The organism is Paraburkholderia aspalathi (assembly GCF_900116445.1).
Classification (GTDB): Bacteria; Pseudomonadota; Gammaproteobacteria; order Burkholderiales; family Burkholderiaceae; genus Paraburkholderia; species Paraburkholderia aspalathi.
Genome location: NZ_FPBH01000023.1, coordinates 113,938 through 169,266 on the forward strand (window position 1 = coordinate 113,938; position 55,329 = coordinate 169,266).

Below are 55,329 nucleotides of genomic sequence, written 5' to 3' on the forward strand. Positions count from 1 at the left end.
TAGTCCTGGACCTTCGTGAAATAGTCGGCGTCTCCAGGCAGCCTGTTATGGCGGTAAGCACTTCGGAGTTTGTCGACCGTCGCTTTGGTCACGTAGGCATAGATGCCCTTGTCCAGCAAAGGATAGGTCTCTTTGGATTCCAGCTTGATATACCAGGCGTAGAACGCTTTCGTGCTTGCGTCAGGAGTCGTGCTATCCGCGAACGCCCCTTGCTGGAAAAGCAACCCGCCAACCAGCAGCAGTACCGACACGGCGAGGGTCAATAGCTTCTTCATCTTTCGTCTCAGTTGTAGCGATAAATTTTGTATGCCGGCTGCGATTGTCTATAGGACGGTCCCGGATAGAAGCCTTGTGAGCCATGTGGCGTCTGCTTGAAATCGGACACCCATACGGAGCCGTCGAAGATCGCCATGTGCCCCGAAGGATTTCCTGGGGCTGGCTGTATCACGATCACATCGCCTTTCTGCGGATCGCCGGTAGCTTGGCGAAAGCCGACGGCCTCAAGAAGTGGGCCGTAGTCTTTGGCGTAGTGTGCGTGGTGCAGTGAGATTCCGCCCGATTCGATGGCCTTGCGCACGTATTTTGCGCAGTTACCTGTGCTGTGCGATTGCGCATGGTCGTCTGCGTAGCTCGCTGCTGAGGATTTATCGAACGGCATTTTTTATCTCCCTTGAAGATTGAGTTGGCGCTCGCGGTGGAAAGCTAACACATGGGATTCGTTGTCGCTGTGAAATTCGGTTTGGAGTGGCGATGTTATGCCAGTTACATTGTGCTGCCGGCCATTATGTTAATGGCCCGCTTCGCGGAGCGTGCTCGTTACCTCTTTCACATATCACGGCGTTTCGGTGATCTCTGATATGAGGCCGAGGACTTTGCGGGCAGATTCCTCAAGAGTTGTTTCGGGTTGCCGTTATACAGAGATACGCGCGATCGCCAACGCAGAGCCTGACTTGCATCAGGCGGAACGCGATTGTGTGCGAACGCCATTCCTGACTTTAAGACGTTGCGCCAATCTGCTATCCCTTGAGATCGCTAAGGACCTACCCGACCTCACGGTCCACGACATTACTCATCTCGATGCGCTGTGGGCGTCGCCTTGCAAATAGTTGGGCCGAACAATCCATGACCGCACATACGATTGCGTGCGTGTCGCACGCCTTATCTGAGTGATGTACGCGTAGCGAAAGAAGCATGCTTCATAGACCATGTTGAAAAGCGATAACAAGGAAAAACAAAGATGACGGAAGTAACGTTGACTATTCGATTCGAGGGTGGGGAAGCTGATAACGGTCGCTTGCCGATCCACGATGCAGCGACGGCAGAAATGGGACTTGCACGCGCGGTAAACATTGTTACGCATTCGTTCGCAAACGATGAACAGATGCGAAGACGCGGTGACTCGGCAACAGGAGCAACCGTATTTGCGAGCGCTCCCAAAAAGGGGTGCTACGAAGTGGAAGTTGACGTAGTGTTCGATCTCGCGACATGCGAAAAAATGGGTGCGAGCGTTATTGCACCCCGTTATTGGGATTATTTGACGTGGTGCTGGTCATTCGCAGTTGGTAAGGACTATGACCCTGTGACTCCATATGTACAGCGACTCGTAGAGTCGCAAGATGCGAAAATAGATGAGATTGCCGACACTTTGGAAAGTGCGATGGCAAGTCTGCACAAACCAATTGCCGAAGACCCGGAAAATATTATTTTAGTTTTGTCACGTAAGCGCGTGGGCGATATTCTCACTTTCGATTCCGAGACGAACGAATATGTTAATGTTCGGGGGGAATCTGATGACGATGAGTACGTTATTGGAAATGTCACAAAATTTAATATACTTACAAATTATGGGAGAGTGTACGATGACAATCTCCGGCGCGTTGTGTCATTTAAGTTAATTGAAGATCCGAGTCATCGACTAAGGACCCTTATTACGAAATCAATGCATGATCGCGTTAAGGGTGAAGGAGGCAAACTACACTTTCTGGTGCGGAGGGTCGAAAATGCTATGGGTACCGTTAAGCGTTACGTCGTTGCAGATGTGGTTGAGGTTCGATAGATGGGAGCCAACCCGGTACAATATTGCACATACGTAGTGGAGATTTGTGCGACTTTGAGCGATTGGAAAGACTGGGTATCAATTGCGGGCACGATTTCAGCGCTCGGAATCGGGATAGTGGGGCTCGTAAAGGTATTCTACGAAATCCCTCGACTGCGCGCTCAGAAACAAAAGGAAATCGATGAGCGCGACCGTGCTTCTCTGCTGAAAAGGACCGAATTTTTTCTGGGCCAACACAGGCGACTGTTTGATACTCCTGATTTGTTCGAAGTGCTCTGCTTAATCGATAGCGTCGAAATGGATAAGTTGGCGCTACCGGGCATGTGGGACAAGAAAAGAAAACTTCTTACATTTTTTGAAGAAATGGCGCTTCTTGTCAATAATCAAATGATCGATGCAGACGTTGCCGATTATATGTTCAGCTACTACGTAACAACCGCATGGAGTAATGACTATTTCAGAGAGGGAATAGATCCCTCAGAGGAACACTGGGGCCTGTTGTTCGATTATATGAAGCAAGCCGAGCGTCGGCGTGGAGCAGCTTCCTGCCCGGCGCCCGAAAAAATGAAATTATAGGTCGGCTTTTCGATTCGGCAGGAAGTTGATGAGTGAAATCCTATGGCGGCACCCAATTGACATTGCTGGGAACTAGGGGCTGTAGCAGGTCCGATTTCGGCCGATCGTATGTTCCATCAAAGTCGAAACCCAGGGCATTTTTCAAGAGCCTGAGCGTACGACTGCGCGGAAGACCAGAAGTCTTACCCCTCGGCTCGCCAGTGCCGGACCAATCTTTGGGGCGGACAACTTCATGAGAATCCAGACAGATCCTTCAGGAAGCAACACCCGAAAGGGAAAGACCCGCGAAGAGTACAGGGCTTTCTTATGGGGTGCGGCAGTATCACTGCTGCGGAGCGCTTGCCGGCAGCCGGCGGCGCTTCCACTCCTTCAGCGATGCGGCGAGGATCACGCGACGGCGCGGACTAATCACTATCTCGTGGGGGTGTTCTCCGCGCAAGCGCGTCCGATAGTATGTGTGTCGGCTAATACCGTACCACTCACAGAATTGCAGGACGGCGATCTTCATGTTGAATCGTCACCGAGCAAGTCCGCCGGCAGCGCACATCGAACGCGCGACTTCAGTTCTGAGCGACCTGAGCCCAGCGCCGGAGTCTTGAGCCGCCATGTCGATGAGCGCTGTGGGTGCGGGCGAAACGGGCCACGTGCAGCACATGATTGCGCAACACTTCAACCTCTCCATCACGGAAGTGACTCATGACTGTCACCATCACGAAACTACCGAAAAAGGGAATGGGCGAGGCGCGCGATCTCGCGACCTTTCTAAATCTAGTCGACCGCTGGACCCAGGGGATTCCGGACCTCGGTTACCGTATCTCGCTGTTTCGTGGTCAAGAAGACGAGTCTTGGTTGCTGAAGCCAGGGATCGCGCGACCGCAGTACGCCAAGCGTGTAAAGCCCGGCACCGAACAGCGCATGCTGAGCGAATTCAAGCAGCGCGGCATTCCGCATCTAGAATCGACTGTCGAACTCGCGGACGCCGACTGGCTCGCGATCGCGCAACACCATGCGATGCCGACGCGGCTGCTCGACTGGACGGGCAGCGCACTGGCCGCCCTGTGGTTTGCGATCAAGCGACCGGCCATCAAAGGGGCGGACGGCAAGTTGAAGGCGGCGGCGGTGTGGCTTTTGGCGGCCACCGACGCGGACATGATCCAATCGGGCGAGCGCGAGAAGCCGCTCGAGATCACCCGCACGAAGCTCCTGAAGCCGCGTCACGTGTCACGGCGTATTGCTGCGCAAGACGGCTGGTTCAGCGTGCATCGCGGGTTCGAGGACGGCTTGGGAATGACCTACGTGTCGCTCGACACAAACACGGACTTCAAAAAGCGCCTGAGCTTCATCCGGATCCCGCCCGACGCGTTCGGTCCGATGCGGGGCCAACTGCAGACGGCCGGCATAAACCGCGGCGTGCTGTTCCCCGACCTCGACGGGGTGGCCGGTCGCATCGCCGACGCCATCCTCTATCCAGACGATCAGCTGGCACCGGGCGCCGGCAATATCTGAGGAGCCCGATCCCGTGACCCACGGTCCCCAGCAGTCCAAACTGCCGCCGTCGCGCACTTACACCCGCATCGAGTTCACGGCGCTGCGCACGCGTAAAAGGCCTGCCGATCGCGACGAACGCGCGACTCTAAACCTATAGGCGTCGGCTGAACCGTATGTGCGGGGAATGATTGATTGGCATCGGAGCCCCGACATGCAACACACAATTTCGACCCCCCCTTAGCGACACGCATACGGGGTGCATAGCGTCAGTTGCAGATACGATGCGGCAAAGACGAGATACACGCCAAACTGGAAGGAGACCACCATGTCGAAGGATCTGGCGAGAGGTCCGGAGTCGTACCGGAACGAGGAACTGATTCTTGAATTGCTGCCGGGCCTGCTCGAGCAGAACGGGTTTTCCGGTGTTGCCACGTCGAAGCATGGCGCGATGAAGTTCGTTGACGCAACAACAGCGGATGAAACAGTGGTGCGGTTCTGGATGAAACAAGGCTGGACGGGTCCACAGAAATTCGCAGCCATCCAGTTCGGAATGCTCGACTCAGGAGATCAACCGGACGAGGACTTTGTCGAGTACGTCGCGGCGCGCGTGCGTAGCGCAAAGACGCATGGTGCCACGCACGCGTTGTTTGTTCACATGGGCGAGACACACATCACAAATTATGTGGCGTTGGAGATCGATGATGTGGACAGGGCATATCGCAAGCAGATTAAGTGGTGGCCGGAGCGAGCGCGGGCCACGAAGGCACCATCCCTTTGGTTCGAGGATTCCCGGATGCACCACTCTGCCAACTGCATCAGAGCGGTACTCGATCTCGAGCTTCCCCTGTCTTCAATTTGCGGCGTGAGTGCCGAACCGAAAGGAACGGGCACTGACTCGAAGAAGGTGACGGTCGAGATGGAGAGGCGCATGCGGCAAAGCATTTTCCGCTTGCGCGTCGGTGATCGCTGTCGCTGGCGATGCGTTGTGACGGGAGCCGAAGTGAGAGCGGTGCTTGATGCGGCGCACCTACCCGGTCGGAACTGGCGTTTTCACAACGAGGCGCATGATGGCGTTATGGTACGGACGGATCTCCATCGATTGCTGGACAAAGGGCTAGCGGAATTCCGGGATGGCGTGTTCTGGGTGGCTGATAAAGCTCGCAAGGGCGAATATGCGCAATTCCACGGGCGCGCGGTCAATGTATAGGAGTAGGCGGTATCTGGGCTCCGATGCATGCGGAAAAATAGCCGTTACGCCTGCTGGTGGGCGCTTTCGTCGCCTTATCGCTCTCGATCCATCCCATGAGCTTAAGCTCGTAGGGACTGCCGGTCTGGAAAATTCGCAGCCGCGCGCTTGAACGTCCGTTTCGGTGGACGTGAGAGATGGGTCGGGGTCGAAAGTACGCATTCGCACGGTTGAAATTTACGGCCCTGCGTAATGTCGCCCCGAGCGACAGAAAAGGGATCTGAGGCCGCCGCATAACTGGTGCCGGCTGAGCGGCAGCTAAGGCCGACAACCTGTCAGATCAAGTCCCGACTAATACAGATGAAGCGGTCGCGTTGGACCAGCGCCCCGCGCCTAATCCTCACTTCACCGCCCCCAACGCCAACCCCTTAACCAAAAACCTCTGCAACCAGGCAAACACAATAGAAACCGGCAACGTCGCACAAAGAGTAGCAGCCATCACCAAATGCCACTCCACAACATACTTCCCAGCCACCATATCCGTAACCTGCACGGTGAGAGTCTTATTCTCCGGCGACCGAATCAACGTGTAGACGACAGCAAACTCATTCCAGGCATTGATAAAAGTAAAGATCGCCGTAACAACGATCGCCGGCACAGCCAACGGCAAGAAAACCTTAAAAACAGCCCTCGTCCTCCCACACCCCTCCAACCAGGCCGACTCCTCCAGATCCCTCGGCACCGTCTGAAAGTAAGAGGACAACATCCAAACCGCAAACGCGATATTGAACGCAGCATAAGAAACGATGACGCCAATCTTGGAGTCAACCAGATTCCCATCCCCATAAGGAATCATCGCGGCGAGCCGGAACAACCCAACAACCAGCAAGATCGGCGACAACATCTGCGTCACCAGCAGAAACTGCGAATACATCCCTTTCCCACGAAACGGAAACCTGGCCAACGCATAAGCCGCCGGCAAGCTCACCGCCAACGCCAACGCAGTCGACAAGAAGCTAATCACACAACTATTCCTCAGCGCCACGCCGAAGTTAGCCGCAACCCACATGTCCGAAAAATTGCTCCACTGCCAATGCACCGGCAACCACCGCGCCGGATAAACAAAGATCTCCGTAGCCGGCTTCAACGCAGTAAACAACATCACAGCAAACGGAAACAGCACGGCCACAATCAGCGGCGAAAGTGCCAACCAGCACCACAGCGAGCGCTTCATCTTGACGCTGAGACTCATGACGTCTCTCCTTCTTTCGCGGGCTGCAGGCGCAGATAGGCGATCGAGAAAACGAACAGCATGACGAGCATGATCAGCGACACCGCCGCGGCTTCGCCGGGACGTCCCAGCCGGAACCCAAGCTCATAGAGATACGTAACGAGAATATGCGTGCCGTTGTCCGGGCCGCCTTGCGTCATCACCCAGATGATCGGGAAAGAATTGAACACATAGATCACGTTCAACAGAATCGTCATGTTGATGAACGGCCGCAAGAGCGGCATCGTCAGCTTGCGAAACTGCTGCCACGCACTGGCGCCATCCATCCGCGCCGCTTCATAAATGTCACCCGGCACCGACGACAACCCGCCCAGCAGAATCGTCACCGTAAATGGAATCGACACCAGAATACCGACGGCGATCTCCACCGGAAACGCGAGCTCCGGCGTCGCGAGCCAATGAATCGGACCGTTGATCAAGCCAAGCCGCTGTAACGTGACGTTGACCATGCCGTAGTCATCGTTGAAGGCCCAGCGCCACACCACGGCGGTCATCGTCAGCGAGACGGACCACGGCAGCATCACAATCGTGCGCGCCACGCCGCGTCCATAGAAATCCTGATTCAGGATCAGCGCGACCGGCACCGAAATCAGCACCGTGCCGCCCACCACGCACACGGTCCAAACAATCGTCCGCTTGGCCGCGGCGAGAAACGAGGGGTCCGTGAAAATCGTATAGAAGTTCTGCAGACCGGTGAAATCGCGGATCGCGCCGAAGCGCGAGACCTCGTGCAGCGATTGCCACACGATGTTGAAAATCGGATAGCTGATGATGAAAAGCGCCAACACCAGACTCGGCGCAATCAGCAACCAGGGCGCCTGGAGGCGCGAAGAAGCGGAACGGCTCATGCGTGCTCGATCGTAAGACGCATCCACATTAAAAGCGGACGCGACGGGATGGGCCGGATAATGCACTACGGATATGACAACCGAAACGCGCGCCGCCTTCGCAACGGCGGCGCGCGTTCCGTATTCAGCAAATCACTACGAGACTACGCGATCACTTACCGAGCGACTTGTTCGCTTGCGTCGCAGCGGCATTCAACGCGTCCGCCGGCTTCGCCTTGCCCAGGTAGATCGATTGCATTGCATCGGTCACAGCCTTCGCGGTGTCTTCCCAACCGGTCACGGTCGGCGCGAAGTGAGCCGTCGGCAGCAGCGCGACGAAAGCTTTGGTATCCGGATCGTTGAACGCCGGATCGGTTGCCTCGGCCTTGGTGGTCGGCAGGAAGCCTTCGGTCGTCGTGAACTCGACGCGTGGTTCCTTCGTGAACAGATAGTCCAGGAACTTCCAGGCCGACTTCTTCACCTTGGAGTTTTTGAACATCACGATCGAGTCGGTCACCGCATACGTGGCGTGCGTCGTACCCATCGGGATCGGATCGATGCCGTACTTCAGGTTCGGTGCTTCCTTCTTGATCTGCTTGGCGAGGAACGGTGCGGAGATCATCATCGCAACACGGCCCTGCTTGAACAGGTTCTGCACGTCTTCGCGGCTGTAGCCGGTCACGCCAGGCTGCGTCAGGCCGTCGTCGATCATCGTCTTGTACAGCGTGGCCGCCTTGATGCCGGCCGGCGAATTGAACGCCGCCTTGCCGTCCTTGCCTACGACGTCGCCCCCGTTGGTCCACAGGGCGTAGTAATAGTAGACGTCGGTTTCAATTTCCTTGCCTTGCAGACCGAAGCCGGCAATGCCCTGCGCCTTCAGTTTCTTCGACGCTTCGATCACGTCATTCCACGTTTTCGGGCCGTCGGGATAACCGACCTTCGCGAGCAGATCCTTGTTGTAGTAGAGCGCGCGTGCGGACGCGGCGATCGGCAGGCCGTACACCTTGCCGTTGATTTCGCCCGGTGCGAGGAACGGGCCGATGAAGCGGCCCTTGAAGCTGGCGTCCATGTAGCCGTCGAGCGGCTCGGCGACGTCGTCCTTCACGAAGTCGAGCAGCCAGCGCGTACCGACAATCGCCAGGTCGGCGTTGGCGCCGCCGGAGATGTCCGTTTGCAGTTTCTGTTGCAGCGTGTCCCAGTTCACGTCTTCGATCTTGATCGTGGTGCCGGGATTGGCCTTCTCGAAGTTATGGGCCATCTTTTCGAAGTACGGCGCGGTCGCATCGCTGTAATGCGCGACCGTCACGCGAACCGTGTCGGCGTGAGCCGCCACGGCGATACCTGCAAACGCGAGCGCCACGGCAACTTTGCCTAGCGCGAGGGAAGCACGGGCATGCAACGACATTTCTCTCTCCTGTGTCGATCGGAGTTAGCGTTTTAACGCTTGCTCCGGTCCCATCCGATGATGGTGGGGGTGGTCTGCTGCCGTCGCCGGCCGCTTTGGGTTAAATTGTTTGAAAAAATCCTACATGACGCAAAATAGCTTGTCACGTAGGGTCTGCCATATTTTTTCTCAGCCAGTTTTGTGCATAAGATGCTGTAAAGCAGGGGTATTCTGCATAACGCGAAGTCACGGATACCCAATCTTCGGGATGACTAGACAATTGTTCGATGCCGGTTTTGTAGGAAATTTACACGCTAAACCGGCGCTGCAACGAGGTTGAGGGCGAGGGCAGACATGAATCGTGTGGTGTTGGTGACGGGCGCTTGTGGCGGGATCGGCAGCGTGTTGTGCAAGCGTTTCGTGGAGCAGGGCGACACGGTGTTGGCGCTCGATGTCGACGCGGTCGCGCTGCACGGATTGGTTGCGCAACTCGGCGCCGCGCATGTCACGCCGATCGCGGTCGACCTGGGTGACGCTGCCGCAGTGCAGCAAGCGGTTGCCGATGCGGTGAAAACGCGCGGTCCGGTGGACGTGCTGGTCGCCAACGCGGGTGCCGCCAAAGGTTTGACGCTCGCCACGACGGATGCCGCCAGCTGGCAGCGCGACATCCATCTGAATCTGAACGGCACGTATCACTCGGTGGAAGCGGTGCGCGCGTCGATGATCGAACGGCAGAAGGGCGTGCTGGTGCTGATCGGCTCGGTGAACGGCATGGCCGCGCTCGGGCATCCGGCGTATAGCGCGGCGAAGGCCGGGCTCATCAGCTACACGAAAGCGCTGGCGATCGAACTGGGCCGCTATGGCATCCGCGCGAACATCGTCTGTCCGGGCACGGTGAAGACGCAGGCGTGGCAGGCGCGCGTCGACAAGAATCCGCAGGTCTTCGAGGATCTGAAAAAGTGGTACCCGTTGCGCGACTTTGCGACACCGGACGACATCGCCGATGCGGTGCTGTTCCTCTCATCGCCGATGGCGCGCGTGATTACCGGCGTCGCGTTGCCGGTCGACGGTGGACTGATGGCCGGCAACCGTTTGATGGCGGAAGAACTGACGCTCGAATCGCTTTGAATGGATTGGATTCGCTTTGAACTGCTTTGACCCGATAGCGCGGCGTGTGCTTTGCTCGATGAAGCAAGGCAACACGTTCGCATGACAGCACGACGATGAGGACAGCATGGCAGCAGTGCAACTAAGCGGCATCTTCAAACGCTATGGCGACACGCAAGTGGTGCACGGCATCGATCTCAACATCGACGACGGCGAGTTCGTCGTGCTGGTCGGCCCGTCGGGTTGCGGCAAGAGCACGCTGATGCGCATGGTGGCGGGACTCGAAGAAATCAGCGGCGGCGATCTGATGATTGGCGGCACGCGCGCGAATACGCTCGCCCCGCAGCAGCGCAATATTTCGATGGTGTTCCAGAGCTACGCGCTTTATCCGCATCTGTCGGTCTACGAAAACATCGCGTTTGGGCCGCGGATTCGCAAGGAATCGTCGGCGAGTTTCAAGCCGCGGATCGAAGCTGCCGCGAAGATGCTGAACCTCGGCAGTTATCTGGATCGCTTGCCGCGTGCGCTGTCGGGTGGTCAACGTCAGCGGGTGGCGATGGGCCGCGCGGTGGTGCGCGAGCCTTCGCTGTTTCTGTTCGACGAACCGCTGTCCAATCTCGACGCCAAACTGCGCGTGCAGATGCGCACGGAAATCAAGGCGCTGCATCAGCGTCTGAAGAATACGGTGATCTACGTCACGCACGATCAGATCGAAGCGATGACCATGGCTGACCGCATCGTCGTGATGAACGCGGGGCGGATTGAGCAGGTCGGCCGTCCGCTCGATTTGTACGACCATCCGGCGAATTTGTTCGTCGCGAGCTTCCTCGGCTCGCCGTCGATGAATTTCGCCGAAGGCGTGTTGGTCAATCGCACGGATGGACAGGGTTTCGCGTTAAAACTCACCGACGGTGGCGAGGTCGTGCTGGAAGGCACGCCGGACTCGGCGGTGGTCGGCGCAAAAATCACGCTTGGTGTGCGTCCCGAACACATTGAAACGATGGCTGACAAGCCGGACACCACGATGGAAGTCGAAGTGGTCGAGCCGACTGGCGCCGAGACCCATTTGTACGGGAAAATAGGCGGCAACACGTGGTGCGTGACAACTCGCCAGCGCTCGAAAGTCGAGCCCGGTCAGCGCGTCACGCTGCGTCTGCCGGCTGAGCATATTCATCTGTTCGATACGGAGAGTGGACGCAGGCTGGTCTGAACCGCGTGTTGCCGCTTGAGGCTGATTCAAGCTGACTGAAGCTGCGATGCGACGCGGATTCAATTAACCCTTAAGGAACACCGGGTGTCCGCACCGAACTTGATTCCCCACATCCGCGGCGCGCTGGCCAATCTGCGGCCCGCCGAGCGCAAGGTTGCCGAGATGGTGCTGAGCGACGTCGACTTTGCGATGCGCGCGAGCATCACCGAGCTCGCCCAGCGTGCGGACGTGTCCGAGCCTTCCGTCACGCGCTTTTGCCGCGCGATCGGCGCACATGGTCTGCGCGACTTCAAGATGCAATTGGCGCAGAGCGTGGCGGGCGGGGTGCCGTATGCGTCGACGGCGGTTGCGCGTGACGATGACGTGCAGACGTTGATGGACAAGGTGGGCGAGGCTGCTGTCGATGGGATCACGCATGCGTGTAGCGCGCTGGATCCGGCAGTGGTTGAGAGTGCGATTGCGGCGCTGTCGAGTGCAGGGCGGGTTTTCTTCTTTGGTGTTGGGTCGGGTTCGGGGCTGGTTGCGCAAGATGCTGCTTTGAGATTTTTGCGGCTTGATATTGCGGCTACTGCGTTTACTGATGGTCATTTGCAGCGGCTTTACGCGGGGCTCATGGAACCGGGTGATGTGGCGTTTGCGATTTCGCATTCGGGCCGCAGCGTCGAAGTGAATGAAAGCATTCAGATCGCCAAGGAGCGTGGTGCTACTACGATTGCGCTGACGAATGTTGGCTCGCGGCTGGCGTGGTTGGTCGATATTCCGCTGCTGCTGCGCGTGCCAAGTCCGATCGATCCGAATACGCCAGGCGTGTCCCGGCTCGTGCATCTGTGCATCATGGATGCGCTGGCGATCGGCGTCGCGTTGAAGGCGCGGCCCAAGACACTCGAAAAGATGCGGCACGCGAAGGCGCGGTTGTCGTCGCATGAGCCGGAAGCGGCGGGGGATTGATTGGGACGGATGGCCCGCTTCTTCAGCCCTGCGGCGAACACGTGAACAGTTACGCTGCTTGAGGACGCCAGGCGATCATGCCCGCAGTCCGTGCACGAACCTCCGGCGAGGCTAAACAGGTCGCAACGGCTTCGTATCCCGGTGTGCCTGGATAGGGGGCGACTAGCGTGGGCGTGCTGTGATTGGCTGGGCACAGAATAATTGATTCGTCAGGGCCGATTGCTGCCAGATCCAGGATCGCCGACGAACGCGTCATCAGAAACAGCGGACGTCCACCCACTTTGGCGCGTCGGCGAAGATGAATGATCAATGCTTCCTGCGTCGCCTGATCTAAGCCTTGCTCCACCATGTCCACCACGAAGGCGGCTGGCCCCTCAGATTCCAGTTCGACGAGCAGAGCGATTAACGCTTCCGATTCTGCTGCGCCTTCTCCGATGAGCCACGCCAGAGTCTGATCCACTCGCGATTTGAGCGCGGCATCCGCTTCAAGGTGGGCTACGGTCGCGGCATTTCCATCCTGCAACCGTTCAAGACCTAGGAATGCGGCATTCGGTATGTTCTCGGCCAGGCATTTCGCCAGCCGTGTCTTGCCGCTTCCCAAAGGTCCAATGATGTAGTTCAGCGGCCGGATGTCGCGAAGTTCGAATCGTTCGCCACCCCATGGCCACGGGAGATCAAAAGCCGTGGCGAATTCTGACGAAGGATTGAGCAGGCGTGCCAGCTCTCCATCGGCAGGCGCCTGACCTCGAGCAAGATCGGACCGAAGCCCTCGGACCTTGGCTATCGTTTCCACGAGCTCCCGAATTCCAGCTTCAAGCGTCGCCTCGTGGGCCGCCAACGCGGGTTCCAGACTCTGCGGGTCGCCTTTCAACACCTGTGCCACTTGGGCGAGGCTGAGGCCGAGCGCGCGCAGGGCCACGATCTCCGCAGCGCGACTCATCTCGTCGGGACCATAGGTGCGATATCCGGCGACCGTGCGTGCCGGCGTCACCAGGCCCCGCTGTTCATAGAGTCGCAGGGCCTTGGTCGAGACGCCGAGCTGTCTCGCCGCTTCGGAAGCACTTAAAAATGGAGTGGGACAACGCATGAGTCACCTCTTCGTTTGCTGACCACTCACATCATGGAGTTGGCCCTTGGGGCCGAGTCAATCGAATAGTTACAGCGCGGCATTTTTTCAGTGTTTCGATTACTTCGCTCGCAAAACGATTGCAAACGGCCTGTTTTCTCGCAAAACGATTACGAGATGGCGCCTTGTCTTGCTGAAATGACTTCGGCGTGCTCAAGCTTTGAATTGCCGACGCTTTACGACACTACCGCCATCCACCCAAACCGCCGTGACAATCTCAGCGTCGCCGCGCGCAAAGTCTGCGCGGGGCCGCCCGTGATCTCGCTATCGAAGCTGCCGCTCGGCCCCATCACCGCGAGCACCAGACAGATGCTGCCGGTATGGTCCAGCACCGGCGCGGCCAAGGTATTGATACCTGGCACAGGCCGGCTCAATGCGGTATCGATGCCATCCGCACGGATTTGCGCGAGCCGCTGCGCATAGGCCTTCGTCTCCTCCGCCTCAGCCCCCGCCAACCGCAAATGATCCTGCGCCAACAACCCAGTACGCACATCATCCGCGACATAAGCAGCAAACACCCGCCCAATCGCCGTATTCACCAGCGACATCACCGTGCCGACCCGCAAGCTCACATGCAGCGGCCGCGCGGACTCCTCCAGACGCACGACGGTCGGCCCGAGCGGCCCAAGCACCGCCATCGCTACGCTCATCCCAGTCGATACCGCCAGTTCGACCACTTCCGGCTCAGCTTCCCGCGTCGGCGACAAACGCTGCAAACCGATCAACCCAAGCTCAAGCGCTAAAGGCCCGGCTTCGAAACAACCTGCAGCATCGCGGTTCAGCAAACCGATCTTGAGCAGACTCACCAGATGCGGAAACGCTTTAGCCGGCGGCATGCCTGCAGCGGCTGCGAGATCGCGCAAGCTCAACGGCCGTGCAGCCGCAACCAGCGCGCCGAGCAACTCGCCGGTGCTATCGAGCGATTGGATACCGCGCTGCGGCTTCGCATCGGCAGAAGCGGCGGAAATACCTGAGGCAGCGTAAGAGGTGTCGAAAGAATCGGTCACGATGCTGAAGAAGCTAACAAGGAAGGCGCTGCCGCAAGCTCAGCGCTAATGTCATGAGCCGCGGCAAGCAGCGCGCGAGCCGTCGGACCATCGGCGGCAACGTCGATCACGCCCGTCGAGCCGATCACCGTCAGCGCGAGGCACAAGCGGCCGTCCGCATCGAGCACCGGCGCACTCAAACTGCTGATGCCCGGGCTCGGCGCATCGACGCTGCATTCCAACGTGCGTGCACGGATAGCATCTAAAGCTGCTTCGAACGCGGCACGTTCATCAGGCGGCGTCATCGCGCTACTCGCAGTACCCGACTGATTCGCCCACATCCCCGCCAACGCCTCGCGTGGCAGATAAGCGCAAAACACGCGACCCGTCGACGTCGCCGGCAGCGACATCACCGTGCCCACGTGCAGATTCACATGCAACGGAAAGCCCGCATGCTCATAGCGGACGATGGTCGGCCCTTGCGGCCCCGCGATACAGATCGCGACGCTGAACCCGATCGCCTCGGCCAAAGCGGCGACGCGTGGCACGGCGGCGCGAAACGCCGGCTGATTCTCCAGATGCATTAACCCAAGCCGCAACGACAGCGGACCGGGTTCATAACGGCCCGACAGTTCGTCACGTTTGATCAGACCTAAGCGGCTCAAGCTCACCAGATAGGCATGCGCTTGCCCCGGCGCGATCTGCGCAGCGGTGGCGAGATCGGACAAAGCCAGCGGGCTGCGTGCCTGGGCGAGCGCCAGCAACACGCGGCCGCCCACTTCGACGCTCTGAATCCCGCGCTGCGTCTTGCCGCCATCCGTTATCTCGCTGCCGCCCGCGCCTCTGCCGGTGGCCGATTTCGCTGCTTTGCTCACACCTGCGCTCGTCCGTAAAAAGGGTCCATGTTAGCCGAAGCCCTGCGCGAAAACCGCGCCTTCCTGTCCTTATCTTAGGCGTTCCTTGATTTGCGTATAGCGATACATTTCGCTATTGACAAATAAACTGGCCCGGCCATAAGATGCATTCACCCCGACATACCGGTGCAGTCACAGAGTCAAAACGGGGCGAGACAATCCCCAATACCGTCAGCCCGCGCCTCTGAAATCGGAACGCGCAGCCGGCCGTCTCGCCTCACGTCCAACTTTTGAGGGAGACAAGCATGGCAAAGGCATTCGCATCCCAGGCCGACCTGGAAGTCAAGAAAGTCACGTGGACCAAGCTATCCGAGAACGCCTACGCGTACACCGCTGAAGGCGATCCGAACTCGGGCGTGATCATCGGTGACGACGGCGTGCTGATCGTCGACACCACCGCCACGCCGGCCATGGCGCAAGACCTCATCGCGAAGATTCGCAGCGTCACCGATAAACCGATCAAATACGTCGTGCTGTCGCACTACCACGCGGTGCGCGTGCTCGGCGCGTCGGCGTATTTCGAAGAAGGCGCACAACAGGTGATCGCGAGCCGCGGCACGTACGAGATGATCGTCGAGCGCGGCGAGCAGGACATGAAGTCGGAAATCGAGCGCTTCCCGCGTCTCTTCGCCGGTGTCGAAACGGTGCCGGGCCTGACGTGGCCCACGCTCGTGTTCGAAAAGCAAATGACGTTGTTCCTCGGCAAGCTCGAAGTGCGCATCGCGCATCTGGGTGCGGGTCACACGAAGGGCGATACGGTGGTGTGGCTGCCGTCGCAGAAGGTGCTGTTCTCCGGCGACCTGGTCGAATACGACGCAGCCTGCTACTGCGGCGATGCACAACTGGAACAATGGCCGGCCACGCTCGAAGCGCTGCGCGCATTGAAAGCTGAGAAGCTGGTGCCGGGCCGCGGTCCTGCATTGACCACGCCGGAAGACGTCAACAAAGGCCTCGATTACACGAAAGACTTCGTCACCACGCTATTGCAGCAAGGCCGCGAAGCTGTCGAACAGAAGCTCGATCTGAAGGCCGCAATGGCGCATACGCGCAAAGCAATGGATCCGAAGTTCGGCCATGTGTTCATCTACGAACACTGCCTGCCGTTCGACGTCTCGCGTGCCTTCGACGAAGCGAGCGGCATCACGCATCCGCGCATCTGGACCGCGCAACGCGACAAGGAAATGTGGGACGCGCTGCAAGCCTGATAACAGCATAGAAACGCCGGAAAGCGTCAAGCAGAGCAGAGATGGACGGAGACACAAGATGAGCATCAACTACCAGACGCTGTCGTTCGACTATAAGCCGTGCCGGGAGCAGGCGGAGCAGGGCGACGCGGAACAGGTGGCCTATCCCGTGATCGTGGTCGGCGCGGGGCCAGTGGGCCTCGCTACCGCGATCGATATCGCGCAACAGGGCGTGCCGGTCGTATTGGTCGACGACGACTGTTCGCTGTCCACCGGTTCGCGGGCGATCTGCTTCTCAAAGCGCTCGCTCGATATCTTCGACCGGCTCGGCTGCGGGCAGCGCATGGTAGACAAGGGCATCAGCTGGAATGTCGGCAAGGTGTTCCTGAAAGATGAACTGGTGTACACGTTCAATCTGCAACCGGAAGCGGGCCACAATCGGCCCGCGTTCATCAACCTGCAGCAGTACTACGTCGAAGGCTTTCTGCTCGAACGCGCGCAGGAGATGCCGAATCTCCAGATCCGCTGGAAGAGCAAAGTGGTCGGCGTGCAGCAGAACGGCACGGCTGGTAGTGCTCAAGCCAGTGTGACGCTGACGGTCGATACACCGAACGGTCAGTACCTGTTACGCGGCCGCTATGTGGTGGCCGCCGATGGCTCACGCAGCCCGATGCGCAATCTGATGGGACTCGACAGCCACGGCGTGACGTTCAAAGATCGCTTCCTGATCGCGGACGTGAAGATGGAAGCGGAGTTTCCAACCGAGCGTTGGTTCTGGTTCGATCCGCCGTTCCATCCGAATCAATCGGTGCTGTTGCATCGTCAGCCGGATAACGTGTGGCGGATCGATTTTCAGTTGGGCTGGGACGCTGACCCGGTGCTGGAAAAAACGCCGGAACGCGTGATCCCGCGCGTGCGTGCGTTGCTCGGACCGGATGCGAAGTTTGAACTGGAATGGGTCAGCGTCTATACGTTTTCGTGTTTGCGCATGGACCGTTTCCGGCACGGCAACGTGTTGTTCGCGGGCGATTCCGCGCATGGCGTGTCGCCGTTCGGCGCCCGTGGCGCGAATAGCGGCGTGCAGGACGCGGAAAACCTCGCATGGAAACTGGCGATGGTGCTCGAAGGCAAAGCGTCCGACGCTTTGCTCGATACGTATGCAAGCGAGCGCGAATTCGCCGCTGATGAAAACATCCGCAACTCCACGCGTTCGACCGATTTCATCACGCCGAAGAGCCCGGTTAGCCGCGTATTCCGCGATGCTGTGTTGAAGCTCGCGCAGCATCACCCGTTTGCGCGGCAGTTGACGAATAGCGGCCGCTTGTCGGTGCCGGCGGTGTTGCGTGATTCCCCGTTGAATACGGCGGACAGCGACAGCTTTGAAGGTCTGATGGTGCCGGGGGCATCGTGCGTCGATGCGCCGGTTCATGTCGCCGGGGAATCCGCATGGTTGTTACAGCAACTCGGTCAGCAGTTCACAGGCGTGTTGTTCTGCGGCTCGGAAGGTATCGATCAGATGACGCAAGCTGCGTTGGATACGTTGCAAAGTGGGCCGATTCCGCTGAAGCTCGTCGTCGTGGTGACGAGTAACGATGCGCAGGTTGCTGCGGCTTCGGGTGCAAAGGTGGTGCACGACGTCGACGGTCTTGCCGCCGCTCGTTACGACGGCAAACCGGGCACGTTCTATTTGATCCGGCCGGACCAGCATGTGTGTGCGCGCAGTCGGCAACTCGACGCGAGCTTTGTGGCAGGTGCGTTGAAGCGAGCGTTGTGCGTTGAGGGCACGGCCTGAAGGCAGGGCAAACGCAGCACGTCGGCAAAAGAAAATAGCAGGAGACAGTGATGGCATTGAACACGCAACCCAATCTCGCCCGCCCCGACGATTTCTACGAGGCGCTGATCGACATGCATCGCGATCTGGACGATGCGCAGAGTCAGTCAGCCAACGCGCAACTGATCTTGTTGCTAGCCAACCATATCGGCGATCACGCGACGTTACTCGAAGCGATGCGGCACGCACGTGAAGGCGTGACCGATATTTCGGGGCAAGGTGCGCAGACCCATTCGCTTGTTGCCTGAACATGAATCACGACAAGCGGTAACGATATAACGCTGCACGCGCGTGGCCGTTCGAGCCACGTGCAATTCACCACGGCGCGCGGCGTATTTATACCGCCGCATGTCGTCCCAGTAGAAAACCGAAACGCGGCGCATCAAGACGCCGGACCCAGCGGGTCCGCTGGACCCTCACGTTTGGAGATAACCGATGAGCCAATCCCTCGCCCCCGCGCTGGGCGCGTCCGCCGTTGCGCACGACGACCTGCTGTATCGCAAGGTCTCGATGCGGATTATTCCGTTTCTTTTTCTGTGTTACGTGGTGTCGTTCCTCGACCGCATTAACATCGGCTTCGCGCAATTGCAGATGAAGCACGACCTCGGTTTCAGCGACGCCATGTATGGTTTGGGCGCGGCGGTCTTCTATATCGGCTACGTGTTGTGTGAAGTGCCGAGCAACATGCTGCTCGCGCGCTTCGGCGCGCGCCGCACGTTCACGCGGATCATGCTGTTGTGGGGCATCGCATCGGTCGGCATGATGCTGGTGTCGAAACCCACGCACTTTTACGTGCTGCGTTTCATGCTCGGCGTGTTCGAAGCGGGGTTCTTTCCCGGCATCGTGCTGTATCTGACCTACTGGTATCCGGCGCGGCGGCGCGCAGCCGTGCTGTCGATTTTCTTCGCTGGCGTCGCAGTGGCGGGTGTGCTCGGCGGCCTGGTGTCCGGCTGGATCATGCGCGATATGGGCGGCGTGATGGGGATGTTCGGCTGGCAGTGGATGTTCGTGATCGAAGGTGCGCCTGCCATCGTACTCGGCCTGCTTGCCGCGTTTTATCTGGTTGACGGTCCGCAGCATGCAACGTGGCTCAACGACGCTGAGAAGGCACAACTGATCGCGCAGCGCGATGAAGACCGCCGCGTTTCATCGGACGCGCATTCATCGCGCTCCGTCATGCAAGCGCTGCGTAACCCGCGGGTGTATCTGTTCGCGTTCATCTATTTTTCGCTGACCTGCGCGTCGCTGACGCTGAGCTTCTGGATGCCGCTGATGATTCGCGACTTCGGCGTTCACGATGTGCTTGCGATCAGTCTATATACCGTGATTCCGAATGCGGTCGGCGCAGTGGGCCTGATTCTGATTGCGCGGCACTCGGATCGTCGTGGCGAACGGCGCAGGCACTTTGCGGTTTGCACGATCGGCGGCGGCATCGCACTGTCTCTGCTGACGCTGCATCTGAGCAGCTTCCTGGCGATGCTTGCGATTCTCTCGCTGGCGGCCGTGCTGATCTTCGCGGCGTTGCCGATTTTCTGGACGGTGCCGTCGGGCTATCTATCGGGCACTGCGGTGGCGGCCGGAATTGCGCTCATCAGCAGCATCGGCATTACGAGCGGGATTGTCAGCCCGTGGGTGATCGGTCTGATCAAGACGCACACGGGCAGCATGGACAATGCGTTGTATGTACTGACCGCGCTGTTGTTCGTCAGCGGCGTGGCGTTGCTGCTCGGCGTGCCGAAGGAAGCGAAGCGGATCTAAGACGTGTGCGGGCCGCTGATCAAACACGCGTTGATGATGTCTGGATCGGTACCGCTCTAAAGCGCCGCATAAGCAACCGCTATCGCAGCCGCCAGCCTGGCGTTGTTGAGACCGATCTGAACGCTGCATTCCGCGCTTGCCCCGTCGGTCAATGCATTTACACGGGAAATAAGGAACGGTGTCACGCCCTTACCGGTGATACCTTCCGCATCTGCTTCCGCCAGTGCCTGCTCAATCGCGAGATCGATGTCCTCACGTGGCAACGCGAATGGCTCTGGAATCGGATTGGCAACCACAAGGCCGTTGTTCAGGCCTAGCGCCCAGTTGACCTTCATGACACGCGCTATCTGTTGAGGATCGTCGAGGCGCACATCGACACCGAACTCACTGTCGCGCGTAAAGAACCCGGGAAGACTGTCAGTGCCGTAGCCGATCACCGGTACGCCGTGCGTCTCCAGGTATTCCAGGGTGAGCTGGACGTCGAGGATCGATTTGATGCCGGCACACACCAATGCGACCGGCGTGCGGGCGAGCTCCTGCAGATCAGCTGAGATGTCGAAGCTTTCCTGCGCGCCCCGATGTACGCCGCCGAGACCGCCAGCGGCGAATACACGGATCTTCACCAGGTCGGCGATGAGCATCGTCGCCGAGATCGTCGTCGCGCCATCTGCGCCACACGCAACCAGAATCGGAATATCGCGTCGGCTGACCTTGGCCACATCGCGGCCGCCGCGAGCGAGGCGCTCAATCTCCTCACGTGTGAGTCCGACCTTAATACGGCCGTCCAGAATCGCGCAGGCGGCAGGTATCGCGCCGTGGGCGCGGACTTCGGCTTCGAGCACAAGCGCCGTTTCGGCGTTCTTTGGCCAAGGGGCGCCATGCGAGATGATCGACGACTCGAGTGCCACAACCGGTCGCCCTGCGTCCAACGCCGCAGCGACTTCCGGGTGGACATCCAAAAAATCACTTAGTCGCATCATCTCTCCTTGGCCAGGGTGAGCGCAGTGTCCTCGATCATGTCCTCCTGGCCGCCTACCATGCCACGGCGCCCCAGTTCGACCAGGATATCACGAGCCGGTACGCCGTACTTTTGTCCTGCGCGCTTTGCAAACAGGAGGAAGGAACCGTACACGCCTGCATAACCAAGAGTGAGCGCATCGCGATCGACGCGTATCGGAAAGTCCATGATCGGCACGACCAGGTCCTCGGCCACGTCCTGAATCTTCCAGACGTCGACGCCCGTCTGAATGCCCATGCGATCGCACACCGCGACGAGTACTTCCATCGGCGTGTTACCGGCGCCCGCGCCCAAACCCGCGGCGGCTGCATCGATTCGGGTGGCGCCAACCTCGATGGCGGCGATGGAGTTCGCTACCCCCATGGCGAGGTTATGGTGACCATGAAAGCCGAGTTCGGTCTCTGGTTTCAGCGCCGCCCGGACAGCGGCAAGACGGGCCTTGACGTCCTCGGGCAGCATATAGCCGGCGGAATCGGTCACGTAGACACAGTTCGCACCATAGTCTTCCATTAGCCTCGCCTGCTTCACGAGACCTTCAGGCGTATTCATATGCGCCATCATCAGAAAGCCGACGGTATCCATACCGAGCTTGCGCGCGAGCGTGATGTGCTGTTCAGAGACGTCGGCTTCCGTGCAGTGCGTGGCCACGCGGATCGTGTTCACACCAAGCTCGTGTGCCATTTTCAGATGGTCCACCGTGCCAATGCCCGGAATCAGCAACGCCGAGACGCGAGCCTGCTTCATGAGGGGAATGACGGCGGAGAGGTAGGCCTCGTCCGTGTGAGCGGGAAAGCCGTAGTTCACGGAGCTGCCGCCCAGGCCATCGCCGTGCGTGACTTCGATCAGCGGCACGCCGGCTTCGTCCAGACCTTGCGCGATCTCCTTCATCTGGTCCAGCGTCATCTTGTGACGTTTCGGATGCATGCCGTCGCGTAGCGTCATGTCATGCACCACGACCTTCTTGCCTTTGAAGTTCATGTCCGATTCCTTCTTAATGAGCGACGGGTTCGAGCGTGAGCGAGCCGCTCAGGATCTGTTCGGCGAACATCTCGGCGGTGCGCGCGGCGGCGGCCGTCATGATGTCGAGGTTGCCGGCATATTTCGGCAGATAGTCGCCCAGGCCTTCGACTTCCAGGTAGATCGAGACTCGATCGCCGTCGAACACCGGGCCATTGACGAGCCGGTAGCCGGGCACGTACTTGCGTACCTGTTCGATCATCTCGTGTACGGACTTCTCGATCGCGGCGGCATCGGGCGTGCCTTCTACGAGGCAATGCACGGTGTCGCGCATCATGAGTGGCGGATCGGCGGGGTTGATGATGATGATCGCCTTGCCTTCCTTTGCGCCGCCTACCTTCGAGATTGCACCGGCTGTCGTTCGCGTGAACTCGTCGATGTTCTTACGCGTTCCGGGACCGGCCGATCGGCTTGACACGGTTGCGACGATTTCGGCGTAGCGCACAGGCTGCACGCGCGACACCGCATACACCATGGGGATCGTCGCCTGGCCGCCGCAAGTCACCATGTTGACGTTCATCTCGCCGTGGCCGACGTGCTGTTGCAGATTGACGGGCGGCACGCAATACGGACCAATGGCCGCCGGTGTGAGATCGATCATCATCACACCCAGTTCATTGAGCTTGCGTGAGTTTTCTGCATGCACGTATGCACTCGTCGCGTCGAATGCGATCTGGATGTCGTCGGCTTTCACATGAGGCAGCAAGCCGTCTACACCTTCCGACGTGGTTTTCAGGCCAAACTCTCGCGCCTTTTTCAAGCCATCGGACTCGGGGTCGATGCCCACCATCCACACAGGTTCGAGTACGTCACTGCGTTGCAGCTTTGCCAACAGATCCGTGCCGATGTTGCCCGGTCCGATCAATGCGCATTTCACCTTGTTCTTCGCCATGTCTCCTCCTTCGGGTCAAACGAATCGCACCGAGCAGCTGCCGATGCCGTCAATAGAAACATTGAGGCTGTCGCCGGCTGCGACCGGAACCATCGCCGCCAGCGAGCCGGACAGCACAACTTCACCGGCCTTCAATGACTCGTTCAGTTCGCCCAATGTGTTGGCCAGCCACGCCACTGCTTCAAGCGGGTTCCCAAGCGCTGCAGCACCCGAACCGGTGGTGACCACTTCACCGTTCTTCCCCAGCTTCATCGCGCATCCGACCAGGTCGACCTCGCGCGGATCGACAACGCGCTTGCCCAGAACGAAGACTCCGCACGACGCGTTGTCAGCCACTGTGTCTTCGATGCGGATTTTCCAGTCGCGGATGCGCGAATCGACGATCTCAAAGCAAGCCATCACGCCTGCGGTGGCGGCGAGAACATCCGCGGCAGTCACGCCAGGTCCCCGCAGATCGTGCTTGAGCACAAAGGCAATCTCGCCCTCAGCTTTGGGCTGGATCAGCGAAGCGATCGGAATCGCGTCGCCTTCCTCGTAAAGCATCGCGTCGGTGAGCATGCCGAAATCGGGTTGATAGACCCCGAGCATGTCCATCACGACCTGCGAGGTCACGCCGATCTTCTTGCCGATGATGCGTTCCCCCGCTGCAGTGCGGCGAGCGTTCACACGTTGCTGGATGCGGTACGCGTCGTCGATCGTCAGATCGGTGTGGCGGGTGGTGAGCGGGTCGAGCGCGCGACAGTCTTTTGCTGCGGTGTACAGCTCGTCGCCAAGCGAATAGATCAGCGCGTCGTTCATCGTTGCGGACTCTCGGGCGAATGCACTTCATCGGAATGACTGACGGCGACCTGCTCGCGCTCCAGCCGGTAAAAATCGGACCACTCCAGCAACTGCTGGCTTGTTGTGCCGACGCCACCGCAGGCGATGACCACGATGCGCTGCGCGTCCGGGAAATACTCGGGAACGTGGGCAAGTGCGGCCACCGATGCACCGCAGGCCGGCTCGGTCAGAAGGCGATGTTCTTCGAGCAGGGTCACGCTGCCTTGAATCGCTTCCGCGTCAGTCACGAGGCAGTTCCGGATCGGATGTTCCTTGGCCAGCGCTACGATGCGTGCGGCGACCTTGTTGGCGCCCAGCGAGGTGGCCACGGACTGAATCTTCGGCAATGCGACTGGCGCACCCGCCTTGAGCGCCGCATGGAAGGAACTCGCGCCGTCGGTCTCGACGGCCAACACCGGAATGTCGCCCAAGCCGGTTCGCTGCAGTCCTTCAACGACGCCTGCCAGCAAACCGCCACCGCCGACTGAGCAAACCAGCAGGTCAGGGCGTTCGGTTTGCCGGGCGATCTCCTCGATCATCGTCGCGTGGCCTTCCCACAGCAGCGGGTCGTCGAACGCATGGAGGTACGCGTCGCCATCCCCCAGAATCGAAAGGGCATAGGCGTTGGATTCAGCGAACGACGCCCCATGAACCACGACCTCTGCTTCTTCACCACGAATAAGCGCCTTGGCTCGCTCAGATGTCGTCTGCGGCACGACGACCGTCACTGGAACGCCAAGCTCCCGGCCCGCGTAGGCAACCGCGTACCCCGCGTTACCGCCTGACGCAGCGACGAAGCGGAGCGCACCGCGGCGTTTGTGTTCTTCGCAGGCGAAACCAACGCCTCGCAGCTTGAATGAACCACTCGGTTGCAGCCCTTCAAGCTTCAGGAGAACGGTTCTGCCGATCTTGAGTGAGAGCGCACGTGACTTGATTAGCGGTGTTTCGATATGCAGTGTCATAGCAGGACTTCGTTTGTGAAAGGCGTTATCGTTTGCTGAGTTGGATGACCGCGGAAACCTCAACCGGGCAACGAAACGGCAGGCTCGATACGCCTACGGCGGCGCGGCTGTGCCTTCCCTTTTCACCGAGGACTTCAACGAGGACCTCCGAGGCGCCGTTGATGACTTCCGGGTGCTCGGTAAATTCCGTGGCTGCGTGCACGTAGCCTGTCACCGAGCAGACGCGGATCACGCCCAGGTCGTCCATCAGTTGCGAACGAAGTTGCGACAGAATCGCCATGCCGCTCAACCGTGCGGCTTCTTTCGCCTGCTCGATACTCACTTCTTTGCCGACCTGGCCGAGGGCAAACGGCTTGCCGTCCTTGAAGGCGACCTGTCCGGAAATGTGCAGGAAGCCATCTGCTAGAACGGTGGGTACATAGTTGGCGATCGCCGCCTTCGGCGGTTGCAGTTCGATGCCGAGTTCTGCGAGACGGGCATCCAGTTCAGCGCGGTTCATAAGATCTCCTTGAGTATGAAATAGGTGCCGACGCGTGACGCACTCGGCACGAGGGAAATTGGGGAATCAGGATTCGATGTCGTACTGGATCGAGAGCTGTCCTTTCTTCTCTTTGATCTTCAGGATCCTGATACGGCCGATCTGTCCAGCGGAGCTGACATGAGTGCCGCCACAGCCATGCATCGGCTGGTCACCGAAGCACACCGACCTGATGCCATCCTTTTCGGCCAGATGGCGCGGCACATCATCGGCGATGAGTTGGTTGACGGTCTGCTCCAGGCTCTCGACAGTTAGCGTCTGTGGCGTGTCGCGTGGCTCAAAAACGACTCGTCCTTCACCGGGCCAGTGGTGACCTTTGTTCGCGTACCACCCCATCTGCTCCACGACGCCGGAAATCAGGTGGCCGGCAGAGTGGAGCCGTGCGTGCAGCATGCGGATCTCAGGCGATACTTCAATCAGCGCATCGCCGATGGCGACTTCCTGGTCGGCGATGTGAATCACCTTGTCGCCCTCGTGAATCACGCGCTCGATTCTTACGCCAGCGATAGTCCCTTGGTCTGAGAGCTGACCTCCACCTTGCGGATGGAACAGGGTCTCGGCCAGCGTCACACGGAACTTGCCATCGTCGGCGGGCGAGCAGTCGAGTACCTGCGCGTTCATCGTCAGTTCGTCGCTGTCGTAGTATCTGAGTTTCGTCATTTCGTGTTCCAGGGCGATTCGTACAGTGCGGCCATCAGGAAAGACAACGTACTTTCCGCATGACTCAAAGTTAAAGGACGTGCACCTGCCCCGCTTGTAAAAAGTTGAGGGTTTTCGCTTGTGGGGTTCAGTCGTCCGCGGGACGCGCAGCGTGACGTTAGTGGCGCGTCAATGTTGTGTTGACGCAGCTTCGTCCGAGTGGTGCGGGAGTGATGGAGGGTGCGGCGCTTGGGCTGCGCGGTCTGCCGCGATCGGGTCTGTCAATACTTCGACGGCGATACACCAAAGGCTTGCCGGAACGCGCGACTGAAGTGGCTATGATCGTAAAAGCCGACTTCGTTAGCCACCCGCGACAGACCGTGGTCAGTGTGACTCAGCAAAGAGCACGCGCGCTCCAGCCTCAGTCGTACGACCCAGGCGTGTGGCGTCATGCCGACTGTTTGCTTGAAAAGCTTGAGGAAATGGAAGCGCTCGAGATTGCAGAGGGCCGCAAGCTCTTCGAGCGTGATTTTTTCGGCCAGGTGGACATCGCAATACTCTTTGATGCGCCGCCACTGTACTGAGGTGAGTGTGCCTTTGACAAACTGCGGTTTGACCATGCGTGTCTGGACGAACAGGCGGTCAAGCAATGTCAGCCATTCGGACTGTTCTGCCAAGGGCTCGGAACCCGCCCGAGCCGCTCGCAGTGCATCGTGCAATCGCGAAAGATGACCGGCAAGCGACGAATCCTGAAGGACCGCTCCGCCCAGTGCAGGGAAACGATTCTGCGCCGAGATCTCCTCACCGAGTCCGTTCAGTAACTCGGGTGAGAGGCGAAATGTCTTGAGTGTATACGACTCGTCCCCAGCGCTGTTGCCGTCATGTACTTCGCCGGGTGGCATTAACTGGATGCTGCCCGGCGTCAGTAGCAGCGTTTCGCCATGGAATCCCTGCCGCTGAACACCTTCGGTCACCAGCGCGATGTGGTAATCCAGATGGTAGTGCCGATCGAAGCGGAATTCGGAGAAGCGCGCCTCGCTCAGCACGAGACCTGGAATCTCCTTGCTGCGTTTGTACTCGACGCGATCCTTCATCAGGGCCTCCTGCGGTGTTCGCCTATCTGCGCGTATCGACGAGGATCTTGGCAGTCGCGCCCGACTCGACACGTTCGTGGGCCTTCGCGATTTCCGACAAAGGAAAAACCTCGACCTGAGGATGTTGCAGCGCCCCGCGTTCCAGCAACGGGGTGAGCACATCGATGGCGGCTTTCCTTACCTCAACGGGCAATTTATACACGATAAAGAATCGCAGATTCGCGAAGCCAACAATCATCGATCTGAAGGGGACCTCGATCAATGCAGCCCCCGAACCATAGATGATCACGTCACCGCCAAACTTCAGCAGCTCGCCATATTTGCCGGCATTGGCTGCTGCGTCGACTTCGATGATGGCGTCCACACCTTTGCCCGCGGTGATCTCGCGTACCGAAGCCACCACGTCCTGCTCGTTGCGATTGATGACCCACTCGGCACCCAGACGGGAAGCGAGCTCGCACTTCTCCCGGCTGCCAGCCACGCCAATCACTCTGGCGCCCGAGAGCGCGGCCAATTGCACGGCGTAGCCGCCTACCGCGCCCGTGGCGCCGTAGACAAGAACCGTCTTGCCGAGAAGTTCTCCGCAAACATGCACCGCGTACCAGGCCGTCAGAAGCGGAATCCCGAGTGAAGCGCCGGTCTCGGTCGACACATTGTCGGGGAGCCGCGCAACCTGGCTTTCGGGCAACGCGATCAGTTCGGATGCAGTACCGAATGGCCGCTGCCACTGGCCGTTGATCGTCCAGACTCGTTGTCCGATCCACTGTTTCGACACGCCTTCCCCAACCGCCTCGACGACGCCGGCTCCATCGCTGTGCGGAATAACGCGCTGAAAATCCATGGCGGGGCTGGTAAGGCCCGAGCGCGATTTAACGTCCGAAGGGTTCACGCCGGAGTGTGCGATGCGCACCAGGACTTCGCCCGCTTCAGGGGCCGGATCAGGCTGCTCGTCAACCACCAGAACGTCTCTAGCGGAGCCTTTTGAGGCATAGTGTGCGGCCTTCATGTCTTGCAACCTCCAGACTGGTTTAGTGAAGAGCGCCCGCAAACCGGCGTGTCCCAGCCGAGCTTTTCAGCGCAATGTGACCAATACTCTGATCCATTCCATCCGAACGCGCTTGTAAAAAATTGACTATACACACCGACGGGGCAGGAGATAGAGCCGATTCGATCGTCATATCGGGTAGAGTCGCGAATATTTCCTTACGACCTTACCACTTGCGTTCGAACCTTCGCGATGTCTTCAATCGAACCTGTTCTCCTGCCGCATGACGGCCCGTCCGACGTTTCGTTGTGGCGGGTCGATTTCGCTTTCGACGCATCGTTGGAGGATGCCGCCTTCGCCGTACTCAGCGACGACGAACGCGCGCGAGCCGGCAAATTTCACCGCCATGAAGATGCGCTGCGTTTCGCTTCCGTGCGTGTGGTGCTGCGGGAGCAACTCGCGCGGCATCTCGGCATTGCGGCACACGCTGTCCGATTCACGCTAGACGAAAACCATCGCCCGCATCTAGCCGATTCCAACACACTCGATTTCAACGTATCGCATGCAGGCTCGCATGGGCTCATCGCGATGTCGCCTAAGCGGCGTGTCGGTGTTGATATCGAACATCGCAGCGACAGCTTCGATTGGCATTCGATCGCGACATTGACGCTCGATGCGAGCGAAGCGGCGTGGATCGACAACCTCGACGTGGAAGAGCAGCGCGCTGCGTTTTACGACGCATGGGTCGCCAAAGAAGCGCTCGTCAAAACGACGGGCGTGGGCATCACGCGTGGCTTGCAGCATCTGACAGTGCTGCCGCGTGACAGCGCCGAGGTGACGCTACGCAATGAGATTCCGGATGACATGCGCGAGATCGCCGCGCGCTGGATCGAAGCGCCTGAAGCCTATGCAGCATGTGTGGCGTGGTCGACGAAAACGTTCACCCGCTAAACTTTTCGTTCGCCAAACACCAACGCCTTCGGCCATCCAACCGCATGCACCTGCGTGACCGGCTGGGCGATTGCAACCGCTGCGCGAATCTTGCCCGACATCGGCAGATCGAGCACATGCCAGCGGCCATGTTCGGCAAGATCGAACGCACAGGATGCGGTGTTGCTCGAGAGCAGATCCAGATCGACATCGACAGGCGCATAGCGCAACGCATTGCACAAGCTGCCGTAACGCGCGCGTTGACGTGAGTTTTCCTGAGCCTCGTCAAGCGCAGCGCCCGGCGAGGGGACGACGACGCTAAGGCCTAGTGTTGTCGACGCAATGCCGATCACGATCCAGATGCCGGCGTACGCGATATCGATTGTGATGCCGCGGCCGTCATGCGGATGTCGCGTGCGCAGTTTCTCGTTGCCGTCGTCCTGCAGATCGACCGCATGCGGCTCGCAGTCGAACAGATTCGCGACGATCCAGCGCGTTACCACGCGTGCGCTGATAAAGCGTTTGCGTAGCGCCGAGTTCGGGTGAAGCTTTGCGCGTTCGCGCTCTCCCTTCGAAATCCACGTTTCGCCTTCCTGCACCGGTACCGGCAGCCATTCGCAGCGGAATCGCCACAGATGCAATTCACCCGCGCGTAGCGCGGCGACGCGCTGCGGATAGTGGCGCGTTAGCGGATGCGAGACGAATTGCGGCGCGGCCGCGCTGACGATCGCGTGTGCGGTTCGAGCAGGTTGAACCAGTGAAGCAGGGTGATCGGCTTGCAACGTATTAGCGCTATTCGTCGCCTGCGAGTCGATGCTGTCACGCACACGCGAGGGCGCGAGATAAGCGAGTTCCGACGGCATACGCTCGGGTCCTCAATGCATATAGGTGACGCGGCGCGCTTGCACGTCGAGTTCGACACCGGCGTCGAGCAGATCGATGGCGAACCAGCGGATCAGCTTCAACACGCCACTCACGGCCGGCGCCGGCAGCCATTCGCTCAGCATGCGCAACGCAGCGCCGCTGTGCGTCTTTTGCAGCAGCGCGATGGTTTGCAGGATCACGGCTTCGTCCTTGCCGAGATCGCTGGCGCAGCGGCATCGCATGTCGAGCGGACGATAGGACACGTGCATCAGCGAACGCATCAGCAGATCGAAATGTTCAATGCCGTCTTGCCGCAAGCCCACGCCGATCAGGATGTCGCGCCAATGCACTCCGCCGCGCACGGTTTCACATGCCGGCCGCAGCCAGGTGCGCACGGCGCTGAGGACCGTGCGATCGGGCGCGTCGGTGGAATCCGTGGCGTGATCGTCGACCAGTTCGGGACGGCTGCTGTATTGAGAGCGGAAGTTCATCGAGGCTCCTGAATGGACACGGTCCAATGAGTCGCGCCGGCCTGATCGGAGGAGGCCACGTCGCAGGCCAGCGCTTGTCGCTCGCGACGGATAGGCGGTGACGCAGTGCTTGCGCCAGATGCTTGCTTCAATTTTTAGCCGGCTGCGGCGGCAGCCATTCGCGCACGTGGTCGCTGCGGGCCGGACGTGCCGTTGCTTGGCCGGCGTTCTTTGGCGTGCCGACAAAGAGGAAGCCGAGCAATCGCTCATTCGGCGCGAAACCCAGCGCGTCGTGCAATTGCGGCTCATAGCTGTCGGCGCCCGTAGCCCAGAAGCCGCCGTAGCCGAGCGCGTGGATCGCATTCAGCATGTTCATCGTCGCCGCGCCGACCGCCAGCAATTGCTCGGTCTCGGGCACGGTCGATTGAGACGAGATTGCCGCGCCGAGCGCGATCACGATCGGCGCCGCGTAGGCCTTCTGCCGCCGATGCGCATGCGCGGAGCGCGGCTCGCCCGGCGAACGGGCACAGGCGAGGTCGACCAGCACGTCGCCGAGCGGGCCGCGTGCGTCGCCGCGGATCGTGACGAAGCGCCACGGCCGCAAATTGCCGTGATCGGGCGCGCGCAAGGCGGCATCGAAGATCAGATCGAGCTCGGCGTCGGCCGGGGCCGGCTCGGTGAGCGGCCAGTGGGACTGGCGCGACAGCAGCACTTCAAGCGCGGCCGCTGCCTTCGACCCAGCGGCGGTGTCAGGCGTCGCGGTGGCTGTGCGTTTGCTTTCGGTTTCGGGGCGGCTGAGGTCGGCGGTGATCATGATTTCGGCATTCGTCTGATGGCATGGACTGAATGATGGGCCAATTTCATCGTAAATGCAAATCATTCGCATTTAGAAAATGAATTGGACAGGGCTTTGAACCGAGGCTTGGTACTGGCTGCGCCCGGCCAGAAGGCCTTGCAGCCAAGCGTTGGGCGTCTGATCCGCAACTAACCGTCAGCCGAACGGAGCGCCCCCAGATATGATGGCGAAATGCCGCAGCAAGCCTGCCGCATCCTTGTCTACCCACGCTAGCCAATGTCAACAAAATCTCTCGACGCCGCATCGACCGCCACGCCCACCGAAGCGGCGCAGCGCCTCCCCACCTTGATGCTGGCCGCCGGCCTGTCCTTAGGCAGCGCGATCGCGCTGGGCCTCGCGCGCTTCGCTTACGCGTTGCTGTTGCCGTCGATGAAACTCGACCTCGGCTGGAGCTTTGCTCAAGCCGGCGCGATGAATACCGCCAACGCGCTGGGCTATCTGCTGGGCGCGCTGGCTTATCCGCGGCTCGCACGCCGCTGGTCGGCCGGTGTATTGTTCGGCGCGGGCTGCGTGGCCACTGCGCTGCTCATGGCCATCAGCGGTTTGCTGGACGACACGCATTCGCTACTCGTGCTGCGCGTGATCACCGGCGTGAGCAGTGCGGCGGTTTTCGTCAGCGGCGGCGTGCTGGCGGCGCGACTGGCGTCGGCGAGACCGCACGATGCAGGGCTTGTGCTCGGCCTGTATTACGGCGGGACGGGGTGGGGCATCGTCGCTTCATCGGTGCTGGTGCCATTGACGATTTTCAACGTCGTGCATGGCTGGCAGTTTGCGTGGTTCGCACTGGCCGTTGCGTGCGCGGCGTTCTCCGCGATTGCCATCGGCGCCGCTAGAAAAATCGAAAGCGTGCACACAACCCGGTCCTCGACCGCGGATGCTTCCGATACCGCCGACGCGCCACGCTGGCCGCGTTTCAGCCCCGCACTGGCGGGCTATGGACTGTTCGGCGTCGGCTATATCGGCTACATGACGTTCATCGTCGCACTGCTGCGCAACGCGGGCATGAGCGCGGCGGTGGTGACGGGCTTCTACCTGTTGCTTGGCGTGGCGACGGTCGTGTCGGCACGCTTGTGGTCCAGTCTGCTCGACCGCATGCGCGGCGGTCACGCGCTCGCCATACTCAACGCGTTGCTCGCCGTGGCGACGCTGTTGCCCGCGTTGTTCACGCAACCGTGGGTCGCGTTTGTCTCCGGCGTGCTGTTCGGCGCGACGTTTCTCTCGGCCGTTGCATCGACCACGGCTTTCGTGCGCCACAATCTGCCGGCGAGCCACTGGGGCAAGGGCATTAGCGCATTCACGATCGTGTTCGCGTTCGGACAGATCGTCGGGCCGATGATTATCGGCTGGGTCTCGGATGGCGCGGGTCTCGCCCGTGGGCTGGTCTATTCCGCCTTGCTGCTCGCAGCCGGCGCGCTGCTGGCGGCTTGCCAGAAGCCGTTACGCAGAGCCTGACTGAATGATCCCCAGGTATTCCCGGAGTACCGGACGACTGTCTTAAGCACGTACACTCATCGCTTGTTCCCTGCGCTGAGAGAAACCGTGCCTGTCATCACCTGCATAGAAGATTTACGCGTGCTTGCCGAGCGGCGTGTGCCGCGCATGTTCTACGACTACGCCGACAGCGGCTCGTGGACCGAAAGTACCTACCGTGCCAATGAAAGCGACTTCCAACGCCTGAAGTTGCGCCAGCGTGTGGCGGTGAACATGGCGGGCCGCAGCACGCGCACGGAAATGATCGGTCAGACGGCCGCCATGCCCGTGGCGCTCGCACCGACGGGGTTGACCGGCATGCAGCATGCCGACGGTGAAATCCTGGCGGCGCGCGCGGCGGAGAAGTTTGGCGTGCCGTTCACTTTGTCGACGATGAGCATCTGCTCGATCGAGGACGTGGCCGCCCAGACCACTCAACCGTTCTGGTTCCAGCTTTACATGATGCGCGACCGCGATTTCATCATGCGGCTGATCGAGCGCGCTCGCGCGGCACGGTGCAGCGCCTTGATGCTGACCCTGGACCTGCAGATCCTCGGCCAACGCCACAAGGACATCAAGAATGGGTTGTCGGCGCCGCCCAAATTGACCCCGGCGAACCTTATCAATCTCGCGACCAAACCGCGCTGGTGCCTCGGCATGCTCGGCACCAAGCGGCGCACCTTCGGCAACATCGTCGGTCATGCGAAGGGCGTGGGTGATCTGTCGTCCCTGAGCTCGTGGACCGCGGAGCAGTTCGATCCGGCGCTGAGCTGGGCAGACGTCGAGTGGGTCAAGGAGATGTGGGGCGGCAAGCTCATTCTGAAAGGCATCATGGATGCAGAAGATGCGCGCCTTGCCGCCAACAGCGGCGCTGACGCGTTGATCGTCTCCAACCATGGCGGCCGGCAACTCGACGGCGCGCCTTCTTCGATCTCGGCGCTTCCCGAGATCGCACGCGAGGTCGGTTCGCGCATTGAAGTGTGGATGGACGGCGGCATTCGCAGCGGACAGGACGTGCTGAAGGCCGTTGCGCTCGGTGCGAAAGGCACGCTGATCGGCCGCAGCTTTCTCTATGGGCTGGGCGCAATGGGCGAGGAGGGTGTCACCAAGTGCCTGCAGATCATCCAGAAGGAACTGGACATCACCATGGCCTTTTGCGGCCACACTGACGTCCGTCAGGTGGACGAGCGGATCCTGCTGCCTGACAGGCGGTGGTGATAGACGCCAGGCGCGACGCCTGGCGTCTCGAGGTTGATGCCGTTCAGCCAGATGTTCAGCTGGTGCCGCTCGCCGCCGCTTCATTCGGCTCGCAGTCTTCCAACGCTTGCAGAAACGTCGAACTCCACCAGTGCACATCGAACTTGCGGATGCGGTTAAGCAGCGCTTCGTGCCGGTTGATCCGCTCGTCAAGCGACATGGTTAGCGCCCGTTGAATGGCCTGCGCTGTTCCTTGCGTGTCGTAGGGATTGACCAGCAGCGCTTCCTTCAATTGCTCGGCGGCTCCGGCAAAACGCGAGAGCACCAGCATGCCCGGGTCCGCAGCGTCCTGTGCGGCGATGAATTCCTTTGCGACCAGATTCATGCCGTCCCGCAACGGTGTGACGAGCGCCACTCGACTCGCGCGAAAAAGACCTGGCAGCCGCTTACGGGCCACGTTCCGATGAATGTAGCGCACCGGCATCCAGTCCAGTTCACCAAAGTCGCCATTGATCGCGCCGCACAGGCTATCCATCTGACGCCGCAGATTGTCGTAGGCACCGACGTCCTCGCGGCTAGGGGACGCGATCTGGATCAGCGTCGCGCTATCGCGGTTTTCCGGGTAGTAGGTCAGCAGTTCGCGGAACGCATGCACGCGTTGCGGCAGCCCCTTTGAATAGTCCAGCCGGTCGACGCCTACCAGCAAACGCCGCCGCGAATACTCGTCGCGCATCCGGACGAACATGTCGCGCCCTTCCTTCGAATCGGCAAGACGCTTGAAATCGTCGACGTCGATACCGATCGGATAGGCGCCGACCCGCAGCGTTCGATTGAATGCTCGAAGGCGATCTGGACTCAAGCGTTCCGCGTGCGCTTCCGATTCGACGTAGTGAGAAAAATGCGTCAGGTCGGCTTCGCTCTGGAAGCCCACCAGATCGTATGCGAAGAGTGAACGCATCAGCCATTCGTGTTCCGGAATCGCGGCCATGATCAGCGGCGGCGGCATCGGAATATGCAGGAAGAAGCCAATGCGGTTGGTGCATCCCATGGCGCGCAACTCGGCCGCGAGCGGGATCAACTGGTAATCGTGAACCCAGATGAGGTCGTCCGGTTTGAGGAGCGGCAGCAGCTTCTGCGCGAATAACTGGTTGACCCTGCGATAGCCCGCGGCGAATCGCGTGTCGAAATTGGCCAGGTCCAGCCGGTAGTGGAATACCGGCCACAAGACATCGTTGGAGTAACCGAGGTAATACGTGTCGTGATCCTCGCGGCTCAGATCGAGCGTCGCGAGCGTGACGTTGCCGGCCGTTTGGACATGAACTTCCCCCTGGCCGGATTGCGTGCCATCCGCGGCTTCGCGGATCTTGCCGCTCCAGCCGAACCAGAGGCCGCCGGTTTGCTGCAGGCTTTCTCGTACAGCGACGGCGAGTCCGCCGGCTGCAGGCTTGCGAGGATCGGCAGTGCGATTTGAAACGACGACGAGACGACTCATGAGGTCCTTGTGTTGTTGCGTACACATACGGTATCCGGCGCGGTCGGCTGTGCCGGACAAGGATCACTTCCTGATTGACGCAGTTTACTATGTCCTCAGCACATGCTTACGACTGCGCTTCGCCGGCACGCTTCGCTCCTACCGCCACGCGTGTGCGTGGGCCTGTGCAAGTTAACGATTTCTTCATATTGCCTCGATAGTGATTTCTGCAGTCCGACCGCAACATGAGGCAAGCGCTACGAACGAGAGGCCGCATGCGAAGTCGTTCGAAACGCCATTGCGGCCAACCGTCTGTTCGTGTGTTGACCGTGTCCGCATTACCTTGCTGGAGTCAGTCAACATGAAAACACTTCGACTCGTGGCGATATGCGCCGCCTCCCTCTCTCTTGGACAAGTGTGGGCGCAAGACAACCCGGTGCAGTCTGCAACACCACCTGCCGCTCAGGACGTCGGCGGCACAGTCAGCGCGTCGACGGGCGAATCAGGATCCACAGCGACGCTCTCGCGGCAACAGGTTTACCAGGATCTCATTCGTGCACAGCAAAGCGGAGAACAAAGCCGCTTGCGGAGCGAGTTCTACCGCGGCAAATGACGAACCAGCACCCTGCGTCCCAGGTGGGCCTTCACGTCGACGGAGCGTAATACACGCAACGTATGAAGGTGCGTGTGGAGGCTCAACGGGACCCAGACGACAAACCACATGCATTGATTACTTCCGGCCTTGCGACGACCACCCGATCAGTAACCAACTTGCTTTTCGACTTTCCGGAACCGTCCTGTCGACCGATAGTGTTGGAACCATGGGTTAGTGCGCAGTTCACATAAACGTGGCGAGCGCTCGGCAACCGCGACCTCGAGCCAGTGAAACATCTCGTCTGCTTGTGCGAGGCGTGCGTACAATTCCGCAAACAGGAGCGGCGATGTATAGCGCTTTCGGCTCCTTGTCTGTAGATCCTGCAGATACCACTGCAGAACCTTCTGATAGCCGCCCGAGTCCCAGATCGCTCGAATGGACGCAGCCCGGGCAAACTCGTTGCACCGTGTCAATGCATCGACGGTCGCTTCGATCGCCTCTTCGTATAGCCCCTGGACTTCGAATGCAGTAGCCAGCAACTGGTAGATCAACGGCGATCTATTCCCGTGCCCGCTGTTGAGATACTCGCGGATCACCTCCTCGTATCTGCCCGACTGTATGAGCCCGAATACGCGCGAACCTTCGAATCCCAGTGGGTCCACACTTTCGGCGAGCTCGAACTGCGCTCGTCCCTCCGCTTCTCGCCCGAGCACCAGTAGAAGCCGTCCGTACAGGCGGCTGGTTTCTGCATGGCTCGGGTTGAGCCGCAATGCCTTCAGAAACTCGGCTTCCGCGCGTTGCCAATCCCAGTCGTAGAAGTAGTGCACACCGGCAAGCGCCTGGTGAGCCTCTGGAAGACTCGCATCGAGCGCGAGGGCACGAAGTGCCGATTCGCGCGCTTTGGGGTAGCCGTGCGACGGCGCGTAGAACCCATGCGTGGCGGTCGATCCGAAGATATTCGACAAGCCGACATAGCCGAGCGCGTAAGTCGGGTCGCGATCGACAGCACTTTCGAAGTAGCTCCGCGCGCGAATGAAGTCCTCGTCATTTAACGCATGATGTGCGGCGAATCCCGCATCGAAATGAACGCGCCGAGTCCAGTAGTATCGGCCACGCAGGTAGGCATCGTGCGCCATCGGATCGACCGGCAGACGCCTTGCGAGCATGTGTTGCTGCTGTTGCGCGAGCGCCGGCGAGACTTCTTGAGCAAGGGCGGTTCCGACCTCTTTCTGGATATCCAGTGCACCGCGTGTCATCGGCTCATGTGCACGGCTCCAGATCTGCACCTGATCGACACAGCGGATCAGATGCGCCAGGATGCGAACCCTTCCTCCGTCCCGTGTTAGCGAACCTTCGAGCACATAGTCGACTGACAGTTCGTGCGCGATCTCCGCGATGCTCTTATTCACCCGCCGGTAGCGGGCGGCCGTTGTCCTCGCAATAACGAGAATCCGCTCGGGATTGAGTACCCCGATGTTCGCGGAGGTCTCGTCCGCAAGCGCGTCGCAGAGACTGTCCTCGCTTGAGTCGCCGGTGTTGTTTTCGAAGGGCAAAACCAGCACGCGAACCGCTTCCGCGGGAATTTGCAAAGGCTCCTCGGAGAACGTCCTCGTGCCGTTTAGCCGATACCCCTTCCCCTTGACTGTAGTCAGATGCAATGGGTGGTCGGGATTTTCATCTAGTGCGATCCGGATTTTTCTAATTGCTGTGTTAATGCTGTTGTCCGTTTCGCGGAAAGCGTTACCGCCCCATAGCGCCCTGACGATGTCTGCGCGCGTTACGAGTTGTCCATCGCGGGACGCCATCAGGATCAGCAACTCCATCGGCAGGCGCTCAAGAGGAATCTGCTGTCCAGCCCGACGCAATTCGTAGCGCTGGATATCGAGTTCGGTGTCTCCGATCCTGACGAACTCCTGAGGATTCATTTGCGCTCCTGAAACAGCGACTCATTGCCCATCTTGACGCTTACAGCCTCCTCGCGGTGACGCTTCATTCGGAACGACGCAACGAATGCGAATGTCGCGCAAAGCACCACGACAAGCGCAGGTGAAAATGTCCAGTTTGTTGTGGATGCAAGAATGCTTGCGGCGAGCGGCGCTATTGCCATCGGTGCGGCGAGACCGACATTCATGGCGGTGGCGAGGCCGCTGAATCGCACGTCGACGGGAAACATCTCCGCAATCGCACACGCGTAGGTTCCATTTGCAAACGAAGCGACGACACCGGCCATCAGAAACAGCAGGGGCAAGCTGACCTGATGCCGGGTCACCGCAACGTAAAAGAAAGGAGCGAACAGCGCCGACAGTACCGCACCCGACATGAAGACATAACGTCGCGACAGCAGCTCCCCGAAGTAGGCCGTGACGAGGATGCAGCCCGAGATGGCGGTCACATACAGGAACTGAGCGCTCGCAATCTTCCGCGGGTCATAGTGCAGAGTCTGGAGATAGGTCGGCATGTGCGCCACGAAGAGACCACTGGACGCCCCCACCAGTGACGCCGCAGCAACGCCAGTCAGCACGGACGCGGCATGCTTGCGGAACAGAACAGCGAGCGGCTCCCGGTGCCGGGCGCTCACTCCCCGCGTATATTCGTCGGTTTCCGCCAACGTACGCCGCACAACGAAACTCAGCAGACCTAGAAGACCACCAACCAGAAAGCCGATCCGCCATCCGAATGCGCGGACCTGATCCGACGTGAAAATCATCTGCACGCCGAGATTGATACTGATGGCAAGCATGAGCGCGATATTGACAGCGAGAAACACCATGCCGCATAAGATTCCGGGTTTCGCGTGCTCTGTTTCAACGGCATAGATAACTGCGCCCGGCAATTCACCGCCCAGGCACAAACCTTGTGTGATTCGCAGCAGAACCAGGAGCATTGGCGCGGCAACGCCCAGCGATTCGTATGAAGGAAGTATTGCGATGAACAAGGTCGACACAGCAGCGACCATTGCCGACGAGGTGAACACAATGCGCCGGCCGTACTTGTAGCCTAGCCGGCCGAGGAAGATGCCGCCCACGAGCCTCGACATGGAACCGGCAGCCAGGACCGCGAACGACAGTGTTTCTGCGGGCAGGCCTATTCGTGCCGGGAAGAATTCGCGGCCAATGCTTTGTGCGAAAAATCCATAGACGGCGTAATCGAATACCTCGAGCGCGCCGCCTGTGCTCGCAACGAAAATCATCCAGCGTTGACGGGGGCTCAAGGAGCAGGTCTCAGCTCTTTCTCGACGTCTTGGCGACAAATGGTGTCGGTACGTGCTGACACGTCTCGCTTCCGCATTTCGGGCATCGCGGATGGGCGACCTCATGTTCCGCGAGATGTTCAGCGTGTTCGAACAACTCGCCACATTTTTCGCAACGATATTGGTACGTCGGCATTGCGCTTCTCCAACACGATTCCCAACTGCGTTGACCAGCTACGGCTCGCCAGCGCTTTCTGGTAGTCTGAAAATTAATTCTAGTGCAGCAAATGCGCAGTCATGCGCCTCATCGCAGCCAGTGCACAGAGCGAGGTTCGATATGCAAATCCAGCCCGGCACCCTGTGGCCGGCCATCCTGCGCCAGACTGAGCATGCGCTGCGTTGTGGTGCGCTGCGGCCGATCGAGACCTCTCAGGCGGTGATCGAAGAAGGTGGCGTACGTTTTCTTATCCGCCAGGTCTCGAGCCTCACTCGCAAGGAGGAGGCCCGACAGGCACCCAAGCTTGACGCCGGTACGTTCAATCCGTTCCTTCCTTATGACCCGGACCTTTTTGTGGCCGATATCTCGGACACTCACCTTGCCTTGCTCAACAAGTTCAACGTCATCGACCATCATCTTCTGATCGTCACCCGCAGCTTCAAATCGCAGGAAGCGCTGCTCGACCTGGCGGACTTTGCCGCGTTGGTTGCGTGCATGGCTGAGTACGATGGTCTGGGTTTCTACAACGGCGGCGTGGAGGCCGGCGCGAGTCAACTCCATAAGCATCTGCAGATCGTGCCGCTGCCGCTTGGAGAGTCAGGTCCGTCGGTCCCTATTGAGTCCGTTCTCGAGTCCGCGTGCATGGACGATGCGATTGATGGCACGGTACCCGGTCTGCCTTTCAGGCACGCGTTTGCCCATCTGGAGCTGGCGTCGGCTGACCTAAGGCACGCTGCACAGGCCGCATTCGATTGCTATCACGCGTTGCTCGGAGCGATTGGCCTGCGCGCGATCGAGGTGAATGGCGAGTTGCACACTTCGGCGCCGTACAACCTGCTTGTCGCGCCTCGATGGATACTGCTTGTGCCTAGGTCTTCGGAACGTGTCGAGGGAACATCGGTGAATGCGCTGGGGTTCGCGGGCTCGCTCTTCGTGCGAGACGCGGCACAGATGGACGTCATCAAGAGGCTCGGCCCGATGACCGTGCTGAAGCGAGTCGCGATCCCTGCAGACGAATGAGAACGGGCAGGCGCGATTTCTCTCGTCACCTAAAATATAGGCATGGTTCTGACCTCAAAGGAGGTTGCCATGACCGAGTCGATGACCAGTTTTGTAGTGGGAATCGTGGTGGTGCTATGCATCGTGATATTTACCGCGATACGTTACAGGCGGGAGCACAACGACCAACCGGTCGCCCGCTGGCTGCACGCACATCCGATCAAGGACTGGCTGCACCATAAGCACTGAATGGCGCAACGTGACGTCTACTAGATCGCAATCGACGGAATGCTCTTCATGCAGCGGAGGGCAAACATCGAGCGGCTATGGCGAATGCCCGCGATTTTATAGAGCTTCTCGCGCAGAAACCGCTCGTAGCCCGCCGTCCCGTCGACTGCGACTTTGACCAGGTAGTCGTAATCGCCTGACACCAGATACGCCTCCAGCACTTCGCTCAACGTTGCCAGTTCGGCGCCGAAGCGGGCGAGGGCGTCGTCGTCGTGACGGTCGAGCGTGACTTCGAGCAGCACCACGTCGGCGAAACCGAGCTTCTGCTGATCGAGCAACGCGACGTAGCCGCGGATGTATCCCTCCGTCTCCAACTGACGCGTGCGATTCCAGCATGCCGTGGTCGACATGCCGACCAGCTCGGCGAGTTCGGCGTTGCTCAGGCGCGCGTTCTTCTGCAATTCGCGCATGATCTTCCGATCCTGGTTGTCCAGTGGGCGATTTCTGGTGGTCATGGCATTCTCGGAAGTTTATTCGGATAAATGCCATTCTATCGGAAGATTGTCCTTCGCTCGGCCAGTTCAACGAACTGCGTCGAACATGCCGTGTGTGGGCGATGCACATGAGGCAATGGAAAAACCGGGTCCCACCAAAGGGATTGAAGCCTCAAGTGATAGCGGCGCGCAGTAAAACTAGTCAACCTCGCGCAGGGCATGGAGATTGTCCAACGCTTCGGCGAGGCACGCGGCAAATGCATGGCAAGTTCCGCTGATCGGATCGGATTCGAGAGATGCTATCCCGGTCTCGAAGCTGATCGTCGGCACAAATGGCCTCATCACGAACTGTTCCGTGTCGCAGCATTGCGCGATCAACCGGTTGACGATCGCCGCACCGACCCCACGTGCCGCCATCGCGCACGCCACGCTCACCGAATGCACCTCTGCGACCACATTGGGCGTGACCCGCGCGCTGCGGAACGCTGCGTCCACTTCGTGACGAAGCGCGCTCTGACGCCATAGCAGCACGAGCGGTACGCCGTCCAGATCGCGCGCGGTGACGGTCGCGTTCCGGGCGAGCGGATGCGAGCGTGGTATCACGCACACCGATTCACTGTTGAACCGCCATTTGACTGAAAAGCCGGACAGGCGCGTCGGTAGCCGAACGAACGCCAGATCGACCTCCCGGCTCAGCAATGCGCGTTCTGAAGCGTCGTAAGTACCCGAAAACACTTCCAATACCGCGTCGCGATGCGTTTCGTAGAAATGCTGCATCACAGCGGGCAGCAGGAACTGGGCAAAGGTATTCGGAACCATGATGCGCACGAGCTTGCGCTGCGTGCCGGCCAGTCGCAGTTGCTGGGCATGCCGTTCGAGGCACCGCGCCGCTTCGACGATCGTCTCCACTTCCTGCACCAGCGCGTCGCCCTCACGCGTTGGCGTCAGGCGGCCCTGTTCGCGCACAAACAGGCTCAGGCCGAGATCCTCCTCCAACTGGCTCAGCAGGCGACTCACCGCCGACTGCGAGCATCCCAGCCGTTGCGCGGCTGCCGTAGTCGTATGCAGCGTCGAAATCGCCACAAAAGCTTCGAGTTGCTTAAGGTTCATTTCAGGTTTTGCATAGGGTTATGTTGATTCGACATAAGGTTGCGGACAGTTTTTTGCCGTCGAATGATCGGGGCGTTGCATGAGCCCGGTGCCGTTTGCGCCACCGGACCCCCCGCATTTTCATCATTTGAGGTTTCACACGCAATGATCGCCTTCATCATCCGGCGGCTCATCCAGAGCATCGGCGTGTTGCTGCTCACGTCCGTGCTCGTCTTCTGCGGCGTGTTCGCCATCGGCGACCCGATCGCGATTCTCGTCCCGGCGGACGCGACCCCGGCCGAAATCGCCCAGGCCGTGCAATCGCTCGGACTCGACCAGCCGCTCTGGCAACAGTATCTGCATTTCATCGGACGAGCACTGCACGGCGATCTCGGGCGCTCCTTCGTGTTCAACCAGCCATCGATCCAGCTGATTCTTGAACGCCTGCCGGCAACGCTGGAACTCGCGCTCGTGGCGCTGGTGCTTGCGCTGATAGTCGGTCTGCCGCTCGGCCTGATCGCTGGGCTGAAGGCGGGATCGGTGCTCGACCGCACGGTGATGACGGGCTCGATCCTCGGCTTTAGCCTGCCGAACTTCTGGCAAGGCATCATGCTCGTGCTGATCTTTTCGGTCACGCTGGGCTGGCTGCCGTCGGCCGGCCGTGGCCAACCCGGCATGCTGTTCGGCATCCACACCAGCCTCGCGACGTGGGACGGCCTGCGGCATCTGCTGCTGCCCGCGCTCAATCTGTCGCTCTTCAAGATGTCGCTCGTCACGCGCCTCACGCGCGCTGGCGTGCGCGAAACGCTGCCGCTCGACTACGTGAAATTCGCCAGAGCCAAAGGCCTGCGCGAGCGGCGCGTGATCTTCGTGCATGTCCTGAAGAACATCCTGATTCCCATCGTCACGGTTGTCGGTATGGAATTCGGCTCGTTGATCGCATTCGCCACCGTGACGGAGACGATCTTCGCGTGGCCAGGCGTCGGCAAGCTGATCATTGACAGCATCACGAAGCTCGACCGTCCGGTGATCGTTGCCTATCTGCTGATCGTGGTCGCGATGTTCACGCTACTCAACCTCGCCGTCGACATCATCTATTCGCTGCTCGATCCGCGCGTGCGGCTGGAGGCGGCATGAGAAGCAGCGCAAGCTTTTCTGCGTGGCAGGTTGATCGCAATACGACGTTGGGCATTGTGCTGCGCAGCCTGTTTGGCAAGCCGGCCGTTGCCGCCGCGACCTGTGTATGTCTGGCGCTCGTTGTAATCGCGCTGCTTGCGCCGTGGATCGCGCCGCAGAATCCCTATGATCTCGCCGCGCTCAATATCGTCGATGGCCGCCTTCCACCCGGCGCGCGTGGTGTGAACGGTCATCTGTACCTGCTCGGCAGCGATGCGCTCGGGCGCGACATGTTCGCCGCGATGATGTACGGGCTGCGCATCAGTCTTGGTGTGGGCCTGCTGAGCGGCGTCTTCGCGATGACGCTCGGCACGACGCTCGGCCTCGTCGCCGCGTACTTCGGCCGTTACGTCGATACGCTCATCATGCGCGCCGTCGATTTGATGCTCGGCTTTCCGACGATTCTCGTCGCGCTGATGATGCTCGCGATTCTCGGCCAGGGCGTCGACAAGGTGATCCTCGCGCTGGTAGTCGTGCAGTGGGCCTATTTTGCCCGCACCGTGCGAGCAGTCGCCGCCGTTGAACGCCGTAAGGAGTATATGGAGGCCGCGCTGTGCCTCGGCTTGAGCCACCGGCGCGCGTTGTTCAGCCAGTTGCTGCCGAACTGCCTTCCGCCCGTCATCGTGATTGCCCTCGTACAGATTGCCGCCGCCATTTCAGCCGAAGCAACTTTGAGCTTTCTCGGTATCGGCCTGCCGGTCACGCAGCCCTCGCTGGGTCTGCTGATCGCGAACGGCTATCAGCAATTGATCGCGGGCTTTTACTGGATCAGTGTTTTTCCCGGCCTGTTGCTGCTCGTGCTCGTGTTCAGCATGAATATAGTCGGCGACAGTCTGCGCGAAGCATTGAACCCGCGTCTGCAGAAATAGGATTCCGCATGTCCACCCCTACCTTGTCCGTGCAGAATCTGCGCACGCATTTCTTTACCGGTGCGGGCGTCGCGAAGGCAGTCGACGACGCGAGCTTCGACGTGGCGCCTGGCGAGATCGTTGGCCTCGTCGGTGAATCCGGGTCAGGCAAATCGATTACGGGCTTCTCCGTGCTCGGCTTGATCGACACGCCGGGACGCATCGTCGGCGGGCGCGTGCTGTTCAAAGGCGAAGACCTGACGATGCTCACGCCTGAAGCGCTGCGCCGGCTGCGTGGCAACCGCATCGCGATGATCTTTCAGGATCCGATGATGACGCTGAACCCGGTACTGCGTATCGACACACAGATGATCGAGGCGGTCCAGGCTCATGCGCGCGTATCGAAGCACGCGGCGCGGCAACGGGCGCGCGACGCCCTCGCGTCGGTCGGCATTCCGTCGCCGGACGAACGCTTGCGTGCCTATCCGCACCAGTTATCTGGCGGCATGCGGCAGCGTGTGGCGATTGCGATCGCGCTGCTGCATGACCCGGAACTGATCATCGCCGACGAACCGACCACCGCGCTCGACGTCACGATCCAGGCGCAGATTCTCGCGGAAATGCAGAAGCTGTGCGCCCGCTCGAATACGTCGATGGTGTGGGTCAGTCACGATCTCGCGGTGGTGGCGGGGCTGGCGGACCGCATTTGCGTGATGTACGCCGGCCGGGTCGTTGAAACAGGCAGTGTCGACGAGATTCTCGAACGACCGCGCCACCCCTACACGATCGGGCTGATCGACTCCGTGCCCGAAAAGGCCCGACGCGGCGAACCGCTCAAACAGATTCCGGGTATCGCGCCGAGCGCACTCAAGCTGCCGGTGGGCTGCGCGTTCGCACCACGCTGCGCGTACGCCACCTCGTTGTGCCGGAGTGCCGAACCCCCCGTCACTGGTGACGGTACGCATCTGTACCGTTGCTTCCACCCACGTTCCGGAGCGCCAGCATGAACGCACCCCATGTCATGGCGCCGCTGGTCGAAGTCGATCACGTGTCGCGCCGCTTCGTTCGCCGCCTGAACTACGCCGAGCGGATCGCCGGCTGGCTCGGCGCGCGCGCAGAAGAACAGATCGTGCATGCAGTGGACGATGTCAGCCTGACCGTTCATCGCGGCGAAGTGGTCGGCCTTGTCGGCGAGTCCGGCTGTGGGAAGTCGACGCTCGGCCGGATGCTGGCCGGGATCGTGGCGCCGTCGAGCGGCTCGATCCGCACCATCGAGAAGACCGCTGAGCCATCGCCGGGCAGTGAACACGGTGCACAGCGCACGCCGCGCCACCGGCTTGCCACCCAGATGATCTTCCAGGACCCGCTGTCGTCGCTGAATCCTCGCAAACGGGTGCGCGACATCATTGGCGAGGCACCGCTCGTGCACGGAATCGTGGAGCGCAAACAACTGGATGCCTATGTCGTCGACGTGATGGAGCGCGTTGGCCTGAACCCTGATTTCCGCACACGCTTTCCACATCAGTTTTCCGGCGGCCAGCGTCAGCGCGTCGGCATTGGACGCGCGCTGGCGGTCAAGCCGGATTTCCTGATCTGCGACGAATCGATTGCGGCGCTCGACGTATCGATCCAGGCGCAGATCATCAATCTCTTCATGCAACTGCGCCGCGATCTCGGTCTCACCTATCTGTTCATCAGTCACGATCTCGGCGTGGTCGAACACATCAGCGATCGCGTCGCCATCATGTATCTGGGCCGTATTGTCGAAACCGCGCCGACCGTCGAGTTGTTTGCCAATCCGCAGCATCCTTACACGATTGCGCTCCTTGCGCAGGTGCCGCGCCTGTCGAACCGCAAACGGCAGTTCGAATCGATTCAAGGCGAAATTCCGTCGCCGCTCGCGCCCCCTGACGGCTGTCATTTCCATCCGCGCTGTCCCCACGCAACGCAACGTTGCCGCACCGAGCGCCCCCTGTTGCATCCAAGCGGCCTCGCTCATCAAGTCGCGTGTCATCTGGTGGAGGTGCAATGACGGCGGTGATTTCATCCATGCGCCGACGTGGCCTCAAACGCGGCCTCAAACGCGCCCTCAAACGCACGGCGGCACTCGCGCTCGCGTGCGGGTTGAGCTTTGCCGGCGTGACCACCAGCGCGCAGGCGCGCTCGCTGACGATGGCGCTCGCCTCCGAGCCGCAATCACTCGATCCGCTGTTCTCGCGGACGCAGAACAATATGCAGACCGCCGAAAACATGTTCGAGCGGCTGATCGAACAGGACGACAATCTGCAGGTCCGGCCAGGTCTTGCGGTGTCGTGGCGTGCAGTCGATCCGCTGACATGGGAATTCCGTTTGCGCCCGAACGTGCGCTTCTCGGACAACTCGCCGATGACCGCCGCCGACGTCGCGTATTCGTTGCGCCGCGCGCGGTCCGTGCCGAACAGCCCCGCGCCATATTCGGGCGCGGTTGCGAACATCGAGCGCATCGAGGTCGTCGACCCGCTCACGCTCCGCATTGTGACGAAGACGCCGTCACCCGCCTTCGTCGAACAGATCGGGCTCGTTTATATCGTCTCGCAGCAGGCGACGGCGGGGCACGCGAGCAACGACTACCGTCTGCCCGCCGTCGCGGTCGGCACCGGTCCGTATCGTCTTGCGCGCTGGATTCCGGGCGACCGTCTTGAGCTCGTGCGCAACGAGCATTACTGGGGCAAGCGGCCTATTTTCGACACGTGCACCATCCGCTTCGTGTCAAACGATGCCGCACGGCTGTCGGCGTTGCTCTCCGGCTCAGTTGATCTGATCGACAACGTACCGCCTGTCACGATCGGCCGCCTGCGCCGCGAACCTAACGTGACGCTGTTTTCCGGTCCGTCCGCACGGCTCATCTATCTCGCGCTCGATTCGTCGCGCGACGCTTCGCCATTTGTCGCGGCTGCCGACGGCTCGACGATCGCGCGCAATCCGCTGCGCGACGTGCGCGTGCGCGAAGCCATCTCGAAGATGATCGACCGCGATGCGATTACCCAGTATCTGCTCAACGGTGCCGGACTACCGGCTGCGCAAATCGTGCCGCCGGGCATGGGCGGTTATGACCCACAGCTTCAACCGGACCGGTACGACCCCGTCGGCGCGCGACGCCTGCTTACTGCCGCTGGGTATCCAGACGGTTTCCGGCTGACGATCCATTCGTCGAACGACCGCTTCGCCAGCGACGGCGATCTCGGTCAGGCGCTCGGCCAGATGCTGGCGCGCGGCGGCATTGCCGTGAACGACGTCGTCACGCAGCCCTACAACGTGTATGCAGGCGCGGCCGCACGGCGCAGCTACAGCGCATTCATCTTCAGTTTCGGCAATACGACGAGCGATTCCGCAATTGCGCTGACCAACGTGCTCGAAAGCTATTCACGCGAGAGCGGCACGGGCGCCTTCAACCGCACGCGCTACTCGAACCCGACGCTCGACCGGCTGTTGCGCGAAGCCGCGGCAAGCTTCGATCCGGCGCGCCGCAACGAGTTGCTTCAACAGGCGGCGCGTGCGGGATTCGGCGACTACGGCATCGTGCCGCTCTATTTCCCGGTGGACTATTGGGCGACACGCAAGGGCGTGATCTTCCATCCGAACAAATCTGAACGCACCTCGCTGCTCTTCATCGAGACTCAACCATGACTGATGCTTTTTCCCGTAGCGGAGCGCTTGCCGCCGATTCGACGTTCAACCCGCTTTGTGACGCGATGGTGCCAATGCGTGATGGCGTACGCCTCGCTACCGATGTCTACTTCCCCGCTGGTTACCGCGCCGGCATAGACGCGCCGCTGCCTGCGATTCTCGAACGCACACCGTATGGCAAATCCGATATCTCGCGCTCGGAAATCCATCACGGCGAGCCGCCTGCGAATCGCGCCGACGTGGCCCGCTATTTCGCCGCGCGCGGCTACGCGGTCGTGCTGCAGGACTGCCGCGGGCGCTACAACTCCGAGGGCACGTTCACAAAATACGTCGCCGAAGGGCCGGACGGCTTCGACACGATCGAATGGATCACGCAACAGCCGTGGTCAAACGGCAAGGTCGGCACGATGGGACTGTCGTACGCGGCCCACACGCAGCTTGCGGCAGCCTGCCTGAATCCGCCGGGGCTCGCGTGCATGGTGCTCGACTCGGGTGGCTTCGCTAACGGGTATCGCTGCGGCATCCGCCAGGGTGGCGCCTTCGAACTTAAGCAGGCAACGTGGGCGTTCAACCGCGCGAAAAACAGTGCCACGGCCGCTGAGAATCCGCTCGTCGCGGCGGCGCTGGACGCGAGCGATCTGCGCCAATGGTTTGCACGGATGCCGTGGCGGCCCGGTCATTCGCCGCTCGCGACAGTGCCGGAATACGAGAGCTATCTGTTCGAGCAATGGACGCGTGACGTATTCGACGACTACTGGAAACAGCCCGGCATCTATGCCGAGGGCTACTACGACACCATGACGCGTGTGCCCACGGTGCTGATGTCGAGCTGGTACGACGCGTACGTGCGCAGCACGCTGGATAACTTCGCCGCGCTCTCCGGCACGCCGGGTGCTCCTGCGTATCTGATCATGGGTCCGTGGCTGCATGGCGACCGCAACCTGTCATATAGCGGCGACGTTGAATTCGGACCGGACGCGGTGATCGAAGGCCAGATTGCGAAAGACTGGCTGGCGTTCCGCGCCGACTGGTTCGACCGCTGGCTGAAACCGCAAGAGGTGTCGCATGAATCCGCCGATGCCGTCGCGCGCATCTTCGTGATGGGCGGCGGTAGCGGGGCGCGTAACCAACAGGGCCGCATGGAGCACGGCGGACGCTGGGTTAGTTCATCGCAATGGCCGCTGCCCGGTACGCGCTTCACGCCGTTTTACCTGAGCGCGAACGGCTCGCTTTCAGTCTCGGACGACGCATTGCATAGGGAGCCCGCTGCAACCGCGTATGCGTTCGATCCGTCGAATCCGGTGCCGACGATCGGCGGCGCGCTGACCTCGGGCGCGCCGGTTTTCGAGGGCGGCGCGTTCGACCAGCGCGAAGACCCGTGCTTCTTCGGCACGCGGTACGCGGGCATGCCGCTCTCGGCTCGCTCCGACGTTCTCGTGTTCCAGACGGAGGCGCTCGAAGAGGACGTCGCCGTGGTCGGACCTATTGTCGTGAAGCTCTGGATTTCGTCCGACGCGCCCGATACCGATTTCACCGCGAAGCTGATCGACGTCTATCCGCCCAATGCAGATTATCCGCATGGCTACGCGATGAACCTGACTGACGGCATTTTTCGTTGCCGCTTTCACGAATCGTGGACCGAGCCGCACATGCTCGAAAAGGGACGCGTCTACGCGATCGAAATCGAACCGTTCGCCACGGCGAATCTGTTCAGACGCGGCCATCGCATCCGTCTCGATGTTTCAAGCAGCAACTTCCCGCACTTCGATGTCAATCCGAATAGCGGCGAGGCGCCCGCGCTGGCGCGCACGCCACGCGTCGCGGTGAACCATGTGCATTTCGGCGCCGGTCAGGCGTCCCATGTCGTGCTGCCGCTTGTCCCGGCGGCTTCGCTCGAAGCAATGCCGCCGAATCCCGGCGGATAACTGCAACGCTAGCTAGAAGAAGCTAGCGGCACTTCCGCATCACTCCATTGCCGGTCATTGAGGCGTCGCGTTCAGCGCGACGTCCGGGGCCCCTTTTTGCCCGAATTTTTTGCGAACGCCCCGACGCGACCCGAAACAGCACGACAGCTTTCCGTTCGTTGCACGCCGATTTTCAACAGCAAGTCCCACTCCAAGAGGAAAAAGCACCATGCGCAAACAGACACTTCCAGCGACGCTGCTCGCCATCGGCGGCATCGGCCTATCGGCTGGCGCGGCACACGCACAGTCGAGCGTCACGCTGTACGGCATCGTCGACGCTGGTTTCACCTACACCAGCAATCAGGGCGGCAAGTCGAATTATCAGGCGACGTCTGGCAACGAACAGGGCTCGCGCTGGGGTCTGCTCGGCAGCGAAGACCTCGGCGGCGGCAATCACGCAGTATTCCGCCTCGAGAACGGCTTCAATGTGATGAATGGCACGGCCAGCGCGAACGGTCGTATCTTCGGACGCCAGGCATGGGTCGGTTTGTCGAGCGATCGCTACGGCACGTTGACATTCGGCCGTCAGTACAACGCTTCGCAGGATTCGCTGGAGCCGCTGCAAGTCGCCACCGATACCGTTCAGTACGGCACGCATCCATTCGATGTCGACGATATCAACAACACGTTTCGCACTGACAACTCGATCAAATACGTGACGCCGACTTTCTACGGTCTGCAGATCAACACGATGTATGCGCTGTCGGGCAATGCGGGCAATTTCGCTACGAACCGTTCATACAGCGTTGGCGCGACCTACGCGAATGGTCCATGGCATCTGGGTGCGGCCTACGTGATGCTGGATCATCCGGCCACCGACACAACCGGCGCGATTCCATCCGATAACTACTTCACGTTTCTCAAGGGCATCAGCAAGCAGCGCATTTACGGCGCGGGCGGACTGTACGACATCGGCAATGCAAGTGTCGGGTTGATGTACACGAACACGCGTTTCGAGTTGACACCCGCGAGCCAGTACCAGACCTATCAGAACGCTGAAGCGAGCTTGCGCTACCGCATCACACCCACCGTGCATGCGGCGCTCGGCGAGACCTATACCAATGTTTCGACGAACGGGAAGGTGGACTCGTGGCACTACTGGCAGACGACCGCAGGGCTTCAATACTTCCTCTCCAAATCGACTGACGTCTACATCGATTTGCTGTATCAGCGCGCCACGAACGCAGCGGCGCAGATCGAGGGGGCATCCGGGCCGTCGAGTAGCCACACGCAATTTATTGCCGTCACGGGTATCCGTCACAAGTTCTGATCATTCTCGGAATTTTGTTCATGAGAATTCAAGTTTAGCGGAAGGATGTCCTGCGGTCGGCGGGTGGGGGCATCGCTTTAGGAAGCATATCCAGCCGGCGTCCGGGTATATTTTCAGGGTGCATTCATGCCCGGGACAACCGTCCGGGCCGCCGGCCTCGGGTCTGCGGTCTTGCGTGGCCACAAGCTGCCATCTGGTGTCTCGCTGCCTTCACAGGAAGACAGCATCGCAGGCGTATTCCGGTGTTACCCGCGCTGGAAGACGCGCTCGCCGGGCATGGTGCATTTTCTTAACCGAATGCTTGTCGGCACCAACGTCCGTACGGGTTCCTTGAACGATCTTCGCATGCTGCTGCGGCGTCGGGCAACGCTGGCGAATCAACAACTTCTCCTGCGCTTCACCTTGTCTTGGTCGGCGCTTTGGTCGCGCTTTGTACGGCGACATTGCGATACACGTCGCGACAGAATTGCATGCCGCCTTCATGCGCGCCATTGACGGCGGTCGCTATATGTACGGCGCTCACAACGGGTTCAGGCATCGGCGGATTGATGAGGGCGGCGTCGACCGCAAGTGGATCGGTAGGCGAGGCTCGCATGATGCCGATGCCCTTGATCGTGACGGCGAGACAGGGGTCCGGCACGAGCGGACCATGCGTGGCGGCGACGTTGAAATTGATGTTCAGCGTCCAGAAGCCCTCATGAATGTTCTGATGAATGATCACCGCCTTCACCACGTCCTGGTGTGACAGCGTGTATTCGTCGTGTGCCATCGGTCCCTCCTTGCTCGTACGCAGTTTGTGCGTACGTGTGCAGATATGGCATTTTGCGCGGGCTAATAGGCCTAGTTTTACGCACAGTTTTTGTACAGCGCAAGTGAAAAGGCAGATGCGCCGACGCGTGACTTTGCGCTGACGGAAGGAGGGGATACCGAGGGTTCGAGGATCTTGGGGCGCGCGGCCGCCGGGGTAGGCAGGGCCGCGCGGAATGACCTTCAGGTGAACAGCGTCTGCTGCATGGGGTTAGTGGAAAATGAGGTACAGGATAACCAGTACGATCAACGGGACGCCAAGAAGCCAGCCAAGAAGGTAAGGCATGATGTGATCTCCTTTCGTATCAACGTTTGAATACGATGGTGACTCAGCATCCGGCGTGCCCGACCTGCTATTCGGATGCCGTCGTCGTCCGGCCGGATGCCCAGCACTCCAAACTGTTCGATTCAAAAGATGAATGCGCTAACGTCTGAGCGTTATCGGTAAAGCTAGCGTGACAACGCGAACGTGTATCAACAATCGACATAAGAATGCCGCCGGATATCCATGCAGTTTGCTGCATCGATATCCGGCGGCTGGACTGGTTTGAGCTGGTGATCTGATTACCTCAATTCGGCTATATCACGCCGGCGACGAGCAGCACGATCACGACGATCAACACGATGCCAATGCCACCGGTCGGCGCGTAACCCCATGAACGGCTATGCGGCCACGTCGGAAACGCACCGATGAGGATAAGGATCAGCACAATCAGAAGAATAGTTCCCAACATATTAATAACCTCCGCTTAGGTTCACAGGACCCGCCTGTCAGGACAGCCATGGAGCACGCGGTTTAGGCGAGCTTGCGAAAAGGCCGTATCGATGTCTTGGGGTCCAGCAAGCCATGTGCCCAAAGCAGAAGTTCTGCCGCGAATTGTTTGAAACGATCGTTGCTTACTCGCGTCCGTATTGACGCGTGCTGATCTGATGAATCAATCGTCGAAGCGATTCGGTTCATATCTATAGCGCTGCTTGCGCTGCACAAAAACTTCTCTCCACTCTCCTTTCTTCAGATATTTACCGCGCCTCGTGATGTCCCACGGACGTCCCCCGATCGATCGAGACCGTTACGGGCGGTGTTACGTAACGGGCGCGTTACCGCACACGATTTCGCGTCTTTTTTCGAGGGCTTCCTGAGAGACCGCGTCGGATAAAAACTTATATCTAACAAGGGTTTGCCCGACACGTGCCGACCAATTGTGAAAGAAATCTAACGATTGGCATGCTTGCTGCTTTATAGGTTGCGCGGTGCACAAGATAGACAAGACAAGCAGTACATGTTGGTGAAGTTCGAATCAACGACTGGCCTGGTCGGGGGTATCAGGTCAGTCTCCTCAACGCACAAGCGGTGTGATCTTTTGTTCGGATTCGTCGTGGCGGCGTTTCGCCTGAGTGCCCAGGTTGTGCGGGTGCGAGCGGTTTGTAGTCAATCCCCCATCGTTGTTCCAGGAACGTCCAGTCGTTTTGCTTCGCGCTGGATGGATGAAATCCAGGTTGTGTTGTATTGCGCGCTTCTTCGCGTGCCGGGGCGGTGTTGTTGTCGCGAAGAGCGTGGTGGTGGAAGTACGAGAGACATGAGCTGTTGAAGCGAACACAAGTTGAGCAGCTCGACAAGAACGTTTGGCGCGAGAGACCAGCGCGGGGGATAAGAATGGATACGGCGAATTTTGCGCAGCAAAGAAGAACAATACCAGGGTTGCAAAGCCTGATCGCACGTTTGCTCGATGTGATGCTCGTCGTTCTCGGGGCGGTGGTCGCTTCGCAAGTGCGATTTGAAGATCTCACGCAAAGCCGTATCGATACCGCCTTCGTTGCGTTTGCAGCCGCTTTTACGCTGGTTCTATTCCCTGCATTCGGTGTGTACGGCTCATGGCGTGGGCGGGCAATGCTGCGCATGGCCGGTCAGGTGTCGCTGGCGTGGTTCGTGGTTCAAGGCTGCGGTCTCGCGCTGATGTTCTCACTGCATCGCACGGATTTCATCTCGCGTCTCTGGTTTGCCTATTGGATGGCAATAACGGGCGGCGCGCTGATTGCGTCGCGTCTGGCTGTGCACGCCGTGCTCGCACGAGTGCGCCACGCAGGAATGAATCTCCGCCGGGTTGCGGTGGTGGGATGTGGGTCGCATTGCCACCAGGTCGTGCGCAATATCGAAGGTTCAACGACCAGTGGATTTCGTGCAGTGGCGGCCTTTGATGTGCGGCCTGTGACGGGAACGATAGGTTCAGGCGTGCCGGTGTACGACGACATCGTCAAGTTCGCCGCCTACGTGAGATCTCACGATGTGCAGGAGTTGTGGCTCGCGTTGCCGCTCTCTGAAGAACGCACGCTGTCGCGCTTTGTGGCTGAGTTTCGCGACGACCTCGTGAACGTGCGCTTTGTACCTGATATGCGCAGCGTTGCGCTGTTCGATAGCGGCATGATCGATTTGATCGGTATGCCTGCGATCAACCTGGTTGCATCGCCGGTGCCGGCTCGCGCTTTGGTGAAGAAAGAGGTTTTCGATCGTGCGTTCGCCGCTTGCGCGCTGGCTGCGCTTGCCCCTCTTCTGATTGCGATTGCGTTCGCCGTCAAGCTGTCTTCGCGTGGACCGGTGTTCTTCACGCAGAAACGCAAGGGTGCGGATGGACGCATCTTCAAGATCTACAAGTTTCGTTCGATGCGTCCTCACGCTGTGGAAACAGGTGTGGTGAAACAGGCCACGCGAGGGGATCCGCGTATTACGCGAGTGGGTGCGTTTCTCAGGCGTACTAGCCTGGATGAGTTGCCGCAGTTCTTCAATGTACTGCGTGGCGATATGTCGGTAGTGGGGCCGCGGCCTCACGCGATTGAACATGACGAGCTTTATCAGAAAGTGGTGAACGGCTACATCCATCGGTACCGGATAAAGCCGGGGATCACAGGTTGGGCGCAGATCAACGGATTCAGAGGAGAGACAGACCAGATCGAGAAGATGCAAGGACGCGTCGAACACGATCTGTATTACCTGCGCAATTGGTCGTTCGGGCTCGACATGAGGATTGTCGCGGCGACGATAGCGAAGGGTCTGGTTCATAGCAACGCGTACTGACACCTGCACACAATAAAAAATACATGGCCATGAAATTACGCGGACAACAACCCCGATCGGCGCCGAACGCGCTGACGCTTGCTGCAGCCTTAGCGTTTTCCGCTTCGGCGCACGCTGCCGACCCAGCGCTCAATGCGCTCGGTGAGGCGGGTGGTTTGGTGATTCCGTATGCGTTTGCACTGCCCGAGGGGACGGTGGAGGCCCAGTACAACAACTACATCGATCCGCGCTACGGCAAGAAAGCGACGGACGCGCAAATGTATTGGGGCGCGGTGGGATTGCTGCCTTATGTGGAGTTGTCGGGTGGACTCGCCAATTATCCGGCTGATGTCCACGCGCCATTCAGCAACGCCGACCACTTCCTGTTTCGTCACCTGATGGGCGACGTCAAGCTCGAAGTACCGAAGTTCTTCAAGTATCAACCGAGCATCGCATTCGGCATTAGCGACATTGGCGGCCAGACGCACTTCTTCCGTTCGAAATACGGCGTGGTGTCGCAAGCATTTGGACCGGTGACGTTGACCGCCGGTTACGGCCAGGGCGATCGCCTCGATGGTTTGTTCGGTGGCGCGCAGGTCTCGCTGTGGAACACGGGTTTGTCGCTGCTTGCAGAAGACGATTC

General features: G+C 60.0%; 53 protein-coding genes (1 of these 53 only partly in view). 25 read left to right on the plus strand and 28 right to left on the minus strand.

Features of this window, described 5'->3' with window-relative positions:
* A protein-coding gene (locus BM438_RS29705) for a DUF3828 domain-containing protein (RefSeq protein ID WP_093641924.1) crosses the window boundary here: on the minus strand, positions 1 to 275 show its 5' portion. The gene continues 178 nt to the left of window position 1, outside the view; 275 of the gene's 453 nt are visible here — the first part of the coding sequence; it begins with the start codon at positions 273 to 275; the stop codon falls past the left edge of the window.
* An 8-nt stretch (positions 276 to 283) separates the two neighbouring features.
* The gene (locus tag BM438_RS29710; protein ID WP_093641928.1) at positions 284 to 658 is read right to left on the minus strand and encodes a CHAP domain-containing protein; all 375 of its coding nucleotides are present in this window, start codon (positions 656 to 658) and stop codon (positions 284 to 286) included.
* A gap of 579 nt (positions 659 to 1,237) precedes the next feature.
* On the opposite strand from BM438_RS29710, the gene BM438_RS29715 reads away from it, so the two are divergent.
* The 4 genes from BM438_RS29715 to BM438_RS29730 all read left to right on the plus strand — a co-directional run bounded on the left by BM438_RS29715 (position 1,238) and on the right by BM438_RS29730 (position 5,327).
* Positions 1,238 to 2,056: a DUF7946 domain-containing protein gene (locus BM438_RS29715; protein ID WP_093641932.1), complete on the plus strand. Its 819-nt coding sequence runs from the start codon at positions 1,238 to 1,240 to the stop codon at positions 2,054 to 2,056.
* Between the two features lie 54 nt (positions 2,057 to 2,110).
* Positions 2,111 to 2,632 (plus strand): hypothetical protein, encoded by a 522-nt coding sequence (locus BM438_RS29720; protein WP_143131775.1) that lies wholly within the window; start codon positions 2,111 to 2,113, stop codon positions 2,630 to 2,632.
* A 696-nt stretch (positions 2,633 to 3,328) separates the two neighbouring features.
* Entirely contained in the window at positions 3,329 to 4,138 is an 810-nt protein-coding gene (locus BM438_RS29725) for an FRG domain-containing protein (protein ID WP_093641938.1), read from the plus strand.
* 307 nt (positions 4,139 to 4,445) lie between these two features.
* Complete coding sequence (locus tag BM438_RS29730; RefSeq protein ID WP_093641942.1) at positions 4,446 to 5,327, plus strand: HNH endonuclease signature motif containing protein; 882 nt, start codon at positions 4,446 to 4,448, stop codon at positions 5,325 to 5,327.
* A gap of 379 nt (positions 5,328 to 5,706) precedes the next feature.
* On the opposite strand, the gene BM438_RS29735 is transcribed toward BM438_RS29730, so the two are convergent.
* From BM438_RS29735 to BM438_RS29745, 3 genes are all read right to left on the minus strand, one after another.
* The gene (locus BM438_RS29735) at positions 5,707 to 6,558 is read right to left on the minus strand and encodes a carbohydrate ABC transporter permease (protein ID WP_093641946.1); all 852 of its coding nucleotides are present in this window, start codon (positions 6,556 to 6,558) and stop codon (positions 5,707 to 5,709) included.
* On the minus strand, positions 6,555 to 7,445 hold the full coding sequence (locus BM438_RS29740) for a carbohydrate ABC transporter permease (protein ID WP_054035601.1): 891 nt from the start codon (positions 7,443 to 7,445) through the stop codon (positions 6,555 to 6,557). Before BM438_RS29740 ends, BM438_RS29735 begins: the two co-directional genes overlap by 4 nt.
* Positions 7,446 to 7,596: 151 nt before the next feature.
* Entirely contained in the window at positions 7,597 to 8,829 is a 1,233-nt protein-coding gene (locus BM438_RS29745) for an ABC transporter substrate-binding protein (protein WP_093641949.1), read from the minus strand.
* 333 nt (positions 8,830 to 9,162) lie between these two features.
* Between BM438_RS29745 and BM438_RS29750 the strand changes: the two genes are divergently transcribed.
* From BM438_RS29750 to BM438_RS29760, 3 genes are all read left to right on the plus strand, one after another.
* Positions 9,163 to 9,936: an SDR family oxidoreductase gene (locus tag BM438_RS29750; RefSeq protein WP_093641952.1), complete on the plus strand. Its 774-nt coding sequence runs from the start codon at positions 9,163 to 9,165 to the stop codon at positions 9,934 to 9,936.
* A gap of 106 nt (positions 9,937 to 10,042) precedes the next feature.
* Positions 10,043 to 11,125, plus strand: a complete 1,083-nt coding sequence (locus BM438_RS29755; RefSeq protein WP_093641955.1) for an ABC transporter ATP-binding protein — start codon at positions 10,043 to 10,045, stop codon at positions 11,123 to 11,125.
* Positions 11,126 to 11,209: 84 nt separating this feature from the next.
* Entirely contained in the window at positions 11,210 to 12,073 is an 864-nt protein-coding gene (locus tag BM438_RS29760) for a MurR/RpiR family transcriptional regulator (RefSeq protein ID WP_093641958.1), read from the plus strand.
* 49 nt (positions 12,074 to 12,122) lie between these two features.
* Here BM438_RS29760 and BM438_RS29765 read toward each other — a convergent pair whose 3' ends face one another.
* The 3 genes from BM438_RS29765 to BM438_RS29775 all read right to left on the minus strand — a co-directional run bounded on the left by BM438_RS29765 (position 12,123) and on the right by BM438_RS29775 (position 15,060).
* On the minus strand, positions 12,123 to 13,160 hold the full coding sequence (locus BM438_RS29765; RefSeq protein WP_093641961.1) for a MerR family transcriptional regulator: 1,038 nt from the start codon (positions 13,158 to 13,160) through the stop codon (positions 12,123 to 12,125).
* A gap of 215 nt (positions 13,161 to 13,375) precedes the next feature.
* Positions 13,376 to 14,206: an IclR family transcriptional regulator gene (locus tag BM438_RS29770; protein WP_208620720.1), complete on the minus strand. Its 831-nt coding sequence runs from the start codon at positions 14,204 to 14,206 to the stop codon at positions 13,376 to 13,378.
* Positions 14,203 to 15,060: an IclR family transcriptional regulator gene (locus tag BM438_RS29775; RefSeq protein WP_093641964.1), complete on the minus strand. Its 858-nt coding sequence runs from the start codon at positions 15,058 to 15,060 to the stop codon at positions 14,203 to 14,205. The genes BM438_RS29770 and BM438_RS29775 overlap by 4 nt, the downstream gene beginning before the upstream one ends.
* Positions 15,061 to 15,344: 284 nt before the next feature.
* Between BM438_RS29775 and BM438_RS29780 the strand changes: the two genes are divergently transcribed.
* From BM438_RS29780 to BM438_RS29795, 4 genes are all read left to right on the plus strand, one after another.
* Positions 15,345 to 16,304: an MBL fold metallo-hydrolase gene (locus BM438_RS29780; protein ID WP_093641967.1), complete on the plus strand. Its 960-nt coding sequence runs from the start codon at positions 15,345 to 15,347 to the stop codon at positions 16,302 to 16,304.
* Between the two features lie 58 nt (positions 16,305 to 16,362).
* Positions 16,363 to 18,075 (plus strand): FAD-dependent oxidoreductase, encoded by a 1,713-nt coding sequence (locus tag BM438_RS29785; protein WP_093641970.1) that lies wholly within the window; start codon positions 16,363 to 16,365, stop codon positions 18,073 to 18,075.
* A 50-nt stretch (positions 18,076 to 18,125) separates the two neighbouring features.
* A complete protein-coding gene (locus BM438_RS29790) occupies positions 18,126 to 18,362 on the plus strand; it encodes a DUF2783 domain-containing protein (RefSeq protein ID WP_093641973.1) in 237 nt (78 codons plus the stop codon).
* A gap of 187 nt (positions 18,363 to 18,549) precedes the next feature.
* Positions 18,550 to 19,872 (plus strand): MFS transporter, encoded by a 1,323-nt coding sequence (locus BM438_RS29795; protein WP_093641976.1) that lies wholly within the window; start codon positions 18,550 to 18,552, stop codon positions 19,870 to 19,872.
* Between the two features lie 56 nt (positions 19,873 to 19,928).
* Here the strand turns inward: BM438_RS29795 and BM438_RS29800 are convergent, their stop codons facing one another.
* The 9 genes from BM438_RS29800 to BM438_RS29840 form a co-directional block, all read right to left on the minus strand.
* Positions 19,929 to 20,852, minus strand: a complete 924-nt coding sequence (locus BM438_RS29800; protein WP_208620721.1) for a pseudouridine-5'-phosphate glycosidase — start codon at positions 20,850 to 20,852, stop codon at positions 19,929 to 19,931.
* Complete coding sequence (gene dmpG / locus BM438_RS29805) at positions 20,849 to 21,868, minus strand: 4-hydroxy-2-oxovalerate aldolase (protein WP_093641984.1); 1,020 nt, start codon at positions 21,866 to 21,868, stop codon at positions 20,849 to 20,851. Before dmpG ends, BM438_RS29800 begins: the two co-directional genes overlap by 4 nt.
* Before the next feature lie 13 nt (positions 21,869 to 21,881).
* A complete protein-coding gene (locus BM438_RS29810) occupies positions 21,882 to 22,799 on the minus strand; it encodes an acetaldehyde dehydrogenase (acetylating) (RefSeq protein ID WP_093641988.1) in 918 nt (305 codons plus the stop codon).
* A gap of 15 nt (positions 22,800 to 22,814) precedes the next feature.
* Positions 22,815 to 23,597, minus strand: a complete 783-nt coding sequence (gene dmpE / locus BM438_RS29815; RefSeq protein ID WP_093641991.1) for a 2-oxopent-4-enoate hydratase — start codon at positions 23,595 to 23,597, stop codon at positions 22,815 to 22,817.
* Positions 23,594 to 24,580, minus strand: a complete 987-nt coding sequence (locus tag BM438_RS29820; protein WP_093641994.1) for a pyridoxal-phosphate dependent enzyme — start codon at positions 24,578 to 24,580, stop codon at positions 23,594 to 23,596. The genes dmpE and BM438_RS29820 overlap by 4 nt, the downstream gene beginning before the upstream one ends.
* Before the next feature lie 25 nt (positions 24,581 to 24,605).
* Positions 24,606 to 25,079 (minus strand): RidA family protein, encoded by a 474-nt coding sequence (locus BM438_RS29825; RefSeq protein WP_093641997.1) that lies wholly within the window; start codon positions 25,077 to 25,079, stop codon positions 24,606 to 24,608.
* Between the two features lie 66 nt (positions 25,080 to 25,145).
* Entirely contained in the window at positions 25,146 to 25,778 is a 633-nt protein-coding gene (locus BM438_RS29830) for an alanyl-tRNA editing protein (RefSeq protein WP_093642000.1), read from the minus strand.
* A gap of 260 nt (positions 25,779 to 26,038) precedes the next feature.
* Positions 26,039 to 26,851 (minus strand): AraC family transcriptional regulator, encoded by an 813-nt coding sequence (locus BM438_RS29835; RefSeq protein ID WP_093642003.1) that lies wholly within the window; start codon positions 26,849 to 26,851, stop codon positions 26,039 to 26,041.
* Between the two features lie 22 nt (positions 26,852 to 26,873).
* Positions 26,874 to 27,857, minus strand: a complete 984-nt coding sequence (locus tag BM438_RS29840) for an NADPH:quinone reductase (RefSeq protein WP_093642006.1) — start codon at positions 27,855 to 27,857, stop codon at positions 26,874 to 26,876.
* A 231-nt stretch (positions 27,858 to 28,088) separates the two neighbouring features.
* Here BM438_RS29840 and BM438_RS29845 point away from each other — a divergent pair, with 231 nt between their 5' ends.
* Entirely contained in the window at positions 28,089 to 28,787 is a 699-nt protein-coding gene (locus tag BM438_RS29845; protein WP_093642010.1) for a 4'-phosphopantetheinyl transferase family protein, read from the plus strand.
* Here the strand turns inward: BM438_RS29845 and BM438_RS29850 are convergent.
* The 3 genes from BM438_RS29850 to BM438_RS29860 all read right to left on the minus strand — a co-directional run bounded on the left by BM438_RS29850 (position 28,784) and on the right by BM438_RS29860 (position 30,914).
* Complete coding sequence (locus tag BM438_RS29850; protein WP_244179485.1) at positions 28,784 to 29,629, minus strand: 4'-phosphopantetheinyl transferase family protein; 846 nt, start codon at positions 29,627 to 29,629, stop codon at positions 28,784 to 28,786. The two genes, BM438_RS29845 and BM438_RS29850, sit on opposite strands and share 4 nt — an antisense overlap.
* Before the next feature lie 12 nt (positions 29,630 to 29,641).
* The gene (locus BM438_RS29855; RefSeq protein WP_093642013.1) at positions 29,642 to 30,121 is read right to left on the minus strand and encodes a hypothetical protein; all 480 of its coding nucleotides are present in this window, start codon (positions 30,119 to 30,121) and stop codon (positions 29,642 to 29,644) included.
* A gap of 127 nt (positions 30,122 to 30,248) precedes the next feature.
* The gene (locus BM438_RS29860) at positions 30,249 to 30,914 is read right to left on the minus strand and encodes a nitroreductase family protein (RefSeq protein ID WP_093642122.1); all 666 of its coding nucleotides are present in this window, start codon (positions 30,912 to 30,914) and stop codon (positions 30,249 to 30,251) included.
* 258 nt (positions 30,915 to 31,172) lie between these two features.
* Between BM438_RS29860 and BM438_RS29865 the strand changes: the two genes are divergently transcribed.
* On the plus strand, positions 31,173 to 32,408 hold the full coding sequence (locus BM438_RS29865; protein WP_093642016.1) for a YbfB/YjiJ family MFS transporter: 1,236 nt from the start codon (positions 31,173 to 31,175) through the stop codon (positions 32,406 to 32,408).
* Between the two features lie 87 nt (positions 32,409 to 32,495).
* Entirely contained in the window at positions 32,496 to 33,644 is a 1,149-nt protein-coding gene (locus tag BM438_RS29870) for an alpha-hydroxy acid oxidase (RefSeq protein WP_093642019.1), read from the plus strand.
* 55 nt (positions 33,645 to 33,699) lie between these two features.
* On the opposite strand, the gene otsA is transcribed toward BM438_RS29870, so the two are convergent.
* From otsA to BM438_RS29895, 4 genes are all read right to left on the minus strand, one after another.
* Entirely contained in the window at positions 33,700 to 35,115 is a 1,416-nt protein-coding gene (otsA, locus tag BM438_RS29875; RefSeq protein ID WP_093642022.1) for an alpha,alpha-trehalose-phosphate synthase (UDP-forming), read from the minus strand.
* Positions 35,116 to 35,853: 738 nt separating this feature from the next.
* The gene (locus BM438_RS29885; protein WP_093642029.1) at positions 35,854 to 37,614 is read right to left on the minus strand and encodes a winged helix-turn-helix domain-containing protein; all 1,761 of its coding nucleotides are present in this window, start codon (positions 37,612 to 37,614) and stop codon (positions 35,854 to 35,856) included.
* Positions 37,611 to 38,900 carry an MFS transporter gene (locus BM438_RS29890; RefSeq protein WP_167378476.1) on the minus strand — a complete coding sequence of 430 codons (1,290 nt, stop codon included), beginning with the start codon at positions 38,898 to 38,900 and terminating at the stop codon, positions 37,611 to 37,613. The genes BM438_RS29885 and BM438_RS29890 overlap by 4 nt, the downstream gene beginning before the upstream one ends.
* Positions 38,901 to 38,910: 10 nt before the next feature.
* Positions 38,911 to 39,075, minus strand: coding sequence for an FmdB family zinc ribbon protein (locus tag BM438_RS29895; protein WP_093642035.1), 165 nt, complete (start codon positions 39,073 to 39,075; stop codon positions 38,911 to 38,913).
* A gap of 141 nt (positions 39,076 to 39,216) precedes the next feature.
* On the opposite strand from BM438_RS29895, the gene BM438_RS29900 reads away from it, so the two are divergent.
* Positions 39,217 to 40,116, plus strand: a complete 900-nt coding sequence (locus BM438_RS29900) for an ATP adenylyltransferase family protein (RefSeq protein WP_093642038.1) — start codon at positions 39,217 to 39,219, stop codon at positions 40,114 to 40,116.
* 69 nt (positions 40,117 to 40,185) lie between these two features.
* A complete protein-coding gene (locus BM438_RS45655; protein WP_167378482.1) occupies positions 40,186 to 40,344 on the plus strand; it encodes a hypothetical protein in 159 nt (52 codons plus the stop codon).
* A 20-nt stretch (positions 40,345 to 40,364) separates the two neighbouring features.
* Here BM438_RS45655 and BM438_RS29905 read toward each other — a convergent pair whose 3' ends face one another.
* Positions 40,365 to 40,838 carry an Lrp/AsnC family transcriptional regulator gene (locus BM438_RS29905; RefSeq protein WP_054035587.1) on the minus strand — a complete coding sequence of 158 codons (474 nt, stop codon included), beginning with the start codon at positions 40,836 to 40,838 and terminating at the stop codon, positions 40,365 to 40,367.
* A gap of 177 nt (positions 40,839 to 41,015) precedes the next feature.
* Positions 41,016 to 41,927, minus strand: coding sequence for a LysR family transcriptional regulator (locus tag BM438_RS29910; protein ID WP_093642041.1), 912 nt, complete (start codon positions 41,925 to 41,927; stop codon positions 41,016 to 41,018).
* 144 nt (positions 41,928 to 42,071) lie between these two features.
* On the opposite strand from BM438_RS29910, the gene BM438_RS29915 reads away from it, so the two are divergent.
* The 7 genes from BM438_RS29915 (at position 42,072) to BM438_RS29945 (ending at position 50,830) form a co-directional block, all read left to right on the plus strand.
* On the plus strand, positions 42,072 to 43,043 hold the full coding sequence (locus tag BM438_RS29915; RefSeq protein ID WP_093642044.1) for an ABC transporter permease: 972 nt from the start codon (positions 42,072 to 42,074) through the stop codon (positions 43,041 to 43,043).
* A complete protein-coding gene (locus tag BM438_RS29920) occupies positions 43,040 to 43,951 on the plus strand; it encodes an ABC transporter permease (protein WP_093642047.1) in 912 nt (303 codons plus the stop codon). Before BM438_RS29915 ends, BM438_RS29920 begins: the two co-directional genes overlap by 4 nt.
* An 8-nt stretch (positions 43,952 to 43,959) precedes the next feature.
* Positions 43,960 to 44,937 (plus strand): ABC transporter ATP-binding protein, encoded by a 978-nt coding sequence (locus BM438_RS29925; protein ID WP_093642050.1) that lies wholly within the window; start codon positions 43,960 to 43,962, stop codon positions 44,935 to 44,937.
* Positions 44,934 to 45,962 (plus strand): ABC transporter ATP-binding protein, encoded by a 1,029-nt coding sequence (locus BM438_RS29930; protein ID WP_093642053.1) that lies wholly within the window; start codon positions 44,934 to 44,936, stop codon positions 45,960 to 45,962. The genes BM438_RS29925 and BM438_RS29930 overlap by 4 nt, the downstream gene beginning before the upstream one ends.
* Positions 45,959 to 47,596 carry an ABC transporter substrate-binding protein gene (locus BM438_RS29935; protein ID WP_093642056.1) on the plus strand — a complete coding sequence of 546 codons (1,638 nt, stop codon included), beginning with the start codon at positions 45,959 to 45,961 and terminating at the stop codon, positions 47,594 to 47,596. Before BM438_RS29930 ends, BM438_RS29935 begins: the two co-directional genes overlap by 4 nt.
* Entirely contained in the window at positions 47,593 to 49,521 is a 1,929-nt protein-coding gene (locus tag BM438_RS29940) for a CocE/NonD family hydrolase (protein ID WP_093642059.1), read from the plus strand. The genes BM438_RS29935 and BM438_RS29940 overlap by 4 nt, the downstream gene beginning before the upstream one ends.
* A 208-nt stretch (positions 49,522 to 49,729) precedes the next feature.
* Positions 49,730 to 50,830: a porin gene (locus BM438_RS29945; protein WP_093642062.1), complete on the plus strand. Its 1,101-nt coding sequence runs from the start codon at positions 49,730 to 49,732 to the stop codon at positions 50,828 to 50,830.
* 397 nt (positions 50,831 to 51,227) lie between these two features.
* Here the strand turns inward: BM438_RS29945 and BM438_RS29950 are convergent, their stop codons facing one another.
* Complete coding sequence (locus BM438_RS29950) at positions 51,228 to 51,599, minus strand: hypothetical protein (protein WP_093642065.1); 372 nt, start codon at positions 51,597 to 51,599, stop codon at positions 51,228 to 51,230.
* Between the two features lie 616 nt (positions 51,600 to 52,215).
* Positions 52,216 to 52,371 carry a DUF3309 family protein gene (locus tag BM438_RS29960; protein ID WP_093642071.1) on the minus strand — a complete coding sequence of 52 codons (156 nt, stop codon included), beginning with the start codon at positions 52,369 to 52,371 and terminating at the stop codon, positions 52,216 to 52,218.
* A 920-nt stretch (positions 52,372 to 53,291) separates the two neighbouring features.
* On the opposite strand from BM438_RS29960, the gene BM438_RS29965 reads away from it, so the two are divergent.
* Both BM438_RS29965 and BM438_RS29970 read left to right on the plus strand, forming a co-directional pair.
* A complete protein-coding gene (locus BM438_RS29965; RefSeq protein WP_208620722.1) occupies positions 53,292 to 54,707 on the plus strand; it encodes an undecaprenyl-phosphate glucose phosphotransferase in 1,416 nt (471 codons plus the stop codon).
* Positions 54,708 to 54,730: 23 nt separating this feature from the next.
* Positions 54,731 to 55,329 (plus strand): YjbH domain-containing protein (locus tag BM438_RS29970; RefSeq protein WP_143131776.1); only part of this gene is annotated, 599 nt, incomplete at its 3' end.

What these genes read in the sequence shown, in the direction of transcription:
- BM438_RS29710 (WP_093641928.1), bottom strand. Translation starts at nt 658, where the DNA reads ATGCCGTTCGATAAATCCTCAGCAGCGAGCTACGCAGACGACCATGCG.
- BM438_RS29715 (WP_093641932.1), top strand. Translation starts at nt 1,238, where the DNA reads ATGACGGAAGTAACGTTGACTATTCGATTCGAGGGTGGGGAAGCTGAT.
- BM438_RS29725 (WP_093641938.1), top strand. Translation starts at nt 3,329, where the DNA reads ATGACTGTCACCATCACGAAACTACCGAAAAAGGGAATGGGCGAGGCG.
- BM438_RS29730 (WP_093641942.1), top strand. Translation starts at nt 4,446, where the DNA reads ATGTCGAAGGATCTGGCGAGAGGTCCGGAGTCGTACCGGAACGAGGAA.
- BM438_RS29735 (WP_093641946.1), bottom strand. Translation starts at nt 6,558, where the DNA reads ATGAGTCTCAGCGTCAAGATGAAGCGCTCGCTGTGGTGCTGGTTGGCA.
- BM438_RS29740 (WP_054035601.1), bottom strand. Translation starts at nt 7,445, where the DNA reads ATGAGCCGTTCCGCTTCTTCGCGCCTCCAGGCGCCCTGGTTGCTGATT.
- BM438_RS29745 (WP_093641949.1), bottom strand. Translation starts at nt 8,829, where the DNA reads ATGTCGTTGCATGCCCGTGCTTCCCTCGCGCTAGGCAAAGTTGCCGTG.
- BM438_RS29750 (WP_093641952.1), top strand. Translation starts at nt 9,163, where the DNA reads ATGAATCGTGTGGTGTTGGTGACGGGCGCTTGTGGCGGGATCGGCAGC.
- BM438_RS29755 (WP_093641955.1), top strand. Translation starts at nt 10,043, where the DNA reads ATGGCAGCAGTGCAACTAAGCGGCATCTTCAAACGCTATGGCGACACG.
- BM438_RS29765 (WP_093641961.1), bottom strand. Translation starts at nt 13,160, where the DNA reads ATGCGTTGTCCCACTCCATTTTTAAGTGCTTCCGAAGCGGCGAGACAG.
- BM438_RS29780 (WP_093641967.1), top strand. Translation starts at nt 15,345, where the DNA reads ATGGCAAAGGCATTCGCATCCCAGGCCGACCTGGAAGTCAAGAAAGTC.
- BM438_RS29785 (WP_093641970.1), top strand. Translation starts at nt 16,363, where the DNA reads ATGAGCATCAACTACCAGACGCTGTCGTTCGACTATAAGCCGTGCCGG.
- BM438_RS29790 (WP_093641973.1), top strand. Translation starts at nt 18,126, where the DNA reads ATGGCATTGAACACGCAACCCAATCTCGCCCGCCCCGACGATTTCTAC.
- BM438_RS29795 (WP_093641976.1), top strand. Translation starts at nt 18,550, where the DNA reads ATGAGCCAATCCCTCGCCCCCGCGCTGGGCGCGTCCGCCGTTGCGCAC.
- BM438_RS29800 (WP_208620721.1), bottom strand. Translation starts at nt 20,852, where the DNA reads ATGATGCGACTAAGTGATTTTTTGGATGTCCACCCGGAAGTCGCTGCG.
- dmpG (WP_093641984.1), bottom strand. Translation starts at nt 21,868, where the DNA reads ATGAACTTCAAAGGCAAGAAGGTCGTGGTGCATGACATGACGCTACGC.
- BM438_RS29810 (WP_093641988.1), bottom strand. Translation starts at nt 22,799, where the DNA reads ATGGCGAAGAACAAGGTGAAATGCGCATTGATCGGACCGGGCAACATC.
- dmpE (WP_093641991.1), bottom strand. Translation starts at nt 23,597, where the DNA reads ATGAACGACGCGCTGATCTATTCGCTTGGCGACGAGCTGTACACCGCA.
- BM438_RS29820 (WP_093641994.1), bottom strand. Translation starts at nt 24,580, where the DNA reads ATGACACTGCATATCGAAACACCGCTAATCAAGTCACGTGCGCTCTCA.
- BM438_RS29825 (WP_093641997.1), bottom strand. Translation starts at nt 25,079, where the DNA reads ATGAACCGCGCTGAACTGGATGCCCGTCTCGCAGAACTCGGCATCGAA.
- BM438_RS29830 (WP_093642000.1), bottom strand. Translation starts at nt 25,778, where the DNA reads ATGACGAAACTCAGATACTACGACAGCGACGAACTGACGATGAACGCG.
- BM438_RS29835 (WP_093642003.1), bottom strand. Translation starts at nt 26,851, where the DNA reads ATGAAGGATCGCGTCGAGTACAAACGCAGCAAGGAGATTCCAGGTCTC.
- BM438_RS29840 (WP_093642006.1), bottom strand. Translation starts at nt 27,857, where the DNA reads ATGAAGGCCGCACACTATGCCTCAAAAGGCTCCGCTAGAGACGTTCTG.
- BM438_RS29845 (WP_093642010.1), top strand. Translation starts at nt 28,089, where the DNA reads ATGTCTTCAATCGAACCTGTTCTCCTGCCGCATGACGGCCCGTCCGAC.
- BM438_RS29850 (WP_244179485.1), bottom strand. Translation starts at nt 29,629, where the DNA reads ATGCCGTCGGAACTCGCTTATCTCGCGCCCTCGCGTGTGCGTGACAGC.
- BM438_RS29855 (WP_093642013.1), bottom strand. Translation starts at nt 30,121, where the DNA reads ATGAACTTCCGCTCTCAATACAGCAGCCGTCCCGAACTGGTCGACGAT.
- BM438_RS29860 (WP_093642122.1), bottom strand. Translation starts at nt 30,914, where the DNA reads ATGATCACCGCCGACCTCAGCCGCCCCGAAACCGAAAGCAAACGCACA.
- BM438_RS29865 (WP_093642016.1), top strand. Translation starts at nt 31,173, where the DNA reads ATGTCAACAAAATCTCTCGACGCCGCATCGACCGCCACGCCCACCGAA.
- otsA (WP_093642022.1), bottom strand. Translation starts at nt 35,115, where the DNA reads ATGAGTCGTCTCGTCGTCGTTTCAAATCGCACTGCCGATCCTCGCAAG.
- BM438_RS29885 (WP_093642029.1), bottom strand. Translation starts at nt 37,614, where the DNA reads ATGAATCCTCAGGAGTTCGTCAGGATCGGAGACACCGAACTCGATATC.
- BM438_RS29895 (WP_093642035.1), bottom strand. Translation starts at nt 39,075, where the DNA reads ATGCCGACGTACCAATATCGTTGCGAAAAATGTGGCGAGTTGTTCGAA.
- BM438_RS29900 (WP_093642038.1), top strand. Translation starts at nt 39,217, where the DNA reads ATGCAAATCCAGCCCGGCACCCTGTGGCCGGCCATCCTGCGCCAGACT.
- BM438_RS45655 (WP_167378482.1), top strand. Translation starts at nt 40,186, where the DNA reads ATGACCGAGTCGATGACCAGTTTTGTAGTGGGAATCGTGGTGGTGCTA.
- BM438_RS29905 (WP_054035587.1), bottom strand. Translation starts at nt 40,838, where the DNA reads ATGACCACCAGAAATCGCCCACTGGACAACCAGGATCGGAAGATCATG.
- BM438_RS29910 (WP_093642041.1), bottom strand. Translation starts at nt 41,927, where the DNA reads ATGAACCTTAAGCAACTCGAAGCTTTTGTGGCGATTTCGACGCTGCAT.
- BM438_RS29915 (WP_093642044.1), top strand. Translation starts at nt 42,072, where the DNA reads ATGATCGCCTTCATCATCCGGCGGCTCATCCAGAGCATCGGCGTGTTG.
- BM438_RS29920 (WP_093642047.1), top strand. Translation starts at nt 43,040, where the DNA reads ATGAGAAGCAGCGCAAGCTTTTCTGCGTGGCAGGTTGATCGCAATACG.
- BM438_RS29925 (WP_093642050.1), top strand. Translation starts at nt 43,960, where the DNA reads ATGTCCACCCCTACCTTGTCCGTGCAGAATCTGCGCACGCATTTCTTT.
- BM438_RS29930 (WP_093642053.1), top strand. Translation starts at nt 44,934, where the DNA reads ATGAACGCACCCCATGTCATGGCGCCGCTGGTCGAAGTCGATCACGTG.
- BM438_RS29935 (WP_093642056.1), top strand. Translation starts at nt 45,959, where the DNA reads ATGACGGCGGTGATTTCATCCATGCGCCGACGTGGCCTCAAACGCGGC.
- BM438_RS29940 (WP_093642059.1), top strand. Translation starts at nt 47,593, where the DNA reads ATGACTGATGCTTTTTCCCGTAGCGGAGCGCTTGCCGCCGATTCGACG.
- BM438_RS29945 (WP_093642062.1), top strand. Translation starts at nt 49,730, where the DNA reads ATGCGCAAACAGACACTTCCAGCGACGCTGCTCGCCATCGGCGGCATC.
- BM438_RS29950 (WP_093642065.1), bottom strand. Translation starts at nt 51,599, where the DNA reads ATGGCACACGACGAATACACGCTGTCACACCAGGACGTGGTGAAGGCG.
- BM438_RS29960 (WP_093642071.1), bottom strand. Translation starts at nt 52,371, where the DNA reads ATGTTGGGAACTATTCTTCTGATTGTGCTGATCCTTATCCTCATCGGT.
- BM438_RS29965 (WP_208620722.1), top strand. Translation starts at nt 53,292, where the DNA reads ATGGATACGGCGAATTTTGCGCAGCAAAGAAGAACAATACCAGGGTTG.